Here is a 57,671-nt window from a genome sequence, read left to right as displayed (position 1 = left end):
GCCGCGGGCCGCAATCTCTACCTCGATTCCTGCGCGGGCTGTCACGGATTCGACGGTCAGGGCAAGCCGCATGTCGCGGTTGGGATGGATGGCAACTCGACCTTGCGTCAGGCCGATCCGCGCAATCTCGTCACGTCGATGCTCGACGGCATCGAGGCGCAGCGCTTTCCGGGCACGGAGCACATGCAGGCCATGCCGGGTTTCGCGAGCACTTACGGCGATGAGCAGATCGCGCAACTCGCGAACTATCTTCGCGTGACGTGGGGCGGACAGCCCGGCGATGTGACCGCCGAGAAGGTGAAGTCGCTGCGCTGAATCCAGACGCTTGAAAAGACACGAGGCCACGCAGTATTGCGTGGCCTCGTTGCATTTGATGTGCGAGGAAAGCGATCAGACTCGCGCGCCGCGCTCCGCGAGCTGGCGCTGCAGCGTCGGCCACATCTTGGCGACCGCTTCCTCGCCCGCGAGGATCGACGCGTTGCGCTGGCTGAAATCGCTGCTGCTCATCGCGACGAGATTCGGACGAATCACCGCGTTGGCGTATTTGTCGAGTTCATAGGCCTTGATGGTCTGGCCCATGATCGTGAACGTCTGCATCAGCACGTCGAACGAACTGGACGTGAGCCCGCTTTCCGGCCGCGCCGAGATATCGACCGCGATCACGAAATCGGCGCCCATCTTGTGCGCGAACGCCGCCGGCACCGGACTCACGAGCCCGCCGTCGACATACTCGCGATCGCCGATCTTCACCGGCTCGAAAATCGACGGCACGCTGCACGACGCCCGCACCGCGACGCCCGTGTTGCCGCGCTGGAAGAGAATCGGCTGGCCGCTCTTCAGATCCGTGGCGACGATGCCGAGCGGCTTCGCCATCTTTTCGATCGGACGATTGTCGAGCGTCTTGTTCAGATAGTTTTGCAGCGCGACGCCCTGCAGGATGCCGCGCGTGCGAAAGGGCATCGCCCAGTCGCTGATCGAGGCTTCGTCCATGGTGAGCGCGAGCTTGTTGATCGCGATGCCGGTCATCCCCGATGCGTACAGCGCCGCGATCACCGAACCCGCGCTCGTGCCCGCGACGAGATCGACGCGCACGTTGCGCGCTTCGAGCGCCTTGATCACGCCGATATGCGCGAAGCCGCGCGCGGCGCCGCCGCCGAGCGCGAGACCGATGCGCATCGGCCGCTGCGGCTCCGTGTTCGACGGCGGCGCGACTGGCGTGCCGGACGCGGTTTCGCCCGACACGCCGCCGCTCGTGGTCGTGCAGGCGGCGAGAATGGACGATGCGGCCGCGAGCGAGAACGCGCGACGCGAAAGACGGGGTGACGATGAATTCAAGTTGTGCTCCGGCGGTGCAGCGGGTCCCGGGCGGCCCATCCGTGCGGGCGTTGCAGGCGGGTGTTTCGGGAGATCGGGAAAAGCGCGCACATCATAAAACAAAAGGCGCGCGGACCGGCGCAAAGCGGGCGGCGAGTATAATTTCGTCTCATTTTGAGCGGGAATCGAGCGCGAGCGCGCACCGCCATTCATCGAGTAAACAGCAATGACCACCCAAGTCCGTACACGCTTCGCCCCGAGCCCGACCGGCTTCATCCATCTCGGCAACATCCGCTCCGCGCTCTATCCGTGGGCGTTCGCACGCAAGATGAAGGGCACCTTCGTGCTGCGCATCGAGGACACCGATCTGGAGCGCTCCACCGATGCGTCGGTCGATGCGATTCTCGAAGGCATGGCGTGGCTCGGACTCGATTTCGACGAAGGCCCGTTCTATCAGATGCAGCGCATGGAGCGTTATCGCGAGGTCGTCGCGCAGATGATGGAGAAAGGGCTCGCTTACCATTGCTACATGTCGACGGAAGAACTCGACGCGCTGCGCGAGCGTCAGCGTGCCGCGGGCGAAAAGCCGCGCTACGACGGCACGTGGCGTCCCGAGCCGGGCAAGGTGCTGCCGCCGGTGCCGGAAGGCGTGAAGCCGGTCGTGCGCTTTCGCAATCCGCTCGCCGGCGCGGTCGCCTGGGACGACGCGGTGAAAGGGCACATCGAAATCTCGAACGAGGAACTCGACGATCTCGTGATCGCGCGTCCCGACGGCACGCCGACTTATAACTTCTGCGTGGTCGTCGACGATCTCGACATGAAAATCACGCACGTCATTCGTGGCGACGATCACGTGAACAACACGCCACGCCAGATCAATATCCTGCGCGCGCTCGGCGGCGAGGCGCCGGTGTACGCGCATCTTCCGACCGTGCTGAACGAGCAGGGCGAGAAGATGAGCAAGCGCCACGGCGCGATGAGCGTGACGGGCTATCGCGACAACGGCTATCTGCCGGAGGCGGTGGTGAACTATCTCGCGCGCCTCGGCTGGTCGCACGGCGATGCGGAGATCTTTTCCCGCGAGCAGTTCGTCGAATGGTTCGATCTCGAGCATCTCGGCAAGTCGCCGGCGCAGTACGACCACGACAAGCTCAACTGGCTCAACGCGCACTACATCAAGGAAGCGGACAACGCGCGGCTCGCGGAGCTGACGAAGCCGTTCCTGCTGGAGGCGGGCGTCGATACCGCTGCCATCGACGGCGGCGCGCCGCTCGATCAGGCGATCGCGCTTCTGAAGGATCGCGCATCGACGGTGAAGGAGATCGCCGATAACGCCGCGATGTTCTATCGCGAGCCCGCCATCGATCCGGACGCCTTCGCGCAGCATGTCACCGATGCCGTGCGTCCGGCCATCGACGACTTGCGTGCGGCGCTCGCGAACGTCGAGTGGAGCAAGGAAGCGATCGCGGCGGCGCTCAAGGCGACCCTCACGGCGCACAAGCTCAAGATGCCGCAACTCGCGATGCCGGTACGACTGCTGGTCGCGGGCACGACCCACACGCCATCGATCGATGCAGTCCTGATGCTCTTTGGTCGCGATGCCGTGTTGAAGCGTCTGGAGAAGGCGAACGGCTGATTGCGCAACGACGGATGACTCGCGGCGGCGATCGCGCGTCATCCATTGCGCGCATTGGCGTCCGGCGAGACAAAAAAGTTTCGCTTAAGTCGTCAGAAGGTATTTACAGCTTCAAAAACGCCCTATACAATTTCGTTTCTGTTCTGCAAGGGGGTATAGCTCAGCTGGGAGAGCGCTTGCATGGCATGCAAGAGGTCAGCGGTTCGATCCCGCTTACCTCCACCAAAGAACAGATGAAGTAGCGCGAAGCTGTTTGACCGGAATCGGAAAGCGCAGAAAATACTTCACAAGTAACACGAAGTTGTATAGAATTTCGGTCTTCGCTGATTGGCGTCAGGTAGGTTGCCAAAGCGAAACGTAGTACAGACAGAATCACAAGTTTCTGTCCCCTTCGTCTAGAGGCCTAGGACATCACCCTTTCACGGTGAGTACAGGGGTTCGAATCCCCTAGGGGACGCCAAAACATCGGCGGCTGCTAGTAAAAAGCGCTGCAAGACTCGCAGGTGACATTGCGGGTTGATGAAAAGAAGTGGAGCGGTAGTTCAGTTGGTTAGAATACCGGCCTGTCACGCCGGGGGTCGCGGGTTCGAGTCCCGTCCGCTCCGCCAAACTTGCGAGCAGGAACACTCCGGCTAATGAGAGCCGGTTTTTTTTCGCCGCAAAGTGTGTAGAAGTTGAAGTCCCCTTCGTCTAGAGGCCTAGGACATCACCCTTTCACGGTGAGTACAGGGGTTCGAATCCCCTAGGGGACGCCAGAACATCGGCGGCTGCCAGTAGAAAGCGCTGCAAGGTTCGCAGATGACACTGCGAATCGATCAAAGAAGTGGAGCGGTAGTTCAGTTGGTTAGAATACCGGCCTGTCACGCCGGGGGTCGCGGGTTCGAGTCCCGTCCGCTCCGCCAAATCGTTGTGCGAAAAAATCCAGCCCGTCGGCTGGATTTTTTTTGCCCGTTCACCGGGCCACTTTCCTTTCGTACGCGTTCGATTCGCACCCGACCGTAATAATGGCCATTGCCAGCCCGCGCGCACTGTCTTAGTGTTTAGGCACTTGTTCTCGTGCCCGTGCGATGCTCGACCCGACCGAAGACCTCTCGCTCTATCAACTGCGCCAGGCGACCATGGCGGATTTCGCCTTCGCCGAAGCCCTCACGCACGACAACATGGTCGGCTATTACCGTCGCCATAATCTCGTGTGGCGCGGCGATCTCTTCCTCTCCAGCTGGCGCGAGTCCGAAAATTTCATCTTGCAGGCGGATGGGATTCCGATCGGGGTCATGCGCGTCACCGAAGAAGACAATTCGCTGCATGTCCGCGATGTGCAGATCGCGCAGGGTTATCGCGGGCGCGGAGCGGGAACGTTCCTGCTCAACACGGCGCATCGATGGGCGAGAGCGCGCGGCCTCGCCGAATGTCAGTTGCGCGTGTTCGTCGATAACCCCGCGGCGCGGCTCTACATCCGTCTGGGATATCGGCCGGCGGGTCCGCGTCTCGCGCAACTCGGCGCGATCCGGCACATGGTGCGGCGCGTCTGAAAACGTACCTATGCGCCGTCGATTTCGCGCGTATCGCGATCATCGCGGGTATCGCGCGCGAAAAATGCGCGCGGACTCTCGCCGAACGCACGACGGAACATCGCGGAAAATGCGCTCTGACTTTGATAGCCCAGCTCGCGCGCGACTTGCGCGAGCGGGCGCCCCTGGCTCAGTAGCGGAATTGCACGCGCGAGGACGGCCTGCTGACGCCACTGCGAAAAACTCACGCCCAGTTCGCGCCTGAACAGGCGCGCGATGGTGCGCGAGCTTGCGCCCGCCTCCGACGACCAGCGTTCCAGATCCGAATGCGACGGATCGGCCAGCACGGCGTTGCACAAGGCGCGCAGACGCTTTTCGTTCGGCATCGGCACGGAGAGCGGCAGCGGCTGCGAACGGATGATCTCATCGAGCGCGAGCGTGCCGAGCAGCCGCTCGCGTTGACGGGAAATCGATTCTTCGTCGAGCGCGGCGATGACTTCGCGCAAGAGCGGCGACACTTCGACGACGCGGCACGCGCCGAGTCCGGCCGGCACGACGCTCGCATCGACATACAGCGTGCGCAGATAGGCGTCCTCGACGATCACGACTTCATGCGTGACATTGGGCGGCACCCAGATCGCGCGCGAGGGCGGCACCATCCAGGTGGAATCGGCGGTCGCGACGCGCAACACGCCGCGCGACGTGTACGCGACCTGCGCCCAGGGGTGCGTATGCAGCGCGATACGCACGCCATAAGGAACCGGCCGCGACCGCACGCGAATCGGATGATCGAGCGTCGGCGAATGCTCGACGGGAATGTCGAGGTGCTCGACTTCCTCGCTCGACGGTCTCGATTCGACAAACGTAGGCATGTTCGCTCGGTTGGTGTGTGTTCGGGCGTCCGGGATTCATCGGGACGCACGCGCCGATGGTAGCCGAAAGCGCTCCCCGGAGCGCGCCGCGATTTTGCGCGGGGCATAATTGCCTTGGGTCAACTTGACGACAACGGGAGCGCGTTTTCGATGCAATACGTTTTTGTCTACGGCACGCTGCGCGCCGGTGAGGTCAACGATATCAACCGCGCAGCCGGACGCAACGGCATCGCGACGCCGGAATGGATCGGCGCTGCGCATGTGCAGGGGCGATTATTCGACTTCGGCACGTATCCGGGGCTCGTGATCGACGAAGAGGGCGCGCCGATTCGCGGCGACGTCTATCGCATCGACGATGCGCTCGTGCCCGTGCTGGATGAAATTGAAGAGGTTTATCCGGGCGTCGAAGGCTTGTTCCGATCGCATCGACTGCACGTGGAAGTGAATGTCGATGGCAGGACGGATCGGATCGATTGCCTGATCTATCCAGTGGCGGCTGCGGCCGTCGCAGGACAGCCGTGCATCGAGAGCGGAGACTGGGTGTCGCATCGCGCGACACGCGCGTGAGCGCTGGGCGAATACACGATTAAATATGTTCCGCGCCGCCCCGGAGCCGATGTGTCGGTTCCGGGGCGGCGTGAATGGCCCCGCGCCAACAGCAGGAAGCCGGGCTTACTGTGTCGAGCCAGCCGCCGGCTTAGGCGATTTCTTGTGATGCATCGACTTGTGCGAAGGCGCCTGCGAGCGCATGTTTTGCATGTTGTCCTGCTGCGTCTGCAAATTTTGCGCACGCGATTCGATATCGGCGATCTTCGCAGGATCGGTGCTCATGGTCACGCCTTGATCGCTCTGGGCGTAAACGCCCGACGCGACCGCGCTGAGGGACAACAGAACAGCCAGGGACACTTTCTTCATTGTTACCTCCTAGTGGCAGTTGAACCCGGGAATCGTCTGTCCGATCCGGTGGAATGACGCCTCCGTCTGAGCAAAAATCGCTCCCGCCGCTTCGCGGGACGTCAGTCGCGAGCCTCGCGCGTCCGACGATCAGACAATCCGCATCATAAGCCTGGAATCGGGCAACCGTGTGTCGTGCGTCCGTCCGACGCTGGTCATGAACGCGCAGGCGTCATCGTCGAATTATTTTAGAGTGCTTAGCATCGCGACACGCGCCCCGGCTAGTAGAGATGCAACCAGCGATACACATTGAAGCGCGCAAGCCCGACGAGTTCGTGCATGGCGAGTTCGCCGTTCGCGAAACCTCGCATACGCGGAAGCAAGGTGACGCGAGTGGGCCGCACATCCGACACGTAAGGCACGGGAGCGTAGCCGAAAGCCTCGAACGCTCGCATCGAGCGCCGCATGTGATACGCGGATGTGACGACGATCAAACGGCTGTCATGTGCGGGGCCCACAATTCCGGCCACGTTGCGCGCGTTCTGGTACGTATTGAGGCTTTGATTCTCGCGCACGAGATCGCCCGGAGCGACGCCCTCCGCGAGCACGTAAGGCGCGTAATTGTCGGCTTCGGCCTGCCCGTGGCGCTGCGGATCGCCGCCGCTCAGGATCACCTTGCACGACGCGCCGGTTTCGCGGCACTCGCGATAAAGCTTCCCGATCGCGGCGATGCGGCGCATCGCATTGAATTGCGGAACGAGTCCCGCGTCGCTGCGAGCGGTGCCGCCGCCCATCAGCACCATCGTCGTCTGAGGGGCGAACGACGGCACGTCGGTATGACGATAGCCGTGCTGTGCGAGATCGAGCAGCGGAGTCGCGAGCCAGCCCGCGCCGATCGCCCACGCGAGCGCCGCCACGGCGATCGCGATCTGGGTGCGGCGGCGTCGCCACAGCGCAAATAATGCAAAAAAAAGCAGCAATAAAGTGAATAGAACCAATTTGATTGGGGTAACGTATTGGTTTGAGGGCAATTCGTTCCGTCATCGCGTGCTTTGGAACGCATCGGCGGATGTCGCAGTAAAGCGCGTGATTAGCGCGCTCTCAACGGGGGCTTGTAATAGAAAGCAGCACCTAACGCAAGCGGCGGCCAAACATTCGGCTGCGAGTCGTCATCGCAGACGAGATTCGGCGCGCCGCGTTTAGTCGACGTCGCGGCCCGTTTTGCGACCGTCACGGGCGTCGTCATGGCTGCACAGGAAGAAAGAACGAGATGACCACGTATTCCAACGAAGTTGTACTCGAAGCACTTCGCCGTGCGCAGTATCGTCAGGTTCCCTGGGCGAAACGTCCTAACGTTTTCGACCTCCTGCGCGCACTCGGTTTGCTCGAACTCACCCGGCAGCGCACCGTGGCGCCCGCGCCTGGATTTCATGCTCCCGTCGATATCGCGGTCGTCACCGAGCGCGGCAAGCACGAATTCTCGCGGCTGTCGCGCGACGAGCGCTCCAGCGACTGGGACTTACGTCGCGCTGAACGTTACACGTTCGGCGGTCAGGAAGCGGTTCTGGAGGCGCGAGTCTAGTACTTCCGGCTAAGCCCGGAAGGCTTCGACAGTCGACAGACGGGTCGAGGGCGGGTTGTCGTCAAACGAAAAAGCCGACAATCGGCCTGCAATCTACGCTCAGCCAAAAAAGTGCCCGTATCGCGAACGACACGGGCAGACCGGATATCACTGTTGCCACGCGCTGTTCATGGCATGGGGTGTGACTGGCGCGCGCCGAAGTGGTTCCATCAAGCGCGCATCGTCCTGCAGCGAATTCAACGATGCTGCAAGTGCGGATCGCGTTCCGAATCCGGGCGCGGGCGCGCGTTACTTGCGATGTCGCCCCGCAGATCGCCACGCGGCGCGGGTGGCGCGGCGTCGCGACTCCGGCCGGCGTTCTGCGACGCAGCCATCGAGGCCTTCGTAGTCACGTGGAAATCGGATGCAGGCGGCGGGGGCTGGGCCTGGCTCATCGCCGCAGTGCTCGTCAGCGCGACGAACGCGCCATGCACGAGCAGAGTCGATGCCTTCATGGTGAAATCCTCGAAGCCTTCGTGGGGCCTGTTCGATCATTCACCAAGCTATGCTGTGATACGCCGTAGCGCTGTAAGGAATGGTAAAGAGTTGTTTCGTCGGGGGCTCAGGCCGTACGGCTGGCCCGCGCCGACTGTGGCGTCGGCGCGACGAATTAAGAAGGGACTGGAATTCGCGCAGGCCAGAGCCTGCGCGAGAGGCAAAACGTCTGCTGAAGCCGGCGCTGCCGGCCTCGAAGAGAAGCGAATCCGCTCAGGCCATCTTCGCCGGAGCGCGCCACGATTCCGGGTTCGTCCAGAACGCGCCGCGCAGACGATCGCGACTCGGCGGCGCCGGCGGTTTCGCGGCGCTCGAACCGATGCGCCCGCGCAACGACACTTCGCGGCCGTTGCTCGAAAGGCGCTTCACGATTTCGGCCAGCGTACCGTCCGCCTGCCATTCATCGAAGCGGCGGCGGCAGGTCGGCGGGGACGGATAGCGTCCGGGCAACTTCGACCAGCCTTCGCCCGTCGATAGCACCCACAAAACCGCGTTGACCACGGCTCGCGCTTCGACGCGCGGACGTCCACGCCGTTCGCTACGCGCCGGCTCGGAACAGAACAACGCCTCGACCAGCGCCCACTCGTTATCTCTCAAATCGTCGAACAGCACCATATTTCACCTCAGCGAAGCTAACCCCGGTGCGCTGCCCCGCGCCGCGCACTCTGGGCGGAATTCGAAAAACGAATACCTGGGAAGGAGGCCGGAGCGGTTGCGGCGGACGACTGTTTCAATACAACCGCGTATGGCCCCGACCTCTGTGCGCAATGAAATGCGAGAACCGTGCCATGCATGTCGCGAAATCCGGGAAACCCGCATGGCAGTAGGCTGACGCGATGTCAGCATGGCCCGTATCAGACCCGAAACAGACTGATTAAGAAATCGGGACAATCACCAATCAAGTGCAATAGGCCCATCCAGCGTGCGTTTCGGCAATTTGCTGCACCGCAGCGAAACGTACGTTCGCGCATGAAATCACACCAATAGGCCGTTATAATTTCGCATGAAACAGGCTAATTAATGAGCATTTTGAATGACTGCGCCATTGAATGTGACCTTGCGGCAGCTGCGCGTCTTCATCGAAGTATCGAGACTGCGCAGCTTCAGCCGAGCGGGCGACGAGATCGGACTGACTCAGTCGGCGGTCAGCCGCTGCGTGCGCGAACTGGAAGGGGAGATCGGCCTCAAGCTGATCGACCGGACCACGCGCGAGGTGCTGCTGACCGATGTCGGCGCGAACCTCGTCGGCACCGTGTCGCGTCTTCTGGCGGATCTCGACGAAGCGTTGCGCGAGGTGCGCGATCTCGGTGAGCAGCGTCGCGGGCGCGTGATCGTCGCGGCGAGCCCGACCGTCGCGTGCCGGCTGATGCCGCGCGTGCTCGCGACGTGCCTGCGTCAGTTTCCGCTGATCACGCTGAGTCTGCGCGATGACGTCCAGTCCGATGTCCTGCGCAAGGTCAAGTCCGGTGAGGTCGATTTCGGCGTGGTCATCGGGCCGTTTTCCTCCGACGACCTGCATGGCGAGCCCGTGATGACCGATTCGTTCTGTCTCGTCGCGCGGCGCGACCATCGGCTCGGGCGCGAGGCCGCGGTGCCGTGGGCAGCGCTCGCCGGCGAGCGGCTCGTCATGCTCGACTACGCATCCGGGAGCCGGCCCATCATCGATGCCGTGATGCACGAGCACGGCGTCGAAGCGCAGGTCGTGCAGGAACTCGGCCACTCGGCGACCGTGTTCGGACTCGTGGAGGCGGGCGTCGGCGTAAGCGTCTTGCCGTGGCTGGCGCTGCCGCTGCCGGCGGACTCGTCGCTCGTGGCATTGCCGCTCGAGCCGCGCGCCGAGCGGACCGTGGAGCTCGTGCGCCGGCGCGACCGTTCGCTGTCGCCGGCGGCGGAGTCGGTCTGGTCGCTGATTGCTTCGTTGCCGAGGCGTGCGGAAGACCTCGCCTAGGCCGTTCGGCCGACTGGGAAAACACGGGACACGCGTTAGACTTCCTTTTTTAAGACAAGACGACGGGGCGAGCGATGAGTGAGTCGGAAGGAGCGGTGATCAGCGAACTGAGCCAGCTGGCTGGCGTGCACGGATCCGGTGCGCCGAATGCCCGCGACGCGGTGCGGGCCTTGAGGCCGTCGCAGATCCGCGAGGTCGCGAACGCGGGCTTCGGCGTACCCGACGTGCTTCCGTTCTGGTTCGGCGAATCGGACCGCGTGACGCCGCAGTTCATTCGCGACGCCGCGAGCCGCGCGCTTGCCGACGGCGCCACCTTCTACACGCACAATCTCGGCATCGCGCCCTTGCGTGAGTCGCTCAGTCGCTACGTGAGCGCGCTGCACGGCGCGACGACGCCCGCGCACATCGCCGTCACGAGCGCCGGCGTGAATGCGCTGATGCTCGCGGCGCAACTCGTCGTCGGAGCGGGCGACCGGGTCGTCGCGGTGACGCCGCTCTGGCCGAATCTCGTCGAGATTCCGAAGATCCTCGGCGCAAGCGTCGACACGGTCTCGCTGACTTATGACGCGCGCGGCTGGACGCTCGATCTCGACCGTCTGCTCGCGGCGCTCACGCCGGACACGCGCATGCTGATGATCAACTCGCCGAACAACCCGACCGGCTGGACGATGACGCGCGAAGATCAACGCATCGTGCTGGAACATTGCCGCCGTCACGGCATCTGGATTGTCGCGGACGAAGTCTACGAACGTCTGCATTACGGTGACGGCGTGTCCGTCGCACCTTCCTTTCTCGATCTCGCCGCGCGCGACGAGCGTGTGATCGCGGTGAATTCGTTTTCGAAGGCATGGCTGATGACTGGCTGGCGGCTCGGCTGGATCGTTGCGCCGACTCAGTTGATGGACGACCTCGGCAAGCTCGTGGAATACAACACCTCGTGCGCGCCGTCGTTCGTGCAGCAGGCGGGCGTCGTCGCGGTGGAAGAGGGCGAGCGCTTCACGCAGACGCTCGTCGCCGATTTGCGCGCGAGCCGCGATCATCTGGTGAAAGCCTTGCAGACGATCGAAGGCGTCGACGTCCGCGCGCCCGACGGCGCGATGTATCTGTTCTTCTCGCTGCCGGGCGCGGGGAGCAGTCTCGAACTGTGCAAATCGCTCGTGCGCGAAGCCGGTCTCGGGCTCGCGCCGGGGAGTGCGTTCGGCCCGGAAGGCGAGGGTTTCGTGCGCTGGTGCTACGCGTGCGGTCCCGCGCGGCTCGACGCGGGCGTAGAGCGCCTGCAGCGTTTCCTGGCGGCGCGGGCCGTCGCCTGAGTCGTGCCGGCGTCGAGTGAGTCGGGTCGAGGTTGAAGCGTTCACCTTTACGCCCCGGTTGTTTTTGCGTAATATGGCGCTCAGTCACGCGCTTTCGCCTATGAAAGCGCCACCTCGTCCGGCTGGGATGGCCCGGCGATTCGCTCACCGATCGCCCAATATCGCCTCTCCCCGGTGCGTGCTCCCAATCAATATGACCGATTACAATCGGGCGAGCGCGTCTTGAAACTCCGCGTCCAGCTTTATCGTTCGCACCAGTTTGGTGGCGTTCGGTCCTGCGCAAGCCCGATTTTGAATTGAATCATTGACCATACAGGGTTGACCCAAGCTGCATGAATACCCAAGAGGCGAAGATCGTCCTCGAGACTGCCTTGATTTGCGCGCAGGAACCGCTGAGGCTGAATGAATTGCGCAAGCTGTTCGCCGACGACATTTCGGCGGATACCGTTCGCACGTTGCTCGAAGCGCTCAAGGCCGACTGGTCGGGACGCGGTGTCGAACTCGTGGCGCTCGCCTCGGGCTGGCGTTTTCAGAGCAAGCCGGCGATGCGGGCCTATCTCGATCGGCTGCACCCCGAAAAGCCACCGAGGTATTCACGGGCAGTACTCGAAACGCTGGCAATCATTGCGTATCGGCAGCCGGTTACGCGGGGCGATATCGAAGAGATTCGCGGCGTGACGGTGAACACGCAAGTCGTGAAGCAGCTGGAAGACCGTGGCTGGATCGAGGTAATCGGTCATCGCGATGTGCCGGGCCGCCCGGCGCTGTACGCGACGACCAAGCAGTTTCTCGACGATCTCGGTCTGACCGCGCTCGACGAATTGCCCGCGCTGGACAATCCGGCGGCGCAACTCGAGGCATCGCTGCTCGCGCAGCATTCGATCGAATTCCCGGACAGCATCGCCGGGGACGCGCAGCCGGCGAGCGCTCAGGCGCACGGCGCGGCCGAAGCGACGAATAGCGGGGAACACGATGCAGCCGCGCCGGTCAACCCCGTTGAAGCGGCGCAGTCGGCTGAGACCGTCGAAGCCGAGACATCCGGTGGCGATGAGAGCGCGGCCGATGTCCCGGCAGAGCAGGACCAGGCAGAAGAACAGCAGGAAACACCCGGAACGAAGCAAGCGGACGCGCTGAACGAGCGCGTCGCATTGCCGCCCGGGATTCACGCGCAGTCGCTGAGCACCACGCACGACGCACCCGTGTCGACGCCGCGTGAAGAGGAAAGAGACGCAAGTCCATCGAACGACGCAGAACTGGACGACGACTCCGAAGAACCGACGGCGCGCCGCGCCTGACGCAATTGCAACGCCCCTGATCTCACAACCCGGCTCTCCATAAAGATCATCTCGAGACGACCAGCCGGAACGATCAGCGGATTTTTAGACGCGCCCGCGACGGGCGCGCGATTCGACATTTGAGGTTGTTTTGACACACTCCCACGACAGCGATTCGCCTGAATCCGCGCGCCCGGCGCATGCCGCGGACGCATCCGAGTCGGCCGACGCCGGCGAACGCACGCGCGCCGATCGCGCCGATGAAGGCGGCGAGGGCGAAGACCGGCCGCGCCGCGGACTGCGCCGCGGGCCGCGCAGCCTGATCGCACGGCGTCGCGCTGTCGCGAAGACCAAGGACGCCGAAGGCGCGCCGGCCGCCGTGAACGAGACGCCGCCCGATGGCGTCGTCGCCGCGCAGGTGCGCAGTCCGCGCAAGGACCCGAGCGCAAATCCGCGCAAGAGCGAAGGCGCAAGTCCGCGCGGCCGCAAAAACGCGCGCGCCGATGCTGGCGAGGCCAGTGCCGAAGCGGCGGACGAACCCGTCGTGCAGGCCGAGGCATCCGCGCCGCGTGAAGGCGGACGGCGCAAGAACCCGCCGCAGCAAAAGCGCGGCGGCAAGCGCAACGCCAATGATTCGGGGCCCGCGACGGTCGAGAGCGCGGCCGCTGCCGCCGTCGACGACGTCTTCGCCTACGTGACCTCGCCGGCCTTCGACGCCGATAACGGCTCGGGCGGCGTGCGCGCCCCGATGCTGCGACGCGGCCGCAACGCCCCGCAGCAAAAGCGCGTGCTGGAACCGGACGACGATGCACCGAAGCTGCACAAGGTGCTCGCCGACGCGGGCATGGGCTCGCGTCGCGACATGGAAGAATTGATCATCGCCGGCCGCGTGTCGGTGAACGGCGAGCCCGCGCATATCGGCCAGCGCATCATGCCGAGCGATCAGGTGCGCATCAACGGCAAGCCGCTCAAGCGCAAGCTCGCGAGCAAGCCGCCGCGTATCCTGCTCTATCACAAGCCGACGGGCGAGATCGTCAGCCACGCGGACCCGGAAGGTCGTCCTTCCGTGTTCGACAAGCTGCCGTCGATGAAAACCGCCAAATGGCTCGCGGTCGGCCGTCTCGACTTCAACACGGAAGGCCTGCTGCTGCTCACGACGTCGGGCGATCTGGCGAACCGCTTCATGCATCCGCGCTACAGCGTCGAGCGTGAATATGCGGTGCGCGTGGTCGGCCAGTTGTCGGAGGGGATGAAGCAGAAGCTCCTGAAGGGCGTCGAACTCGACGACGGTCCCGCCAACTTCCTGCGCATTCAGGACGGTGGCGGCGAAGGCACGAATCACTGGTATCACGTCGCGCTGGCCGAAGGCCGCAATCGCGAAGTGCGCCGCATGTTCGAAGCCGCGGGTCTGATGGTGAGCCGCCTGATCCGTACGCGGCACGGTCCGATCGCGCTCCCGCGCGGCCTGAAGCGCGGTCGCTGGGAAGAACTCGAAGACAACCAGGTGCGCAGTCTGCTGGAGTCGGTCGGCCTGAAGCTGCCGACGGCCGAGAAGGGCGGACGCAGTGCGGCGCCGCGCGTGCAACCCGATCCGATGCAGACGTCGATGGGCTTCATCACGCGTGAACCGGTGCTGAGCTCGCACTCGCGCATGACCCAGCAGCAGACGCCGGGTCGCGGCGGACGGCGCGGTCAGCCGGGTGGCGTGGCCGGCGGTTTCGGGCTCGGCGGCATGGGCGGCGGATTCGGCTCCAACACGGGGACGGGCAACGCCGGCGGCATGGGCCGTCGCGGCGGACGCGAAGCCAACGGCAACCGCACGGGCAACGAACCGAACGGTAATCGGGCCAACGGTGGCGGTGGCCGGCCGGGTCCGCGCGGCGCTCGTCCGCAAGGCGGCGCGCCGGGCATGGGCGGCAGCGGCGCTGGCAAGCGCGCCGCGGGCGGCAATGCGCCGCGTGGCAATCGCCAGGGCGGCGCGCAGCAGGGTCCGTCGCAGGGCAAGCCGGGCGGCGGCGGCGCCGGCCGGGGCGCACGCAATCGCTCGCGCGGCCGCTGAGCACCGTAAAAGCGCAAAGAAATGCAAAAGCATCATCGGGAATCGGGTGCGATGACCGCACCTGTTTCCGATGGCGAAAACATGCGCTTTACTCTTCGGGATGACGAAGATGAATCGACGTGAAATTGGGCTCAACAGGGCTGAAAGCGCGCGTTACGTTTGCGTTTATCCTGAAAAATGGCTAAAATCATGAAGTCGCTGGGCACGTAGTTTTTTCGCTGCCCGGGTGCGACCTCGGTTGAAGATGATGGGCGTTGCGCCCATTTTTTTTTGGCTATTCGGTTCGGCATCTCGGGAGCAGGGGTGCGCGCCCGCATGAAGGCGCTCGCTCGCAGGTGTTTTTGCGTGGAGCGCGCGAAACACCTTGGAGTTACTGTGCAACTGACGGAATTGATAGAAACCACGGTCTCGGGCCTTGGCTACGAGCTTGTCGATCTCGAGCGTTCGGGAGGCGGCATGCTGCGTATATATATCGACCAGCCGGCTGGTATCGCCATCGAAGACTGCGAGAAGGTCACGCGCCAGCTCCAATACTTGCTCGAAGTCGAGAACATCGATTACGACCGGCTCGAGGTGTCGTCGCCGGGGCTCGACCGCCCGCTCAAAAAACTGGCGGATTTCGAGCGCTTCGCGGGGAGCGAAGTCTCCATCACGTTGAAAAAGCCGCTGGACGGGCGCAAATCGTTCCGTGGCATCTTGCACGCCCCTGACGGCGACACGATCGGATTGGAATTTGAAGGGAAGGACGGCGCCGCGATGCTCGATTTCACGCTCGCGGACCTCGATAAGGCACGTCTCGTCCCCAAGGTTGATTTTAGGAGCCGCAAACAATGAGTCGCGAAGTATTGATGCTGGCGGATGCGCTGGCACGCGAAAAGAACGTCAACAAGGACGTCGTGTACGCAGCGCTGGAAGCTGCGCTTGCTTCCGCAACGAAGAAGCTCTTCGAGGAAGACGTGGATATCCGCGTCGCCATCGACCGTGAGAGCGGCGAGCATGAAACCTTCCGCCGCTGGCGCGTCGTGCCGGACGAGGCCGGCCTGCAAGAGCCGGATCAGGAAATCCTGCTGTTCGAAGCGAAGGAACAGAAGCCCGACGCAGAGGTGGACGACTTCATCGAGGAGCCGATTCCGTCGATCGAGTTCGGCCGTATCGGTGCGCAGGCCGCCAAGCAGGTCATCCTGCAGAAGGTGCGCGACGCCGAGCGCGAGCAGATCCTGAACGACTTCCTCGAACGCGGCGAAAAGATCATGACCGGCTCGGTGAAGCGCCTGGACAAGGGCAATTTCATCGTCGAGTCGGGCCGTGTCGAAGCGCTGTTGCGCCGCGACCAGTTGATCCCGAAGGAAAATCTGCGCGTGGGCGACCGCGTGCGCGCGTATATCGCGAAGGTCGACCGCACCGCGCGTGGTCCGCAGATCGAGCTCTCGCGCACCGCGCCCGAGTTTCTGATGAAGCTCTTCGAACTGGAAGTGCCGGAAATCGAGCAGGGCCTGCTGGAAATCAAGGCGGCCGCGCGCGATCCCGGCGTGCGTGCGAAAATCGGGGTGATCGCCTACGACAAGCGCATCGACCCGATCGGCACGTGCGTCGGCATCCGCGGTTCGCGCGTGCAGGCCGTGCGCAACGAGCTCGGTGGCGAGAACGTCGACATCGTGCTATGGTCGGAAGATCCCGCGCAGTTCGTTATCGGCGCCCTCGCGCCGGCAGCCGTTCAGTCGATCGTCGTCGATGAAGAAAAGCACTCGATGGACGTCGTCGTGGACGAAAACGAGCTCGCCGTCGCCATCGGCCGCGCCGGCCAGAACGTGAGACTCGCGAGCGAACTCACCGGCTGGCAAATCAATATCATGACGCCGGACGAGTCGGCGTTGAAGCAGAACGAAGAGCGTGGCAAGTTGCGCGACCTGTTCATGGCGCGTCTGGATGTGGACGAGGAAGTCGCCGACATCCTGATCGACGAAGGCTTCACGAGCCTCGAAGAAATCGCCTACGTGCCGCTCAACGAAATGCTCGAAATCGAAGCCTTTGACGAAGACACCGTGCACGAGCTGCGCAACCGCTCACGCGACGCGCTGCTTACGATGGCGATCGCCAACGAAGAGAAAGTGGAAGGCGTCGCGCTCGAGCTGAAGAGTCTCGACGGCATGGACAACGAGCTGCTTGCCAAGCTCGCGGAGCACCAGATTCAGACCCGCGACGACCTCGCGGAGCTGGCAGTCGATGAACTGGTCGAAATGACCGGTATGGAAGAGGATGCCGCTAAGGCGTTGATCATGAAAGCACGTGAACACTGGTTCCAGTGAGAAATGACCATGGCGCACTGATATTTGGCGGCCTGTTTGGCCGCGTGACCCCGATCTAACCGCAAGGATCTGTCCTTGCATCAAGAGGAATGAATGGCGAGTAACAACGTAGCCCAATTTGCCGCGGAACTCAAAATGCCTGCGGGCGTCCTGCTCGAGCAGTTGCAGGCGGCTGGCGTCCAGAAAGCGAGCGCGAATGACGACCTGTCTGAAACGGACAAGGCGCGTCTGCTCGATCATTTGCGCAAGTCGCACGGTTCCGCCGACGCCGACAAGCGCAAGATCACTTTGACCCGCCGGCATACGTCGGAAATCAAACAATCCGACGCAACGGGTAAAGCTCGCACCATTCAGGTCGAGGTGCGCAAGAAGCGTGTTTTCGTGAAGCGTGACGAACCCGGTCTCGAGCAGGCCGAGGCGTCGCCGAATCACGTCGAAGACCCGGAAGTCGACGAGGCCGAACTGCAGCGCCGCGAGGAAGAAGCGCGTCACGCCGCCGAGCAGCTCGAGCGCGAAGAGCGCGAGCTGAAGGAGCAACAGGCGAAGCTCGAACGCGAGGAAGCTGAGCGCCGCGCCCGCGAGGAAGCGGCGGAAGCCGAGCGCAAGAAGCAGGAAGAGGAAGCAGCGCGCCGTGCGGCGGCTGCGGCCCAGGCTGCGGAAATCTCGCGTGCGGCGCAGTCCGCGCGTCAGGAAGCGCGTACGCAACCGGCGGTCGAAGCCAAGCCGGAACCGAAGCAGGACGATACCGCTCAGCGCGAAGCCGCCGAAAAGGCAGCGGAAGAGAAGGCCGCGAGCGAGCGTGCTGCTCAGCGTGAAGCCGCGAAGAAGGCGGAAGAAGACGCGAAGGCAAAGGCAGACAAGGCGCGTCTGGAGCAGGAAGCCATCGCGAAGCGTCGTGCGGCGGCGGAAGCCGAAGCGCGTGCCATCCGCGAAATGATGAACACTCCGCGCAAGGCGCAGGTGAAGGCGCCGGAACCCGCGCCTGCACCGAAGCCGGTGGAAGCGGCGAAGGCCGCCGAAGCGAAGGGCACGCTGCACAAGCCCGCGCGACCGGAAGGCGCGCAGGCGGCACGTCCCGCAGCGGCGAAGAAGCCGGCTGCGCCTGGCACGACGGCGCCCGCATCGACGGCTCCGGCAGGCGCCGGCGACAAGAAGAAGGCTGGCAAGGGCGGCTGGCAGCAGGACGACGCATCGAAGCGCCGTGGCATGAAGACCCGTGGCGATTCGAGCGGCGGCGTCGATCGCGGCTGGCGCGGCGGTCCGAAGGGTCGCGGCAAGCATCAGGATCAGACCACGTTCCAGGCGCCGACCGAGCCGATCATCCGTGAAGTGCATGTGCCGGAAACCATCTCGGTGGCCGACCTCGCGCACAAGATGTCGGTGAAGGCTTCGGAAGTCATCAAGGTGATGATGAAGCTCGGCCAGATGGTCACGATCAACCAGGTGCTGGACCAGGAAACGGCGATGATCGTCGTCGAGGAACTGGGCCATCGCGCGGTCGCGGCGAAGCTGGACGATCCGGAAGCGCTGCTCGTCGAAGGCGAAGCCACCGAAGACACGGCAGAGAAGCTGCCGCGTCCGCCGGTCGTCACCGTCATGGGTCACGTCGACCACGGCAAGACCTCGCTGCTGGACTACATCCGTCGCGCGAAAGTGGCGGCGGGCGAAGCGGGCGGCATCACGCAGCATATCGGCGCATATCACGTCGAAACGCCGCGCGGCGTCATCACCTTCCTCGATACGCCGGGTCACGAGGCCTTCACGGCCATGCGTGCGCGCGGTGCGAAGGCAACCGACATCGTCATTCTGGTGGTTGCAGCGGATGACGGCGTGATGCCGCAGACGAAGGAAGCGATCGCCCACGCGAAGGCGGGCGGCGTGCCGATCGTCGTCGCGATCAACAAGATCGACAAGCCGGAAGCCAACCCCGACCGCGTGAAGCAGGAACTCGTCGCGGAAGGCGTGGTGCCGGAAGAGTACGGCGGCGATTCGCCGTTCATCGAGGTGTCGGCGAAGACCGGCCGCGGCATCGACGATCTGCTGGAAAACGTGTCGCTGCAAGCCGAGGTGCTGGAACTGACCGCACCGGTCGAGGCAGCCGCGAAGGGCCTCGTGATCGAAGCCAAGCTCGACAAGGGCAAGGGCCCGGTCGCGACCATTCTGGTGCAGTCGGGCACGCTGAATCGCGGCGACGTGGTTCTCGCGGGCAGCGCCTACGGCCGCGTGCGTGCGATGCTGGACGAAACCGGCAAGCCGACGAAAACGGCAGGTCCGTCGATCCCGGTGGAAATTCAGGGTCTGTCGGAAGTGCCGGCGGCGGGCGAGGAAGTCATCGTGTTGCCGGACGAGCGCAAGGCGCGCGAAATCGCGCTGTTCCGTCAAGGCAAGTTCCGCGACGTCAAGCTGGCAAAGCAGCAGGCGGCCAAGCTCGAAAACATGCTCGAGCAGATGGGCGAAGGCGAAGTGCAGAACCTGCCGCTCATCGTCAAGGCGGACGTGCAGGGTTCGCAGGAAGCGCTGGTTCAGTCGCTGCAGAAGCTCTCGACCAACGAAGTGCGTGTGCAGATCGTGCACAGCGCGGTCGGCGCGATCAGCGAATCGGACGTCAACCTGGCGACGGCGTCGAAGGCGGTCATCATCGGCTTCAACACGCGCGCGGATGCGCAAGCCCGCAAGCTGGCCGAGTCGAACGGCATCGACATCCGCTACTACAACATCATCTACGACGCAGTGGATGAAGTGAAGGCGGCGATGTCCGGCATGCTCGCGCCGGAGAAGCGCGAGACGGTGACGGGTATGGTCGAGGTGCGCCAGGTCATTCGCGTGCCGAAGGTCGGTCTGATCGCGGGTTGTATGGTCACGGACGGCGTCGTCAAGCGTTCCTCGTCGGTGCGCGTGATCCGCAACAACGTCGTGATCCATACCGGCGAGCTCGATTCGCTCAAGCGCTTCAAGGACGACGTCAAGGAAGTGCGTCAAGGCTTCGAGTGCGGTATGTCGATCAAGAACTTCAGCGACATCGTGGAAGGCGACCAGTTCGAAGTCTTCGAAGTGACGGAAGTGGCTCGCACACTGTAATGCGCTAGCCGCCGATAAAAGGGCGGGGTGAGCCTGGCGGCTCGCTCCGCCCTTTTTGCATCGGGCGGCAGGAAAAGAAACACGGAAACGACATCATGGCTAAAAAACGGACATCCCCGAACCGCAACGTGCAGATTGCGGACCAGATCCAGCGCGATCTTTCGGAGCTCATGCGCGAGGTCAAAGACCCGCGCGTGGGTCTCGTGACGATTCAGAGCGTCGAGCTCACGCCCGACTACGCGCACGCGAAGATCTATTTCACGACACTCACCGGCGATCCGAAACAGACCGAGCAAGGTCTGAATCACGCGGCGGGGCATCTGCACAATATGCTGTTTAAGCGCCTGCATATCCATACGGTGCCGACGCTGCATTTCCACTACGACCAGACGATCGAGAAGGCCGTCGAGATGTCGCGCCTGATCGACGAAGCGAACGCCTCGCGCGCGAAGGACGCGGACGACGATCAGGAAGGCAAGTAAGCGATGAGTGGCACGGAAAAACAGGCGCGGCCGAAGATTCCGCGCCGCGCGCTGGATGGCGTGCTGCTGCTGGACAAGCCGCTCGGGCTGTCGAGCAACGATGCGCTCATCAAGGCGAAGCGGATTTATCTGGCGAAGAAGGCGGGCCACACCGGCACGCTCGATCCGCTCGCGACGGGTTTGCTGCCGCTTTGTTTCGGCGAGGCGACGAAGTTTTCGCAAGACCTGCTCGAAGCGGACAAGACTTACGAAGCGACCATGCGTCTCGGCATTCGCACGACGACCGGCGATGCCGAAGGCGAGGCCATCGACACGCGTGACGTAACGTGCGATGACGTCGCGGTTTCCGAAGCGATGACGAAGTTTCTCGGCGAAATCACGCAGGTTCCGCCGATGTACTCCGCGCTGAAACGCGACGGCAAGCCGCTCTACGAATACGCTCGTGCAGGTCAGATGGTGGAACGCGAAGGCCGTCAGGTGACGATCCACACGCTTCAGTTGATTTCGTGCGCGTTGCCGCTCGTGACGTTTCGCGTGACCTGCAGCAAGGGCACGTACGTGCGCACGCTGGCGGAAGATATCGGCGAGACGCTCGGTTGCGGCGCGCATTTGACGGCGCTGCGGCGCACGGGCGTCGGCGCGTTGACGCTTGAGCACGCGGTCACGCTGGACGAACTCGCTGGCATGAAGGAAGCGGAGCGCGATGCACGACTTCAGCCTGTCGACGCGCTCCTGTCCACCTTTCCCGCGGTTGAACTGAACGACGAAGCGACCCAGCGCTTTCTGCACGGCCAACGACTGCGGCTCGCGGACGTCGTGCAAACGCGCCTCGCAGAAGGCCGCGTGCGTGTCTATGCGCGAGAAGGCGGTCGATTGCTCGGCGTGGCGCGTGCGGGCGAAGGCGTGCTCGCGCCCGAACGATTGATCGTCACGGCGCAATAAAAAAGAGCCCGGTTGAGCGATCAACCGGGCTCTCTTCATTCCACGAGCGGCAATTCGGTCAGTGCGCCGCCGACGCCGCCGCTGCCGAATCCCCACCGCCCGAACGCTCGGGCCGCGTGATCCAGATCAGCGCGATCAGCGCGACGAAAATCCCCGCTGAGATATAGAACATGTCGTTCACGCCGAGCTGCGCGGCCTGCTGCGTCGCCATGCTGTTGTACAGGCCGTAGGTCTGATCCTTCGAGAAGCCGAGTGCGCCGATCTGCTGCATCGAGTTTGCGAAGACAGGGTTATACGAGTTGGCCTGCTCGACGAGTTGCGCGTGATGCACGATCGAACGATGCTCCCACGCAGTCGAGAAAATCGACGTGCCGATGCCGCCGCACATGATCCGCACGAAGTTCGACAAGCCCGACGCCGCCGGAATCCGATGCCCCGGCAAACCCGACAGCGTGATCGACACGAGCGGAATGAAGAAGCCCGCCATGCCGATGCCCTGAATCACCGTCGGCACCGTGAGCGCCCACGTGTCGACGCCGGTCGTATAACGCGAGCGCATCCAGAAGCACAGCGCGAACACGAGAAACGCGGCGGTCGCGATGTAGCGCGGATCGGTTCGAGGCAGGAACTTGCCGGTGATCGGCGAAAGCAGGATCGCGAACAGGCCGACCGGCGCCATCACGAGACCGGCGTTCGTCGCGGTGTAGCCGATATCCGTTTGCAGCCACAACGGCAGCAGCACGAGATTGCCGAAGTAGAGTCCGTAGCCGATCGACAGCGCGATCGTCCCGCCCGTGAAATTGCGCAATTCGAACAGCGACAGATCCACGACCGGATGCTCCGCCGTCAGCTCCCACACGATGAAGAACGCGAACGAGATCACCGCGATCAGCGCGAGCACGACGATCGTCGTCGAATTGAACCAGTCGAGATCCTTGCCCTTGTCGAGCATGACCTGCAGCGAGCCGACCCAGATCACGAGCAGCGCGAGCCCGACGGTGTCGATCGGCGCCTTGCGGATCGCGGAATCGCGGTCGCGGAAGATCGCGAAGGTGGCGAGCGCCGCGGCGATACCGACCGGGATGTTCACGTAGAAGATCCACGGCCACGAGATGTTGTCGGAGATCCAGCCGCCGAGCACCGGGCCCGCGACCGGCGCGATGAGCGTGGTCATCGACCACATCGAGAGCGCCATCGGCGCTTTTTCGCGCGGATAGCTCGCGAGCAGGAGCGTCTGCGACAGCGGGATCATCGGGCCGGCGACGGCGCCTTGCAGCACGCGCGCCGCGAGCAGGAACGGCAGCGTCGGCGCGAGGCCGCAGAGCCACGACGCGAGCACGAACAGGATGATCGAGCCGAGGAAGAGCCGCACCTGGCCGATGCGCTGCGTGAGCCAGCCGGTGAGCGGCACCGAGATCGCATTGGCGACCGCGAACGACGTGATGACCCACGTGCCCTGATCCGACGACACGCCGAGGTCGCCGGAGATCGACGGAATCGAGACGTTCGCGATCGACGTGTCGAGCACGTTCATGAACACGGCGAGCGATACGGCAATCGTCCCGATGACGAGCTTTCCGCCCGACAGCGGCGGATGAACGACGTTTTGCGAAGACATGAGGCGAATCCGCTTACATCAGCTTGGCGGCGGATGCGGACTTCGTCGCCTTGCCGCGCGCCGACGACGGGGTGTTCTGCGCCGACGACCCCGCGCCCGTGCCTGCGTTCTGCTGGATGATGCGCGCGATTTCCTGATCGGCCTGCGCGCCGTAGTTGTCGAACACGTTGGTCTGGTAGACCGTGTTCTGCGCGTTGCCGAGCTGGCCGCCTTCCTCGTTCTTGATCGTCACATCGACGTTCATCGAGAGGCCGATGCGCAGCGGATGCTGCTCCAGTTCCTTCGGATCGAGCTGGATACGCACCGGCAGACGCTGCACGACCTTGATCCAGTTACCCGTCGCGTTCTGCGCGGGCAAGAGCGAGAACGCCGAGCCCGTGCCGGCCGAGAAACCGATGACCTTGCCGTGATACACGACGCTCGAACCGTACAGGTCGGCCGTCAGTTCCACGGGTTGACCGAGGCGCATGTGCTTCAACTGCACTTCCTTGAAGTTCGCGTCGACCCATACGCCGTTGAGCGGCACGATCGCCATCAGCGGATTGCCCGGCGAGACCCGCTGGCCGACCTGCACCGAACGCTTCGCCACATAGCCCGTCACCGGCGCCGGCAGCGTGTTGCGCGCGAAATTGATGTACGAGTCGCGCACCTTGGCGGCGGCGGCGAGCACGTTCGGATGATCCGCGATCGTCGTGTTGGCCGTGAGCGAACGGTTCGACGCGAGTTCCTGCTCGGCCGAGTCGAGCGCGGCCTGCGCGCCACGGACCGCGTCGCGGGCGTGCGAGATTTCTTCCTGCGATACCGCGCCAGTCTGCGCGACCTGCATGCGGCGCTTCAGATCGTCCTGCGCGCGCGACAGATCCGAGCGGCGCAACGCGATCTGCGCTTCGTACTGGTTGTTGTTCACGAAGAACGTGCGCACCTGGCGCACGGTCTGCGCGAGATTCGCCTCGGCCTGATCGAGCGCGACCTTGGAGTCGGCCGGATCGAGCGCGACGAGCGGATCGCCCACTTTCACGGTCTGCGTGTCGTCCGCGTTCACCGAGATCACCGTGCCGACGACCTGCGGCGTGATCTGCACGACGTTGCCGTTGACATAGGCGTCGTCGGTGGCTTCGTGGAAGCGCGCGACGAGGAAGTAGTACAGCCCGTACGCGATGGCGGCGATGATGATGACGAGCACGATCAGCGTCATCAGCCGGCGGCGTTTGCCGTTGCTTTGCTTCGGCGCGGGCGCGGCGGCGGTTTGTTGAGGGTCGCTCATGAAAGACTCCGAATATTCCGTATTGGTCTTGATGCGTGTTCTTGTGCGCGGCTTACTTCGACGGCGCGGCCTGATTCGCCGCCTGCGTGCTCGCCGGATTCTGCCCGTTGCCGCCGATCGCGAGATTCGTGCTCGTCGCGTCGAAGCCGCCGCCGAGCGATTTGATCAGCGCGATTTGCAGATCGGTGCGCTTCAGGCGCAGATTCGTCACGGTCTGCTCGTTGGCGAGGCGGTTCTCGTCGGCGTTGAGCACCTGCAACTGCGGCGACAGGCCGGCCTTGTAGCGGATCACCGCGAGCTGATACGCGCTCGACGCCGCCGCGAGTGCGCGCTGGGCGTCGGCCATCTGCTTGTCGAGCGAGCGGATCGCGGAAATATTGGTCGCGACGTCGTTCATCGCATTGATGAGCGTCTGATTGTAGTTCGCGACATCGCCCTCGAAGTCGGCGTAACGGCCCTTCAACTGGCCGCGCAGGGCGCCGGCATCGAAGATCGGCAGATGAATCGCCGGCCCGATCTGGATCTGTCGGCTGCTCGCCTGCAGGAAGCGGCCCCAGCCGAACGCGTCGAAACCGAAGCCGGCCGCGAGGTTGATGTCCGGGAAGAACTCGGCCTTCGCTTCCTTGATGTTGTGCGTCGCGGCTTCGACCTGCCAGCGCGCGGCGACGATATCCGGGCGGCGCGCGACGAGGTCGGCGGGGACGTTGTCGGGCAGCGCCACGTTGACGTTCGGATTGATCACGGGCTTGGCGATCTGCAGGCCGCGGTCCGGACCCTTGCCGAGCAGCGCGGCGAGTTGATAGCGGACGGTCTCGATCTGTCCGTCGAGCTCGGTCGAGTTCGTCTGGCTCGTCGCGACGTTGCCTTCAGCGGTGCGGCGTTCGACGTTGGTATCGAGCCCGGCCGCGACGCGCCCGTTCGTGATGCGCCCGACGTCCTGTCGATTTGCGATCTCGCGCTGGGCGACGTCGCGCAGCGCGTAGAGCAGCGCAAGCTGGTTGTACGTGCGCGCGACCGATGTCGCCAGCGTCACGCGCGCCTGCTGCATGTCCGCTTCGGCGGCCTTCTGCTGCGAGACCGCCATGTTCAGCCGCGAGCGGTTCTTGCCCCACAGGTCGAGTTCCCACGACGCGCTCGCGAGCACGTTGTTCTCGCTGTACCAGGTGCCGCCGTAGGGAGGCGGGAAGAGCGCGTTGGCCGAATACAGTTCGCGCGTCCACGAATACGATCCGTTGACCTTCGGATAGAGCGCCGAGCGCGACGTTTCGATGTACGCCGACGCCTTCGCGATGCGCGACTGCGCCTGCGCGATGGTCGGATTGTCCGCGAGCGCCTCGTCGATCAGTTGCGGCAACTGCGGATCGCCGAACTGCTTCGCCCAGTCGAGCGCCGGCCACTGGCCGCCTTGTCCCGGCAGGCTCAGCGTGGCATCGAAGTTTTCAGGCGCGGCAATCTGCTTGTCGCTCGAAATGCCCGCGTAGTTCGCGCAACCCGCGAGCGCGAGCGCAGCCATCGCGGCAGCCACGGCGCTTTTCACGCGACGCTCGCCGGGCAGCGCGAACAAGGAAAGGTGGTTCATATCTCGTCTCTTGAGAAGAGAATTAAAGATGGACGTTGCAATCATTTTGTAGGCTTGCGATGACAAATTTGCTTGTCATCGCAATGACGTACCAGGCTTATCGTTGCCATGTAGCAGCGGCGCGACGGAAGGATCGCAGGAATTCGCCAGAATTCGCCGCAGCATACTTTTCAGGAAGCCCACTTCTTCGGGCGTGAAGCCCGCGAGCAGGTTATCCAGCACGCGCGTAAAGATGGCGGGAATCTTCTCGGCCGTTGCCTGGCCTTCGTCCGTCAGCGCGAGGCGCACGACGCGCCGGTCTTCCTCGCTGCGTACGCGCGAGAGCAGGCCGCGCTTTTCCAGTCGGTCGATGAGGCGCGTCACGGCGCTCGCGTCGATTCCGTATTCGCGGGCGATGTCCGCCGCCGTCAGGCACTTGCCGACCGCCAGCATGAAGAGGATGCTTGCCTGTGTGCTCGTGATGCCGAGTTCGGACGTCGTGTGTTGCGTGACCATGTTCCACATGGTCGAGCGCACCCGGCCGATCAGGTAGCCGACGCTCTCGGCGAACACGTAATCGCCGATGGCCGCAGATTTCGGAGCGTCGCTCATGGAAATAATTGTGCGATTGCAATAGTTGACTAGGCAGGATTATAGGCAAGCGTTTCAGTCGCTGCAAGACTCTTTTATGAAACCGCTTAACAATCAGCCGTGCGCGACTGCGACGGGGCAGGGTCGAGACCCAGGACTTACGGGTTGAGTCCTATTGCAAGGGAACGACATCCATGCGTGCTATAATTTACGGTTCTCACCGCGCCGGGCCCGCATAGTCATGCTTGCATGACGGTTTCAAGGGGGGTTTGCCGAGCCATGAAGTCTCGCTGAAGAGACTCGCTCCGACGGCGCACAACCAAGACATCTCTATATGACTCGCGCCCTCCGCAATATCGCCATCATTGCCCACGTCGACCACGGCAAGACCACGCTCGTCGACCAGTTGCTCCGCCAGTCGGGCACGTTCCGGGAAAACCAGCAGGTCGCCGAGCGCGTCATGGACTCGAACGACATCGAAAAGGAACGTGGCATCACGATTCTTGCGAAGAACTGCGCCGTCGAATACGAAGGCACGCACATCAATATCGTCGATACGCCGGGCCACGCCGACTTCGGCGGTGAAGTGGAGCGCGTGCTGTCGATGGTCGATTCCGTGCTGCTGCTCGTCGACGCCGTCGAAGGTCCGATGCCGCAGACGCGCTTCGTCACGAAGAAGGCGCTCGCGCTGGGTCTGAAGCCGATCGTCGTCATCAACAAGGTGGACCGTCCGGGCGCGCGTATCGACTGGGTGATCAACCAGACCTTCGATCTCTTCGACAAGCTCGGCGCGACCGAAGAACAGCTCGACTTCCCGATCGTTTATGCGTCGGGTCTGAACGGCTACGCGGGTCTCTCGCCCGAAGTGCGTGAAGGCACGATGCGTCCGCTGTTCGAAGCCATTCTCGAACACGTGCCGGTTCGTCCGGCCGATCCGGACGGCCCGCTGCAACTGCAAATCACGTCGCTCGACTACAACTCGTATGTCGGACGTATCGGCGTGGGCCGTGTCGCGCGTGGCCGCATTCGTCCCGGCATGCAGGTGGCGGTGCGTTCGGGTCCGGACGGCGCGATCATCAATCGCAAGATCAATCAGGTGCTGTCGTTCCACGGTCTGGAGCGCGTGCAGGTCGAAGAAGCGCAGGCCGGCGATATCGTGCTGATCAACGGCATCGAGGAAATCGGCATCGGCGTGACGATCTGCTCGCCGGACAATCCCGAAGCGCTGCCGATGATCACCGTCGACGAACCGACGCTCACGATGAACTTCCTCGTGAATTCGTCGCCGCTCGCGGGCAAGGAAGGCAAGTTCGTGACGAGCCGCCAGATTCGCGACCGTCTCACGAAGGAACTGAACCACAACGTGGCGCTGCGCGTGAAAGACACCGGCGACGAAACCACGTTCGAAGTGTCGGGCCGCGGTGAACTGCATCTGACGATTCTCGTCGAGAACATGCGCCGTGAAGGCTACGAACTCGCGGTGTCGCGTCCGCGCGTCGTGCTGCAGGAAATCGACGGCGTGAAGTGCGAGCCGTATGAAAACCTGACGGTCGATATCGAAGACCAGCATCAGGGCGGCGTGATGGAAGAACTCGGCCGCCGCAAGGGCGAAATGCTCGACATGACCTCCGACGGCCGTGGCCGCACGCGTCTCGAGTACAAGATTTCGGCGCGCGGTCTGATCGGCTTCCAGAGCGAGTTTCTGACGCTCACGCGCGGCACGGGTCTGATGAGCCACACGTTCGATTCGTACGCGCCGGTGAAGGAAGGCTCGGTCGGCGAGCGTCGCAACGGCGTGCTGATCTCGCAGGACGACGGCGCGGCTGTCGCGTATGCACTGTGGAAGCTGCAGGATCGCGGCCGCATGTTCGTGTCGCCGGGCGATGCGCTCTATGAAGGCATGATCATCGGCATTCACAGCCGCGACAACGACCTCGTCGTGAACCCGATCAAGGGCAAGCAGCTGACCAACGTGCGCGCGTCGGGCACCGACGAAGCCGTGCGCCTCGTGCCGCCGATCCAGCTTTCGCTGGAATACGCGGTCGAGTTCATCGATGATGACGAACTCGTCGAAGTGACGCCGCAGTCGATCCGTCTGCGCAAGCGTCATCTGAAGGAGCACGAGCGCCGCCGCGCGAGCCGCGAAGCGAACGCCGAGTAAGTTTCAGGTATCGATTCGCATCGACAGAACAAGAGCCGCCTTCGGGCGGCTTTTGCTTTTTTTCGTCGTCATGCAAGAGACCCTTGCGTATCTCATAAAAGCCCGCACATGCTTGTTGCGTAAAGGATGACGACAGTGGGATGACGACGGCAGGCACATGCGGCGATCCGTCATATGACTATTCGTTCTGTGCTATGCTTCTTGGATTAGCTGTCGCTTTTTAGGTCCTTCCAAGCAGACTTGATTCGCGCAATCCGCTAAACGGTCAGGCCGTGGCGCGGAAGGTTTCTTAACCCGCACTTCCTCGAGAAACTCGAAGAAAGGTGAGCGTAAAATGATGAAGCAATTCCAGTCGAACTCTTATCTGTTCGGCGGTAATGCTCCGTACGTCGAAGAGTTGTACGAGCAATATCTCGATAATCCCGCGTCAGTGCCCGAGACCTGGCGAGCCTACTTCGATGCGTTGCAGAACGTGCCCGCATCGGACGGCACGGCTCACAACGACGTGGCCCACGGCCCCATCGTCGAGTCGTTCGCTCAGCGCGCAAAGGCGAATGCCTTCCTGCCGCGCGAAAGCACGGGCGACCTCACCACCGCGCGCAAGCAGGTCTACGTCCAGTCGCTGATCGGCGCGTATCGCTTCCTCGGCACGCAATGGGCGAACCTCGATCCGCTCAAGCGCCGCGAGCGTCCCGCGATCCCTGAACTCGAACCCGGCTTTTACGACTTCACCGAAGCCGACATGGATCAGGTGTTCAACGCGAACAACCTGTACTTCGGTTTCGAGCAGGCATCGCTGCGCGACATCGTCAAGGCGCTGCGCGACACGTACTGCGGCACGATCGGCGCCGAGTTCATGTACATCAGCGATCCGGAGCAGAAGCGCTGGTGGAAGGAGAAGCTCGAGTCGATCCGCTCGACGCCGAACTTCACGAACGAAAAGAAAAAGCACATCCTGAACCGCCTGACGGCCGCCGAAGGCCTCGAGCGTTTCCTGCACACCAAATATGTCGGCCAGAAGCGTTTCTCGCTGGAAGGCGGCGAGAGCTTCATCGCGTCGATGGACGAAGTCGTCCGTCACGCGGGCAAGAGCGGCGTGCAGGAAATCGTCATCGGCATGGCGCACCGTGGGCGTCTTAACGTGCTGGTCAATACGCTCGGCAAGATGCCGGCGGATCTGTTCGCCGAATTCGAAGGCAAGCACGTCGATGATCTGCCGGCCGGCGACGTGAAGTACCACAAGGGCTTCTCGTCGGATGTCGCCACCGAAGGCGGCCCGGTTCACCTGTCGCTCGCGTTCAACCCGTCGCACCTGGAAATCGTGAATCCGGTGGTCGAAGGTTCGGCCAAGGCGCGTATGGATCGCCGCGGCGACGAAGAAGGTCTGCAAGTGCTGCCGGTGCAAGTGCACGGCGACGCGGCTTTCGCGGGCCAGGGCGTCGTGATGGAAACGCTGAACCTCGCGCAGACGCGCGGCTACGGCACGCACGGCACGCTGCACATCGTCATCAACAACCAGATCGGCTTCACCACGTCGGACCCGCGCGATGCGCGCTCGACGCTGTACTGCTCGGACGTCGTCAAGATGATCGAGGCGCCGGTGCTGCACGTGAACGGTGACGATCCCGAAGCCGTCGTGCTCGCCACGCAACTCGCGATCGACTTCCGCATGAAGTTCCACAAGGACGTGGTCGTCGACATCATCTGCTTCCGCAAGCTCGGCCACAACGAGCAGGACACGCCGGCCGTCACGCAGCCGCTGATGTACAAGACCATCGCCAAGCATCCGGGCACGCGCGCCGTCTACGCGGAAAAGCTTGTGCAGCAAGGCGTGATTACGGCCGACGACGCCGACCGGTTCATCAAGGAATATCGTCAGGCGATGGACGAAGGCCATCACACGATCGATCCCGTGCTCTCGAACTACAAGAGCAAGTACGCGGTCGACTGGGTGCCGTTCCTGAACCGCAAGTGGACCGACGCGGCCGACACGGCGGTTCCGCTCGCCGAACTGAAGCGTCTCGCCGAGCGCATCACGACGATTCCCGAGAACTTCAAGGTTCACCCGCTCGTCGAGCGCGTGATCAACGACCGCCGCGCGATGGGTCTCGGCGAAGCCAAGCTCGACTGGGGCATGGGCGAGCATCTCGCGTTCGCGTCGCTGGTCGCATCGGGCTACGCCGTGCGTCTGACGGGCCAGGACTCCGGTCGCGGCACGTTCACGCATCGTCACGCGGTGCTGCACGATCAGAACCGTGAGCGCTGGAACGACGGCACCTACATTCCGCTGCAGAACATCGCGGAAGGCCAGGCCAAGTTCACGGTGATCGACTCCGTGCTGTCCGAAGAAGCGGTGCTCGGCTTCGAGTACGGCTATTCGACGGCGGAACCGAACACGTTCGTCGCGTGGGAAGCGCAGTTCGGCGACTTCGTGAACGGCGCGCAGGTCGTGATCGACCAGTTCATCTCGTCGGGCGAAGTGAAGTGGGGCCGCGTCTCGGGTCTCACGATGATGCTCCCGCACGGCTACGAAGGTCAGGGCCCGGAGCACTCGTCGGCGCGTATCGAGCGCTTCCTGCAACTGTGCGCGGATCACAACATGCAGGTGGTCCAGCCGACGACGCCGGCGCAGGTCTTCCACCTGCTGCGCCGTCAGATGATCCGCCTGTTCCGCAAGCCGCTCATCATCTTCACGCCGAAGTCGCTGCTGCGTCACAAGGAAGCCGTGTCGGATCTGACGGAACTGTCGAAGGGCTCGTTCCAGCCGGTCATCGGTGAAGTCGAAGCGGGCATCGAGCCGAAGAAGGTCAAGCGCGTGGTCGTGTGTTCGGGCCGCGTGTACTACGACCTCGTCGCGCATCGCCGCGAAGCGAAGAGCAACGATGTCGCCATTGTGCGTATCGAGCAGCTGTATCCGTTCGCGCACAAGCAGTTCGACGCTGAACTCAAGAAGTACGAGAACGCGACGGAAGTGGTCTGGGTGCAGGACGAGCCGCAGAACCAGGGCGCCTGGTTCTACGTCGAGCACCATCTGCGCGAAGGCATGCGCGACGGCATGAAGCTGGCCTACAGCGGCCGTCCGGCTTCGGCATCGCCGGCGGTCGGCTACTACGCGAAGCACTACGAGCAGCAGAAGGCGCTCGTGGAAGGCGCGTTCGGCCGCCTGAAGGGCGCGCAGATCATCGCGAAGTAAGCAACGCTCGAGAGACCGGGCGCGCATGCCGCAGCCCGGTCCCGACGCTCGAACACACAGACACGCATTAGGACAATACAGAAATGGCTATCGTAGAAGTCAAGGTTCCCCAGCTTTCCGAGTCGGTCTCGGAAGCGACCATGCTGCAATGGAAGAAGAAGCCGGGTGAGGCTGTCGCCCAGGACGAAATCCTCATCGAAATCGAGACCGACAAGGTCGTGCTGGAAGTGCCCGCGCCGTCCGCGGGCGTTCTGGCGCAAGTGATCAAGCACGACGGCGATATCGTCACCGCCGATGAACTCATCGCGAAGATCGACACCGAAGCGAAAGCGGGCGAAGCGCCTGCCGCCGTCGCCGCTGCCGGCGACGCCGAAGTGAAGCCCGCGCCGGTCGCGGAAACGACCGCCGCCGCCGCTCCGGCTGCTGCGCAAGCGTCGGCGGGCGGTGCTGCTTCGCCTTCCGCGACAAAGATTCTGGCCGAGAAGGGCGTTTCGGCGGATCAGGTTTCGGGCTCGGGCCGCGACGGCCGTATCACGAAGGGCGACGCACTCGCCGCTTCGGCATCGGCTCCGGCGCCTGCCAAGGCTGCCGCACCCGCTCCGGCCGCCGCGCCCGCGCGCGCCGCCAAGCCTGCGCTGCCGCAAGTGTCGGCGCCGGCATCGGCCGATCAGTGGCTCAAGGACCGCCCGGAACAGCGCGTGCCGATGTCGCGTCTGCGTGCGCGTATCGCCGAGCGTCTGCTCGAATCGCAGCAAACCAACGCCATCCTGACGACGTTCAACGAAGTCAACATGGCGCCGGTCATGGATCTGCGCAACAAGTACAAGGATCGCTTCGAGAAGGAACACGGCGTGAAGCTCGGCTTCATGTCGTTCTTCGTGAAGGCCGCCGTGCATGCGCTGAAGAAGTTCCCGCTCGTGAACGCATCGATCGACGGTAACGACATCGTCTATCACGGCTATTTCGACATCGGTATCGCGGTCGGTTCGCCGCGCGGTCTGGTGGTGCCGATCCTGCGCAACGCAGATCAGATGAGCCTCGCCGACATCGAGAAGAAGATCGCCGAATTCGGCCAGAAGGCGAAGGACGGCAAGCTGTCGATCGAAGACATGACCGGCGGCACGTTCTCCATCTCGAATGGCGGCGTGTTCGGTTCCATGCTGTCGACGCCGATCATCAACCCGCCGCAGTCCGCGATTCTCGGCGTGCACGCGACGAAGGAACGCGCCGTGGTGGAAAACGGCCAGATCGTGATCCGCCCGATGAACTACCTCGCGCTGTCGTACGACCACCGCATCATCGACGGCCGCGAAGCCGTGCTGTCGCTGGTCGCGATGAAGGACGCGCTGGAAGATCCGGCCCGTCTGCTGCTGGACCTGTAAGAAAAAGCAATTCGCCTCGATGCGCGCGATAGGCTCGCGCGCATCGCACGAGGCTGCTCTGCATGAGCGGAGCCAGACCAAAGGAAAGTCATGTCCAAGGAATTTGATGTCGTCGTGATCGGCGCGGGCCCCGGCGGCTATATCGCGGCGATTCGCGCAGCGCAGCTCGGCAAGACGGTTGCGTGTATCGAGAAGTGGAAGAATCCGGCGGGCGCGTTGAAGCTCGGCGGCACGTGCCTGAACGTGGGCTGCATTCCGTCGAAGGCGCTGCTCGCGTCGTCGGAAGAATTCGAAAATGCGTCGAAGCATCTGGCCGATCACGGCATCAGCGTGTCGGACGTGAAGCTCGACGTGTCGAAGATGCTGGCGCGCAAGGACGGCATCGTCGAAAAGATGACGAAGGGCATCGAGTTCCTGTTCCGCAAGAACAAGATCACGTGGCTCAAGGGTCATGGCAAGTTCACCGGCAAGAATGCTGCCGGCGTGCAGATCGAAGTGTCGGGCGAAGGCGAGACGGAAGTCGTCACGGCGAAGAACGTGATCATCGCGACGGGCTCGAAGGCGCGTCATCTGCCGAACATTCCGGTCGACAACAAGATCGTCGCGGACAATGAAGGCGCGCTGTCGTTCGACGCCGTGCCGAAGAAGCTCGCCGTGATCGGCGCGGGCGTGATCGGTCTGGAACTCGGCTCGGTGTGGCGTCGTTTGGGCGCGGACGTGACCGTGCTCGAAGCGCTGCCGCAGTTCCTCGGCGCAGCGGACGAATCGCTCGCGAAGGAAGCCGCAAAGCAGTTCAAGAAGCAGGGTCTCGACATTCACCTCGGCGTGAAGATCGGCGAAGTGAAGACGTCGGACAATGGCGTTTCGATCGCTTACACGGACAACGCGGGCAACGCGCAGACGCTGGAAGCGGACCGCCTGATCGTGTCGATCGGCCGCGTGCCGAATACCGACAACCTCGGTCTGGAAGCCATCGGCCTGAAGGCGAACGAGCGCGGTTTCATCGACGTGGACGATCATTGCGCGACGAGCGTGCCGAACGTGTACGCGATCGGCGACGTGGTGCGCGGCCCGATGCTCGCGCACAAGGCGGAAGACGAAGGCGTGGCGGTGGCGGAGATCATCGATGGTCAGAAGCCGCATATCGACTACAACTGCGTGCCGTGGGTCATCTACACGGAACCGGAAATCGCGTGGGTCGGCAAGACGGAACAGCAGCTCAAGGCCGAAGGCCGCGAGATCAAGACCGGCCAGTTCCCGATGATGGCCAATGGCCGCGCATTGGGTATCGGCAAGGCTGAAGGCTTCGTCAAGATGATCGCGGACGCGAAGACCGACGAGATCCTCGGCGTGCACGTGATCGCAGCGGACGCATCGGATCTGATCGCGGAAGCCGTTGTCGCGATGGAGTTCAAGGCGGCGTCGGAAGATATCGGCCGCATTTGCCATCCGCACCCGTCGCTGTCGGAAGTGATGCGCGAAGCGGCGCTGGCCGTCGACAAGCGCGCGTTGAACATGTAATCGAGCTCGGCTTCGGGCAGTCAGGCATCGCACACGAAGGCGAGCGGATCAAACCGCTCGCCTTCGTCACTTCAAACGGCAGAAGATGAACGTCACCGAATACTACGAAAGCGAACTGCGCACGCGGGGTTATCAATCGGACGAGGCGCAGCTCGCGGCGGTCGCGCGCCTGCAGCAGTGCTACGAAGAGTGGGTCGCATACAAGTCACGCCGCTCCAACGCGCTCAAGAAGTTTCTCGTGCGTCCGGACCTGCCGCGCGGTGTCTACATGTGGGGTGGCGTCGGGCGCGGCAAGAGCTTTTTGATGGACAGCTTCTATGCCGTCGTGCCGGTGCAACGCAAGACGCGGCTGCATTTTCACGAGTTCATGCGTGAAGTGCATCGCGAGCTGGAAGAGCTGAAAGGGCAGGCCGATCCGCTCGACGAACTCGCGAAACGCATCGCCAAACGATACAGGCTGATCTGCTTCGACGAGTTCCACGTCTCGGATATCGCCGACGCGATGATTCTCTATCGCCTGCTCGACCGCCTCTTCAAGAACGGTGTGCAGTTCGTGATGACGTCCAATTACGAGCCGGACACGCTGTATCCGGAAGGGCTGCATCGCGATCGTCTTCTGCCCGCGATCGAACTCATCAAGCAGCATCTCGACGTGCTCAATGTCGATGCCGGCACCGACTACCGCAAGCGCACGCTGTCGCAGGTGAAGGCGTATCACACGCCGCTCGGCGCGGCGGCGAGCGAGGCCTTGCGCGCGGACTATGCGAAGCTCGCGGCCGTGCCCGACGAAAGCCCGATCCTGCACATCGAAAAGCGCGAGATCAAGGCGCTGCGTAAGGCCGACGGCGTCGTGTGGTTCGACTTCGCGACGCTCTGCGGCGGCCCGCGTTCGCAGAACGACTATCTCGAACTGTCGAACCGGTTCCATGCGGTGATTCTGTCGGACGTGCCGCAGATGACGCCGCGCATGGCGTCCGAAGCGCGCCGCTTCACGTGGCTCATCGATGTCTTCTACGACCACAAGGTGAAGCTGCTGATGTCGGCGGCCGTGCCCGCGGAAGAGCTGTACGTGGAAGGACCGATGGCAAACGAATTCGCGCGCACGGTTTCGCGCATCATCGAGATGCAGTCGAAGGAGTATCTGGAGGCGCCACGGCGCGTCGCGGATATTTCGCTGACCTAATACGAGTATCAAAAAACTGCGGTTAGCCAATCGGCATAAGGCTTTGGGGACTATTTCAAGATTCGGATCACTCCGATTTGCCGGCTTTCGGGTACTCGGTATCGTCGATGCCGGTTATCAGTCAGCAAATTGGAGAAACTACCGTGAAGCCCTACCGCGACATGTCCGACGAAGAATGGCAGATGGTCGCACCGCTGCTTCCCGAACTGCGCCCTCGTCTCGAACTTCGGGGCCGGCCGCTCGCCAACACCCGCGCCGTGCTCAACGGTGTGCTCTGGGTGATGTACAGCGGCGCGTCGTGGTCCACGTTGCCGCGCAAATATCCGTCGTATCAGACGTGTCATCGGCGGTTCAAGACGTGGCACGAGTCGGGCGTCCTGCTGCGCGTCATGTCGCAGCTATTCGGGCCGGCCGGAGAATCGCTCTATGCGTTGATGACATCGCGCATGCGCGTGCCGCCGGAGTTCAAGCCCGAGAGCGCTGGCTTGCCCGAAGGCGTGCAAGTGGTCGAGGTGCATCACCGTCACGCCGCATGACCTTGTCGAACGCACTCGCGAGATAAGCAAAGCCGGTCGAAGACATATATCTTCGACCGGCTTTGTCCTTTCTGGAATTTACTGCTGGCGCAGCCAGGTCTGCGAACGCCCCAGCAGCGACACGCCGATATACCCGCGCACGACGAGCTTCTGCCCGCCGTCCTCCATCTTCATCTTGCACTTGTAGAGCTTGCCGTTCTCGGGATCGAGAATCTGGCCGCCGTCCCATGCATCGCCGTTCTGCCGCATGCCGGTGATGATGGTCATGCCCTTGACCAGTTGATCCTTCCGCTCGTCGGTGCAGGCCGTGCAGCGACGCTCGGGGTGATCGAACTCGCCGATACCGCGCACGACTTTGCCTGACAACTGGCCGCTTCCATCGTCGACGATCTGAATGATCGCTTTCGGCTTGCCGGTCTGATCGTCGATGGTTTGCCAGGTGCCGACGGGTGTCGCCGCCTGCGCAAAAACGCTCGCGGCGAAGGTGGCGCAAAGCGCGCCGAGCATCACGCGCGCGCCGCGCGAGCCGATGGAACGGGTCATGTCGTCTCCTTGTTGTGATCGCCCGAGCATACGAGAAAGCGCCCGTTCCCGTCTGGGAGGAAACGTTCTAGCGGCGCGCGCTCAACACTCAGACGCCGCCTTTCAGACCCGCTTCGAGGGTGGCGAACGTGCGCTCGTCGGTGCGATCGAAATGCAGCGGCGTGACCGAGACCCGGCCGGACGCGACCACTGCCGTTTCGCTATCGGGCGAATTCGGGCGCGGGCCGCGCTGAAAGCGCAGCCAGTGATAGTCGATGCCGCGCGGATCGACGAGCGGCAGCACATCGATGCCTTCCACGAGCCCGACACCCTGCCGCGTCACGGTGAGCGGTCCGGCGGCGGATGCGTCGCAATCGGGGAAATTGACGTTCAGGCAGGTGGGCGCGTCGTGGGAGATCGCGAGCAACTGGCGGATCACGCCGGGCGCGAGCGCGCGCGCCGTGTCCCAGCGCACGTTCTCGCGATCGGTGAAGGTCTGGCTGAGTGCGATCGACGGCAGGCCGAGCAGCAGGCCCGTCATCGCGGCGCCGACGGTGCCGGAGAACATCGTCTCGACGCCGAGATTCGCGCCGCGGTTGATGCCGGAGAGCACGAGCGTGGGCGGCGCGTCCTTCATGATGTGGCGTGCGCCCATCACGACGCAGTCGCCGGGCGTGCCCTGCACGCCGTAGCGCCGCTCGCCCTGGCGCGACACGCGCAGCGGCGAATGCAGGCTGATGGAGTGCGACGTGCCGCTTTGATCGTGCTCGGGCGCGATGACCCAGACTTCGTGCGCGAGTTCGGCGGCGACGGCTTCCAGCGCGGCTAAGCCGGGCGCGTCGATGCCGTCGTCGTTGGTGATGAGCACACGCTGCACGATGGGTGAGAGGGCGGACATCGCGAATCGCTCCTTGGTCGATGGTGAAAAGTATCGACCGATTATTACAGAGTTCGCGTAGTCGGGCGTCCGCTGCCCGGTTCTTCCTGACGCCTTACTTGACGCCCAGGCCGCGCAGCACCGCGTTGCCGTCTTCGGTCAGACGCAGTTTCGGCGCGCCCATGTCCGGCGACACGATCTCGACATAGCCGTATTCCTGCAACGAGGCGACGTCGGGCGTAGCCGCCATCACGTCGATGGGTGCGTGAAACAGCAACAGCAACGTGGCGATTTCGTGATGGCTCAAAAGCTTTTTGATGGCTCGCACGGGTGCGGAAGCCGGACGGCGGAGGTTCATGAACGAATTCCTCAAGTTTGCATGACGATGTGCGGCGCTTCTGGCGCGGTGCCTCTGCGCGGACCTTGATGTCGATGGAGTGCGGGAAGGTTATCGGCCGACTCTTAGGCGAAACTTAAAATGCGCGGCGCGCGATGTGGCACGTCGTTACACCGGATGTCACGAGTTCAGCGTTCATTTCATCGGCGTGACGGTCAGAAGCGATAGTCAGGATTCTTCGGGTCGAACGTCAGATCGTCGAAGGGTTTGACCTCGATGCGCTCGAACACGACGCTTTCGAAAATATTGCCGTCGTTGTCGTAGGACTCCAGCGTGCGGAAAACCGGCCGCTCGAGGTCGAGCCCGAGCACTTCCTTCTTCGCGTAGAACTCGGGCTGTCCCGTGGGCGTTTCATAGGTGAGCGCGACGACGCGCAATCCGTCGATCATCTTCACCTCGATATCTGACGGCTTCGTGATGCCCGCTTCGGCGAACCTGCGCCCTTCCTCGATGAATCGCTGCGTGATCGCGACGATGCCGAGCTCGCGGATCGAATGATTCGATTGCGCGCGGGCGAAGGCGCCGTTCACCGACGTCCACATCGGCACGACGCCCAGCAAGCCGCCGAGATGACCGTAGAGCTGGTCGGGGCGTTTGGAATCGTCATAAATGACTTCCTGGCCCGCATGTGCGCCATCGGGCAGCCATTTTGCGTAGATCCGCAAGGGTTCGCGCGTGACGCGCACGAGCATGTGATCCGAGCGCTTCGGCCACTTGCCCTTGATGCGCTCGCGCCGGCGCATCGTGAACTCGCAGGATTGGAAGTCGTCCAGGCCGTCCTGCAAATAGCGCGGCAGCGTGCGCGCGTCGAGCGAGCGAAACAGGGCGACGAGTTGCGCGTCGTCGAGTTTCGCGAGTGCGCCGCTCTCGGCCGAGCGCGAGAGCCATTGCGCCTGCTGCTCGACGCTCAATTCACCGACGCGCGCGACGTCCTCGATTGCATCCGCGCGCGCGCCTGAAGACGCGAGCGCGAGCAAGAGACACAACAGGCCCGCGCACGCGAGCAGCAAGTCCGAAACTTGGCGGCATCGCGCACGCGGCATGAGCATCTCCGAAGGTCAGTCCTGCGATTTTCGTGGTTTCGATTCGGCGTCGCGCAATTCGCGTCTGAGCACCTTGCCGATCGTCGTGAGCGGCAACGCGTCGCGAAACTCGACGTAGGATGGCACCTTGTAGCCGGTCAGGTGTAAACGGGCGAACTTCAGCAGTTCTTCCACCGTGAGCGCGTCGTCGCGACGCACGACGAACGCCTTCACGCGCTCGCCGGTCACCGGATCGGGTACGCCCACGGCGGCCACCGCGCGCACTTTGGGATGCGCGGCGAGCACTTCCTCGATTTCGTTCGGATACACGTTGAAGCCCGACACGATCATCATGTCCTTCTTGCGGTCGATGAGCCGGATGATGCCGCGTGCGTCCATCACGCCGATGTCGCCGGTCGCGAGCCAGCCGTTTGAATCGATGGCTTTCGCCGTGTCCTCGGGACGGTTCCAGTAGCCTTTCATCACTTGCGGGCCCTGCACGCAGAGTTCGCCCGGTTCGTCGATGTTCGCCCATGCGCCATCGTCGCGGCGCATGCGCACGAGCGTGGAGGGCACCGGCACGCCGATGGTGCCGTCGAATTCGCTCGCGCCGTGGGCATCGAGCGGCGTCGCGGCGACGAGCGGCGAACATTCGGTGAGGCCGTAGCCTTCGACGAGCGTCTGGCCCGTCATCGCCCTGAAGCGCTCGGCGATCACGCGCTGGGTCGCCATGCCGCCCGCCATCGCGAGCTTGAGCGCCGAGAAGTCGCGCTGGCGGAATGCGTCGTTGTCCATGAGCGCGCTGTAGAGCGTGTTGAGCGCGGTGATCGCCGTGAAGTTTTCGTGACGCAGCGTGCGCATGAGCGCGTTGATGTCGCGCGGATTGACGATCAGCACGTTGCGCGCGCCGATTGCGAGAAAGGCGAGCGCATTCACCGTCAGCGAATAGATGTGATAGAGCGGCAACGGCGTGACGATGATCTCTTCGCCATCGACAAGCTGTCCGCCTGCCCATGCGAGCGCCTGCAGCAGATTGGCGATGACATTGCGATGCGTGAGCATCGCGCCCTTCGCGACGCCCGTCGTGCCGCCGGTGTACTGAATGAACGCGATGTCGCCATGACCGACTCTCACCGGCTCGAACTTCTGCCGCGCGCCGCGCGCGAGCGCCTGCGGCAGACGGACCGCATCGGGCAGCGCATAGGCGGGCACCTGCTTCTTCACGTGACGCAGGAACAGATCGATCGCGCGGCCTTTCACGTTGAGGCCGTTGCCGAGCAGATCGCCGAGCCCGGTCACGACGATATTCCTCACACGCGAGCCCGGCTGCGCGTCCTGCACGGTCTTCGCGAAGTTCTCGAACACGACGACCGTCTGCGCGCCGCTATCCTTGAGCTGATGGCTCAGCTCGCGCACCGTGTAGAGCGGATTCACATTGACGACGATCGCGCCCGCGATCAGCGTGCCGAAAAGCGCGACGGGATAGACCAGCGTGTTGGGCATCATCAGCGCCACGCGATCGCCGGGCTTCACGCCGATGCTCTGAAGATACGACGCGAACGCATGCGCCTTCTCGCCGAGCGTGGCGAATGTCAGTTCGGAGCCGAGACTCACGAACGCGACGCAATCCCGAAACCGCTCGACGCACTCGTCGAAGAAATGCGCGAGCGAGCGATAGCGCGAAGGATCGATGTCGTGCGCGACATACGGCGGATACGACGCGTACCAGATGCCGTCCGTCGCGTGCGGCGTAATAGCCCCGCGCGGCGCTGTCTGTCCCGGGCTCATGTGGTGTCTCCGTCGGCGCGCTTCGTTTTCGTCGACTGGCGCGCCTTATTTTTTGCTTCTTCCGCTTACCGCTCCAGTATCGCGACGACGCCCTGGCCGCCCGCCGCGCAGATCGAGATCAGTCCGCGCAACGGCTTGCCGTCGCCGCGTTCGGGCGCTTTCGCGAGCATCTTCGCCAGCGTGCCGACGATGCGCCCGCCCGTCGCCGCGAACGGATGACCGGTCGCAAGCGATCCGCCGTTCACGTTCAGCCGCGTCCGGTCGATCGAGCCGAGCGGGCCGTCAAGACCAAGCGCCGTGCGGCAATATTCATCGTCTTCCCACGCGGCGAGCGTGCAGAGAACTTGCGCGGCGAACGCCTCGTGAATTTCGTAGAAATCGAAGTCCTGCAACGCGAGCTTGGCGCGCGTCAGCATCGACGGCACCGCGTAGGCGGGCGCCATCAGGAGCCCTTCGCGCTTGTCGAAGAAATCGACGGCCGCGGTCGCGGAGAACGTGAGGAACGCCTGCACCGGCAGTCCGCGTTCGGCGGCCCATTGGTCGGAGGCGAGCAGCACGGCCGATGCGCCATCGGTGAGCGGCGTCGAGTTGCCTGCGGTGAGCGTGCCGGCGTCGCGATCGAAGACGGGTTTCAACTGCGATAGCTGATCGAGCGTGACATCGGGGCGCAGGTTGTTGTCGCGCGCGAGCCCTTTGTACGGCGTCATCAGATCGTTGAAGAAACCGCGCCCATAAGCAGCCGCGAGCTTGCGATGACTTTCCTCTGCGAGCGCGTCCTGCGACTCGCGCGAAATCTTCCAGCGCTTGGCCATCAGTTCGCAGTGCTCGCCCATCGAGAGGCCCGTGCGCGGTTCCGCGTTGCGCGGCAAAAGTGGCCGGAAGAACATGCCGGGCCGCAGTTTCGCGAGCGCGCCGACACGCTGACCCGCCGAGCGTGAGCGATTCGCTTCGAGCAGGATCTTGCGCATGCGCTCGTTCACCGCGATGGGCGCATCCGACGCAGTATCGACGCCGCCCGCGATGCCCGCGTCGATCTGCCCGAGCGCGATCTTGTTGGCGACCAGAATCGCGGTTTCGAGGCCGGTGCCGCACGCCTGCTGCACGTCGTAGGCGGGCGTTTCTTTCGCGAGCGTGGTCGAGAGCGCGGCTTCGCGCGTCAGGTTGAAGTCGCGCGAATGCTTGACGACCGCGCCGGCGGCCACTTCGCCGAGACGCATGCCATGCAGATCGAAGCGATCGACGAGACCTTGCAGCGTGAAGCTCAGCATGTCCTGATTCGACGCGCTCGCGTAGGCCGTGTTCGAGCGCGCGAATGGAATCCGGTTGCTGCCGATTATCGCGACCCTCCGCGCTTCGCTCATGGCAGCTCCCATTCGAAATGGCCGCGCAGATGCGGCCGGTCGCCCGCGAGATCGCGCACTTCGAAATCGCGTGCGACGGGCGAGGGCGCGGCGGTCCAGAGCGTGGCGTCGCCGGGCAGATAGAGCGGCGACTTGAAATCGCCGTGCGCGTGTCCGGACGCGAGCGGCTTGACCGGATGCAGCGCCGCGAGCGTGCGCGCGAGCGTCCACATGCCGTGCGCGATCGCGCGTGGAAAGCCGAACGCTTTCGCGCTCAGCATATGCAGATGGATCGGATTGAAGTCGCCCGATGCCTTCGCGTAATCGCGTCCGAGCTGCGGCGGGAGCTGCCAGCGCGCTTCGCGTGCGAGCAGCGGCACGCGCGCATCGGAAGCATCGGCGATTTCGATCGGCGGTGCCGCGCTTTCGCTGCGCACGCCGCGCTTCAGATAGACGCTGTCGCCTTCCCACACGGCTTCGCCGCGCCGGTAGATGCGCGTATATAGCGTGAACGCCTGGCCCTTCTGATGCGGCATGAGCGGCCCGCACTCCACTTCGATGCGCAAGCCCTGGCCCGCCGTGAGCGGACGGCGCAGCCGCACGCTGTTGGACAGATGCACGACGCCGAGCGCGGACCACGGGAACGATGGATCGGTGAGCATCATCAGATGCAAGGGAAACGCGAGCACGTGCGGGAAGGTGAGCGGCACGCCATGCTCGGGGATGAATCCGCAGACGCGCGCATAGCGGCCGACCTGCTCCGCGTCGAGCTTGACGTCGGGACGCACGAGTCTGAGCGCGGGCAACTCCGGCGCGCGCGCGCGTCTGAAGAGCGCGGGCAGCGCGCGTCCGTAGAGCTTCGCGGGCGGCGGCAAGGTATCGATGACGACGGTGCGGGCGCGCGGCATGGTCGGTGCGTGCATGCGGTCGCCCCTCACGCGCCGATCAGGCTCTGGCCGCACACGCGCACCACGTTGCCCGTGATGCCCGCGCTGCCCGGACTCGCGAGCCACGCGACGGTCTCGGCGACATCGACGGGCAAGCCGCCTTGTCCCATCGAATTGAGCCGTCGGCCGGCCTCGCGCACGCCGAAGGGCATGCGCGCGGTCATGTGCGTTTCGATGAAGCCCGGCGCGACCGCGTTGATCGTGATGCCGCGCGCGCGCAGCGACGGCGCCATCGCGTGCACGCGGCCGATCACGCCGGCCTTCGAGGTCGCGTAGTTGGTCTGGCCGCGATTGCCCGCGATGCCGCTGATCGACGACACAGCCACGATGCGTCCCTGCTCGCGCAGCACGTTTTGCGCGAGCAGGGCGTCGTCGATGCGCTCCTGCGCCAGCAGATTGATGTCGATCACGCTGTCCCACATCTCCGGGCTCATGCGGGCGATGGTCTTGTCGCGCGTGATGCCTGCGTTGTGCACGACGATATCGATGCCGCCCGACGCGGCGAGCGCGGCGGCGATATCGGCGGGTGCTTCGGGCGCGGCGATGTCCGCGACGAGCGCCGCATGCGCGCCGCCCGAGGGCGATGCGTCTTCGATCGACAGCATGGTCTGATCGAGCGCGTCGCGGGCGGCGTCGATATCGATCCCGGTGACGATCGCGCCGTGCTCCGCCAGCACCGCCGCGATCGACGCGCCGATGCCGCGCGCCGCGCCCGTCACGATCGCGCGCTTGCCCGCGAGCGGCTTCGTCCAGCTTTCGGGCGCGGTGGCGGGCGCGTCGATGGTCACGACCTGGCCCGAGACATAGGCCGAACGCGGCGAAAGGAAGAAGCGCAGCGCCGATTCGAAATCCGCGCCATCGGCCACGCGCAACAGATTCGACGTGATGCCGTTGCGCGCTTCCTTGCCGAGCGAGCGGGTCATGCCTTCGAGCGCGTGTTGGGCGGTGGCGGCTTTCACGCTTTCGCGCGTGGCGGGCGGGCGCCCGATGACGACGATGCGTCCGTTCCTGGCGAGCGAGCGCAGCGCGTCGTGGAAGAACGCGTACAGCGTATGCAACTGGCCGCTTTCGTCGATGCCGGTCGCATCGAAGATCAACGCTTCGACACGATCGCTCGCAGATGTGTCGCGGGCGCGCGGCTCGAAGCGGCCGCTCATCGCGCCGTGGCGCGCGGCGACCGGCAGCCAGCCGGACGCGCTTTCATGCGCGATGCTCGTCATGCCGATGGCGGACAGCACCGCCATCAGGTCATCGAAGAGCGCGGGTGACGGTCCCGCGCCGATGGCGGCCATGCCGCCGAATTCGGCATGATCCGCGCGATGGCGGCGCAATACTTCGGGACGCGGAAGGCCGAGCGAACGCGCGATGCTCGTGCCGAAGGGCGAATTGACGAAGTCGAGATAGCGGTCTTTCATCGATTGGCGATCGGTCGTCGGGGCGCGCGCGGCGTGGCCTCGGGCCTGCGTGGTTCAGGCGACCGTTTCCGGCCATTGCCGTTCGAGTGCCGCGCTGCGCTTTTGCAATGCTTCGAGGATACCGAAGTCTGCGGAAAAATCATCGACTTTCACCGCTTCGCGCGCATGAGCCGCCCATTCGGCCAAGAGCGCGTGCTCGCTTTCGTCGATCAAGCCGCGCTCGGCGGCCGTTTGCGCCCACGCGGTCACTTCTTGCGGGCTTTGCGGCAGCGCTTCGGCCTGGCCCGCCTTGACGGCATCGCGCAGACGGGCTTCCAGCGCCGCGACGGCCGGCGTGAGCGCGAGCAACTTTTCTCCGCGCGCGATGGGATCGGTTTCGAATGCCGAAACGTGCGAGCCCGCGACGAGGCGCTCGCGGGCCTCGCCGGGCGTTTGCATCAGCATCGCGATGTCGTTGCCGAGGGCATCGGCGCTCGGCGCGTGCGGCAGGCCGAACGGAAACGCGAGCGCGCGCAGCAACGCGGCGGCGGCGCGGTTCGGATAGTTCGCGAGCAAGCCTGCGAATGCGGCGCTCGCCTGATGGAGCGCGTCTTCGGCGCCCCAGCGCACGAGCGGCAGGTCGCTCTCGGGGCGGCCGTCGTCCTCGAAACGCTTGAGCGTCGCGGATAGCAGATACAACTGCGAAAGAATGTCGCCGAGCCGCGCCGACAGACGCTCGCGGCGCTTGAGCTCGCCGCCGAGCGCGAGCATCGACACATCGGCGAACAATGCGAACGCGCTCGACAGGCGTGTGGCGGCGCGGTAGTAAGGCAGAAGACGCGCATCGGCGCGCGCGGGCTTGCGCACGAGCGCTGCGCCGCCGAACGCGTACACGAGGCTGCGCATCGCGTTGGACGCGAGAAAGCTGGCGTGACCGAAGAATGCGTCGTCGAAATCGAGCAGCGCGCGGTGCGGATCGGCTTCGCGCGTCGCGGCCATTTCCTTGAGCACGTACGGATGACAACGGATCGCGCCCTGTCCGAAGATGATCAGGCAGCGCGTCAAAATGTTCGCGCCTTCGACGGTGATCGAGATCGGCATCTGTTGATACGCGCGCGCCAGAAAGTTCGACGGCCCCATGCAGATGCCCTTGCCGGCGACGACATCCATGCCGTCGTTGATCACCTTGCGCGCGCGTTCGGTGATGTGGTACTTCGCGATCGCCGAAATGACCGAGGGCTTCTCGCCGAGATCGACGGCCTGCGCGGACAGGCGGCGCGCGGCGTCCATCACGTACAGATTGCCGCCCATGCGCCCGAGCGCTTCCTGAATGCCTTCGAAGCGGCCGATCGACGTGCGGAACTGGCGGCGCGCGGCGGCATAGGCGCCGGTGCCGCGCACGGCGAGCTTCGCCATGCCGACGTTCGACGAGGGCAGCGAGATCGCGCGCCCGGCGGCGAGACATTCCATCAGCATGCGCCAGCCGTTACCAACTTGCGCGCGTCCGCCGATGACCCAGTCCATCGGGATGAACACATCTTCGCCCCAGTTCGGGCCGTTCTGGAACACGGCGTTGAGCGGCCAATGGCGTCGTCCGATGTTGACGCCGGGATGGTTCGTCGGAATGAGCGCGCAGGTGATGCCGGGCGTTGCGTCGTCGCCGAGCAGATGGTCGGGGTCGAGCGCGCGAAAGGCGAGGCCGAGCACGGTCGCGATCGGCCCGAGGGTGATGTAGCGCTTTTCCCATGTGACGCGAAAGCCGAGCGTCTCGCGGCCCTCGTGAAGCCCGCGGCACACGACGCCGACATCGGGAATGGCGGCGGCATCCGATCCGGCGTATGGACTGGTGAGCGCGAAGCACGGAATTTCGTCGCCGCGCGCGAGACGCGGCAGATAGTGATTCTTCTGTTCCTCGGTGCCGTAGTGCAGCAGCAGTTCGGCGGGGCCGAGCGAATTCGGCACCATCACCGATACGGCCGCTGCCGACGAATGCGTCGCGAGCTTCATGATGACCTGCGAGTGCGCATACGCGGAGAACGCCTTTCCGCCGTAGCGCTTCGGAATGATCATGCCGAGAAAGCCCTGTTCCTTGATGAAGGACCACGCTTGCGGCGAAAGGTCCTGCCAGATCGCCGTTGTGTCCCAGTCGTTCGACAGCTCGCACAGACGCGCGCATTCGTTGTTGATGAAGCTTTGTTCTTCCTGCGTCAGCTTCGGTGCGCCGTGTTCGAGGAGGCTGTCCCATCGCGGGCGTCCGGAAAAGAGTTCGGCGTCCCACCATACGGTGCCGGCTTCGATGGCGTCACGCTCGGTCGAGGACATCTCCGGGAGGATCTTGCGAAACATCGCGAACACGCGGCGGGTCACGATCGCGTGGCGCAGCGGCTTGATGGCGAAGATGAGCGCTGGCAGCACGAAGACGATTGCGAGCAGCGTGACGCCGATCGTGCCCGTCACGCCGACGAGTGGCCCGACGGCCACCCAGATCGCCAGCCCGACGAGCCAGGCGAGCGCGGGCGCCTGAAGGAAGGTAAGGGCGCCGGCGAGCACGAGGAAGGCGATGACGTAGAGCACGGGCATCACGGGTCTCCGGGTTTTTATGCGTAGAAGCACCTTTCATGCCACGGTGCCGTGTTTCGGGCGGACGCGTCGCTATTAGAGCTTTCATTCGAACGCCGTGCGTATTAGGACGTCTACACTTCAGTGCCCCAATATTCGGGCAGCCATTCTTTTCGGTCATATCAAGGAATGACCAAATTGATGATTACTTTGAATTGCTGAACAAACTAGATGGGCGGAATGAATCTTGACCCCCGCCGAAGCGGGGGGCAAAGGGCGCTGTGAGTGAATCTTTCCAGGACGCGCCACAGCAAGTCACAACGCGGGGGCTTCATTTGTGACCACCTGCCACGCGCATGGTGGCCATGGGAGCATATTTGGAAATGGAGAAGACGGATCGCTTAGTCAGACTAAATATTGGCGCAGCACCCGAAGACCACGGTATTTCGGATTGGGTTTTTATGCTGGGTGACTTGCTTTACATGTTGATCCGTTCCAATGGGGAGATCAGTTACGTGCATGTCCCGCTGGATATGGAGATACTCATGAGGTTACGGGAATCGCGCAGGGGCAGGGAACAGGGCATGTATCGGACCATCAGCGGCGAACCGACACGGCTGGCGATGTATCTGGCGCTGGTTTTCCTGGACCGTAACGTGCCCGCCTCGGCGATCAGGCGCGAACTGGGCGTGTCCGAAGCGGTGATGAACTGGTTGCTTGGTGTCTGGCAATGTGTCTCCGGAGTCGTCGATCGAAACAACCGGCTGGAACTGATTCGTTTGCTGGCGTCCGATGAACACGAATAAAGCGAGCCTCCCGAATCTTGCCAGATCGGTTTAATTCAGAACCTTCTGGTTGGGATTGAAACTGGCCACGCTGAAAATATCGACGGCTCGCGCGACGGCCTTGCCGATCGGGGCGCGAGCGATGTCGATCCCGGGTCCGCTCGCGCGGAGCCGGGACCAGTAGGAGATGTCGTGAGCGTGTTGGCGGACTCGCTCATGACGATCGCAAAGCTACAGAATGCTCCTGTAGGCAGCAACCACCTGCCCTGAAATAGCGGCAACAGGAGAATAAGTGTTCCTAAACAAAAGTGTTTACCCGGTAAAGCTAAATATAAACTCTCTGTTCAGAGAGGTCGCCGCAATCGATCGGAGCTATATCTACGACAACAGGCTTTATGTGTTCAGCAACGAAGCCGATGGCTACGCTTATCGATCGAGATCGCTGGACGGCGAGGCGCTCGATAACCTGCATAAGGACATTCGCGTGATCGAGGCATCGCCGAGCGGTAGATTCGGAGGACGAATCGATCCGAAACGGAAGTTTCAGGCGTTGGCGTTGCTGCAGAATGGCGCCTCCGTGGCGGCGGTTTCGCGTGGCGTGAACTTGTCGGAGGCTACGGCGTATCGATATCGCAGGGAGTTGCTCGGGGTCGTTGCGCTGCGTCCCCGGAATGCAAATTTCCTGCTGCGCATCCTTGCCTTTCCGGCAGCGCGCGTCCGTCAACGCAACGCCGCCGGATCGCGTTCGCTCTCGCGCGTCTGAATCCTGCGAGGGCGCGCTTATCCTGGCGCGCCTGCTTCCCGCGCTGAGCGCGTCATGTCGATACCTCTGCGTTCGTGGCTGAAGAAAATCAGCGCAGCGATCACGACGGCGACGACACCCGCGACGATCGCCATCGCCATGCCGTAATCGTTTCCATGCGATGCGGCGAGCGACGCCTGCATCGTCGCGTTCACAGCCGCGAGCAAGTTTCCGAGTTGATAGACGAGGCCCGGGAAAGTCGCGCGAATCTCATCGGGCGAGATTTCGTTCAGATGCACCGGAATCACGCCCCATGCGCCTTGCACCGAAATCTGCATGAGGAAAGCGCCGAGTGCGAGCATGACCGGCGTCGTCGAGAATGCCCACAGATACAGCACCGGCAACGCAATCAGCGCGGCGATGAAAATCGTCACTCGCCGGCCGATCTTCTCCGACAGCGCCCCGAAAAGCAGCCCGCCGATGATCGCGCCGATGTTCAGCGTGATGGTAATGAGCGAAACGGTATGCGGATCGAAATGATGCTGCTCGCGCAGGAAGGTCGGATAGAGATCCTGCGTGCCGTGCGAGAAAAAGTTGAACGCGGTCATCAGCACGATTGCGTAGACCGAGAGCGTCCAGTTCCGCTTGAGCGTGGCGAGGAGACTGGGGCGCGGGCGCTTTTCCATCGCGCGCCACGCCGGCGATTCCGGCACGTGCGCACGCACGTACATCACGAGCAGCGCGGGCGCGACGCCAATAAAGAACATCCCGCGCCAGCCGATGAGCGGATACACCACACCGAAGGCAATCGACGCGAGCAGATAGCCGCTCGGATAGCCCGCCTGCAAGAGCCCCGACACGATGCCGCGCGCTTTCGGCGGCACGGTTTCCATCGTCAGGGCAGAACCGACGCCCCATTCGCCGCCCATCGCAATGCCGAAAAGCGCGCGCAGGATGAGAAGCGTCATCAAGTTGGGCGATAGGCCGGAAAGCAGTTCAAGGAGCGAATAGCACGCGATATTGATCATCAGCGTGGGACGGCGGCCGAACTTGTCCGCGAGGCGGCCGAAGATCAGGGCGCCGAGCGGGCGCATCGCCAGCGTGAGCGTAATCGCGAACGCGACGTCCGGGATTTTCGTATTGAATTCGGCGGCGATATCCTTCAATACGAACACCATCAGAAAAAAATCGAATGCGTCGAGGGTCCAGCCTAGATAGGCGGCAACCGTCACGTTTCTCTGTTCGCGCGTCCAACTCATGGCCAGATTCTCCGGGTCGAATAATCGATTGGCGAGTGTTGCAATGCGACGGAGCAATTAACGAACCGGCTGCGGGCAAGTCGGGGCGGGCTTGCCGAGGTTCGTGCGAGCGAGTGCGTGCGGCTGGATAATCGAAGCCGGATGATCAATTCATTTACCGTTCGACGCGGAGATAATCGAATCGGAAACGAAAGAAGATCGAATAGAAAATGAAGGCGGAAAACAAAAAACCCCACGTAGATGCGTGGGGTTTTTGCGTGCGATGCGCTCGAACGAGCGTCTCGCGAAAGAGGGACCTTGGTGCCCAGGAGAGGACTCGAACCTCCACGGTGTTGCCACCGCTAGGACCTGAACCTAGTGCGTCTACCAATTCCGCCACCTGGGCCAAGGGGTACAGCAAGCCCGCTATTCTAGCGGGAACGGGCACCGTGTCAACCGCAAAGTCATATGACTTGTCGGAATCAGAAACACAGTCTCCGCACAAAAAGGAAAAGCCACCCGAAGGTGGCTTTTCCAAACATCTGGTGCCCAAGAGAGGACTCGAACCTCCACGGTGTTGCCACCGCTAGGACCTGAACCTAGTGCGTCTACCAATTCCGCCACCTGGGCAAGGGTGCGTGTACTGCAATTCGCTGCAATTCGTTTTTGCGTCAGCAGCAAAGAACGCCATTATAGCGACCCCATTGTGACTGTCAAGCATTTCGACGCAATGCGTGTAACGGCACGCCGGCCGCGCCGTATCGGCTCGCCAGCCCCGTGAGGCTTAAAAGACGGGTGTTAGAATGGCCCGCAACGATGACCGCATTATTGGTTGCAAAGCACCGCAAAAGTCCCATCCAACGAGAAAAAACACGACTACGCCCTTGAGCAAATATCCGTATCCGATTCCGAGCCGCGAAGAAATTCTCGGCGTGCTGCGCACGAGCGAGACACCGCATGCCGCGAACGACATTGCCGAGGCGCTGTCGATCAAGCGCCAGGAGCGCGAAGGATTTTTCAAGCGACTGGCGGCAATGGAACGCGACGGGCAAATCCGCCTCGACAAGCGCGGCCACTATCAACTTACGCATCCGTCGAATTTCGTGGCGGGCCGTGTGCAGGGACATCGCGACGGCTTCGGCTTCCTGATCCGCGACGACGGCCAGGACGATCTCTTTCTGCCCAACGGCGAAATGCAGAAGGTCATGCATAACGACCGCGTGCTGGCGCGCATCGTCGGGTATGACCGGCGGGGACGGCCGGAAGGGCATATCGTCGAAGTGACGGATCGCGCGAACAAGCGCATCATCGGTCGCCTCGTCAACGAGAACGGCGCGCTCATTCTCGTGCCGGAAGACAAGCGCATCGGCCACGACATCCTCATCACGCAGAATCCGAAGAAGGCGAAGGTCGGGCAGGTGGTGTCCGTCGATCTGACGGATTTCCCGAGCCGTCACTCGCAGCCGCTCGGGCGCGTGGCCGAAGTGATCGGCGATATCGACGATCCCGGCATGGAGATCGAGATCGCGGTGCGCAAATACGGCGTGCCGCACGAGTTCAGCGACGCCGCCCTGGCCTCGGCCGCCAAGCTGCCCGACGAAGTGCGCCCGGTGGATATCCGCCATCGCGTCGATCTGCGCGATGTGCCGCTCGTCACCATCGACGGGGAAGATGCGCGCGACTTCGACGACGCCGTCTATTGCGAGCCGGTCGCCGTCGGGCGTGGCCAGGGCTTTCGCCTGCTGGTCGCGATCGCGGACGTGTCGCACTATGTGCGCCCCGGCGAGCCGCTCGATGTCGATGCGCTCGATCGCAGCACATCCGTCTATTTCCCGCGCCGCGTGATTCCGATGCTGCCGGAAAAGCTGTCGAACGGTCTCTGCTCGCTGAATCCGAATGTCGATCGCTGCGTGCTCGTGTGCGACATGGTCATCACGGCGCGCGGCGAGATCAAGGCGTATCAGTTCTATCCGGGCGTGATGCATTCGTCGGCGCGGCTCACGTACACCGAAGTCGCGGCCGTGCTCACCAACACGAAGGGTCCGGAAGCGGCCAAGCGCGCCGATATCCTGCCGCAGTTGCAGGACCTCTACGGCGTCTACAAGTCGCTGCATGCCGCGCGTCAGAAGCGCGGCGCGATCGATTTCGATACGACGGAGACGTACATCGTCGTGAACTCGCAGGGCAAGATCGAGCAGATCGTGCCGCGTCACCGCAACGACGCGCATCGGCTGATCGAGGAATGCATGCTGGCCGCGAACGTCTGCGCGGCGGATTTCCTGAAGCGCAACAAGCATCCGGGTTTGTATCGCGTGCATGCGGGGCCGACGGAAGAGAAGCTCGAGAATCTGCGCACGTTCCTGCGCGGCGTCGGCCTGACGCTGACCGGCGGCGCGAAGCCGCACGCGAGCGACTACGCCGCGCTGATCGCGCAGATTCGCGACCGGCCCGATGCGCAAATGCTGCAATCGATGGTGCTTCGCTCGATGCAGCAAGCCGTGTACAGCCCGGACAACATCGGCCATTTCGGACTTGCGTATGAGGCGTACGCGCACTTCACGAGCCCGATTCGACGTTATCCCGACCTGCTCACGCATCGCGCGATCTACGCGATTTTGCAGGGCAAGAAGTATCTGCCGGACATCGGTCACGATGTGTCGCTGAGCACCGGTCTCACGAAGGCCGCGCGCGAAATGCAGAAAGCCGACGACACCGCGCGGGGCCGTGCGCGCAACAGCGTCGCGATCTGGGAAGAGCTGGGCCTGCATTGCTCGTCGAACGAACGCCGCGCCGATGAAGCCTCGCGCGACGTCGAGGCGTGGCTCAAGTGCTACTTCATGCGCGACAAGCTCGGCGAGGAATATGGCGGCATGGTGAACGGCGTGACGTCGTTCGGCATCTTCGTGCAGCTGGATTCGCTTTTCATCGAAGGTCTCGTGCACGTGACCGAACTCGGCTCGGATTACTTCCAGTACGACGAGATCAAGAACGAGCTGCGCGGCGAGCGCACGGGCATCCGCTACCGGATGTCGGATCGCGTGCGCGTGCAGGTGGGCCGCGTCGATCTCGATGCGCGCAAGATCGATTTCCGGCTCGTCCGCGATACGCCGGTGAAGCCGCCGTCGCCGCGTCCGTCGGCGGGTGCGGGCGACGTCGCGAGCGTCGGCAATGGCGCAGCGGGACCGCGCGTCCGCCCCTTCAGCGACGACGACGCGCCGAGCACGCGCGCTCGCGGCGGCACGAAGAAGGGCGCGCCGCTGTCGGCAAGTCCGCGCGGCGGCGCGGCGGCGAAAAAGCGCGGGGCGGCGTCGAAGTCGGCGCCGCAGGGGCGGCCGGCGCGCAAGAAGCGCTAGGGCGGCGCGCAACACTGCCGCCATCGAATACGCGCGGTCCGACGCTTCGTGCATCGGACCGCGTCGTGCTTTTCAAGATTTCACCGAAGGTTCGAATCAGTCATGTCACGTCTCAAGGTTCTATACGGATTTCACGCAGTGACCGCACGTTTGCGCGCGGATGCATCCTCGATCGAGGAGGTGCTGTACGACCCCACACGCAAGGATCGACGGATGCAGGACTTTCTGCGGACCGCGAAGGAAGCGGGCGTGCGGCTGATCGCTGCGGACGAATCGCGTCTATGGGGGCTCGCGGGCAATATTCAGCATCAGGGCATCGTCGCGCGCGCGAACGATCTGCCGCTTGCGCAGAACCTCGCCGAACTGCTCGATGGCATCTCGGGCACGCCGTTGCTGCTGGTGCTCGATGGTGTCACCGATCCGCATAATCTCGGCGCGTGTCTGCGCGTCGCGGATGCGGCGGGCGCCCATGCGGTGATCGCGCCGCGTGACCGCTCCGCCGGATTGAACGCGACGGCGGCGAAAGTGGCGAGCGGGGCGGCGGACAGCGTGCCGTACATCACCGTGACGAATCTGGCGCGGGCGCTGCGCGAGTTGAAGGACGCGGGCGTGTGGGTGATCGGAACGGCGGGTGAGGCGACGGCCTCGCTCTATGAGACGAAGCTCGATGGCCCGGTTGCGATCGTCGTCGGCGCGGAAGGCGAGGGCATGAGACGTCTTACGCGGGAAACCTGCGATGAGGTCATGAATATCCCGATGGCGGGGGCGGTCGAGAGTCTGAATGTGTCGGTGGCGAGCGGGGTTTGTTTGTTTGAGGCGGTGAGGCAGCGGGCGGTGAAGAAGTAAGGACCGATGTCGGCCTTCACATCGTCCATTGAAAGCATCGAACATCGACATCGTTCATGGCGTTGAATCGACTTAGTGATCCCTCTGCGGTACGTGCTGCGCTGGACGAATTCGATCGAATCGGTCGATCCGCATTTCTCGACAAATACGGTTTCAAGGAAGCGCGAGACTATTTCGTCGTCGTGGGCGAGCGACGCTACGATTCGAAGGCCGTCGCTGGCGCGGCGCATGGCTATCAATTTCCTTCCGCTGGACCATTGCGTGCGAAGGCCTTCAGTGGCGGCGCGCTCACGGTTGCGCGGAAACTGGAAAGCATGGGTTTTCAGGTGACGCGGCCCACGACGGTTCGGGGCGCCTTACCGCGAGAAAGCGATTTGCTCGCCCGAACCGAAACCGAGGCTGAAGCGCAAGTCGAAGCAAGCGGCGCTTTCGATCCTTCGAGCATAGAAGACGCCCGCAAGAAAACATTCGCCGCCATCGTCACGCGTCAGGGCCAGCCCGCGTTCCGCCGGGCCTTGCTCGATGCTTATGAACACCGCTGCGCCCTCACGAACTGCGCGGTCGAAGCAGTCCTCGAAGCCGCTCACATATGCGGCTACATGGGCGCGGAAACCAACGACGTCCGCAACGGACTCTTACTACGCGCCGACCTGCACACGCTTTACGATCGCATGCTGATCGCGATCGATCCGGCCAGTCACGAAGTATCGATCGCTCCGGAACTGCGCGAAAGCGAATACGCTTCGCTCGAAGGGCGTTTGCTCCGTCTGCCGAAACATCCCCAGCAACGTCCAAGTGCCGAAGCGCTGCAGATTCACTGGATGCACGTGCGTTCGATCCGGGAAGGGCAATCGTGACGGGTGTGAAGAGAGCGCTCGGCCTGGCCGCATCGATATCGATGTGCATCCTCACCGCCTGCACCACCACGATGCAAGACCGCGGCACCTACATCGCCGACACCCAGCACCACGCCAAAAACGCCGACTCCCGCATCCGTTTCCTCGTGATGCACTACACGGAGATCGACGAAGCGCGATCGATCACGGTCCTGACAGGCGATGAAGTCAGCGTCCACTACGTCGTCCCTGATGCGCCGCGTATCGAGAAAGGCGAGCCTGTCGTCTACCAACTGGTGCCCGAAGACAAACGCGCCTGGCATGCCGGCGTGAGCTCATGGCAAGGCGCAACGGAGCTGAACGCGTCCTCGATCGGCATCGAGAACGTGAATCTCGGGCCTATCGGCGAGAAAAACGGCGAGCGCGTATGGCAGCCGTATCCGCCCGCGCAAGTCGACGCGCTCGTCAAACTCTCGCGCGATATCGTCGCGCGCTACAACATCCCGCCGACGCGCGTCGTCGGCCACAGCGACATCGCGCCGCAACGCAAGATCGACCCCGGGCCGCTTTTCCCGTGGCGTGCACTCTACGATGCCGGCGTGGGCGCCTGGCCCGACGATGCGACTGTCGCCGCGCATCTCGCCGGACGCGATCCCAAAGCCCCGGCCGATGTGCGCGCGCTGCAGGAAAAGCTGAAGCGCTACGGTTACGACATCGCGACCGACGGCGTGCTGGACGACAAGACCCGCCGCGTCTTCAGCGCGTTCCAGATGCACTTCCGGCCGTCCGACTACGCGGGCAACGCGGACGCGCAAAGCGACGCCATCGCCCAGGCTTTGCTCGACAAGTACTTCGTCAACTAAAAGGGAGCTCGCGATGGGCGACTATTTTCTGCCGCTGCGCGCGTTGCATATGACCTGCGCGGGCCTTTCCATCGCCGGTTTCGTGCTGCGCTGGATCTGGATGCTGACGAATTCGCGGCTTCTGAGCGCGCGCGCGACGAAAGTCCTGCCGCACATCATCGATACGCTGCTGCTCGCGAGCGCCATCGCGCTGGTCGCGATCATCGGCTTCTCGGCGAACGCCGCGTGGCTCGGCGCGAAAATCGCGGGCCTCGTCGTCTATATCGTGCTCGGCACGTTCGCGCTGAAGCGCGGCCGCACGAAGGGCGCGCGCGCCGTTTATGGCGTTCTGGCGATCATCGTGTTCGCGTTCATCGCATCGGTCGCGCGCACGCACGATCCGCTCGGTTTCCTGCACGCGATTGCATGATCGGCGATGCGCTTCGCGCGCTCCGATAAAATCTCAGTTTTCTCCGATAAGCAGCACCGCTCCCATGACTCAAGACGAACTCAAGCAACTGGTCGGCCAGGCCGCCGCCGACTACGTGAACGCGAACGTGCCGGAAGGCGCGATCATCGGCGTCGGCACAGGATCGACGGCCAATTGTTTCATCGACGCCATCGCGAAGTCGAAGTCGCGTTATCGCGGCGCGGTGTCGAGCTCGCTCGCGACCACCACGCGGCTCGAATCGCACGGCTTCAAGGTGTTCGATCTGAACGACATCGAAACGCTCTCGATCTACGTCGACGGCGCCGATGAAATCGATGCGAGCGGCGCGATGATCAAGGGCGGCGGCGGCGCGCTCACGCGCGAGAAAATCGTCGCGTCGGTGGCGGACGTGTTCGTGTGCATCGCCGATGCGAGCAAGCGCGTGCCGGTGATGGGCACGTTCCCGCTGCCCGTCGAAGTCGTGCCGATGGCCCGCACCGCGATCGGCCGCAAGCTCGCGGCGCTGGGCGGCGTGCCGATCGTGCGCGTGGCGAAGGACGGCGCGCCTTTCATCACCGACAACGGCAACGAGATCATCGACGTGAAGGGGCTTTCGATCACCGATCCGCGCGCGCTCGAAGCGCAGATCAACGCGTGGCCGGGCGTCGTGACGGTCGGGCTGTTCGCCGCGCGCGGCGCGAACATCTGTCTGCTCGGCACCGAAACGGGCGTCGAGCGAATCGACTACAAGTAAAAACAAAGCCCGGCGATGCAGGCATCGCCGGGCTTTTTGCGGTCGCGTCGATCAATACGCGTTGCGTCCGATGAATCCCTTGAACATCGTCATCGCGACGATCTTGATGTCGAACCAGAACGACCAGTTGTGAATGTAGAACAGGTCGAACTTCACGCGGCTCTGCATCTTCTCCACCTTTTCCGTCGCGCCGCGATAGCCGTTCACCTGCGCCCAGCCCGTGATGCCAGGCTTGATGCGGTAACGGAAC

General features: G+C 63.5%; 48 protein-coding genes, 7 tRNA genes and 1 pseudogene (2 of these 56 running past the window's edge). 33 read left to right on the top strand and 23 right to left on the bottom strand.

Going from position 1 to position 57,671, the window contains the following annotated elements; genetic code table 11:
* A protein-coding gene (locus tag QCE73_RS08325) for a cytochrome c (RefSeq protein WP_309880641.1) crosses the window boundary here: on the top strand, positions 1-315 show its end. 921 nt of this gene lie to the left of the window's left edge; only the last 315 of its 1,236 coding nucleotides appear in the window; its start codon lies beyond the left edge, outside the window; it ends in the stop codon at positions 313-315.
* 75 nt (positions 316-390) lie between these two features.
* Here the strand turns inward: QCE73_RS08325 and QCE73_RS08320 are convergent, their stop codons facing one another.
* The gene (locus QCE73_RS08320) at positions 391-1,335 is read right to left on the bottom strand and encodes a patatin-like phospholipase family protein (RefSeq protein ID WP_309880639.1); all 945 of its coding nucleotides are present in this window, start codon (positions 1,333-1,335) and stop codon (positions 391-393) included.
* Positions 1,336-1,540: 205 nt separating this feature from the next.
* Here QCE73_RS08320 and gltX point away from each other — a divergent pair, with 205 nt between their 5' ends.
* The 7 genes from gltX to QCE73_RS08285 all read left to right on the top strand — a co-directional run bounded on the left by gltX (position 1,541) and on the right by QCE73_RS08285 (position 4,482).
* The gene (gene gltX / locus QCE73_RS08315; RefSeq protein ID WP_309880637.1) at positions 1,541-2,950 is read left to right on the top strand and encodes a glutamate--tRNA ligase; all 1,410 of its coding nucleotides are present in this window, start codon (positions 1,541-1,543) and stop codon (positions 2,948-2,950) included.
* Positions 2,951-3,099: 149 nt separating this feature from the next.
* Positions 3,100-3,175: transfer RNA gene (locus QCE73_RS08310), tRNA-Ala, on the top strand.
* Between the two features lie 159 nt (positions 3,176-3,334).
* A tRNA-Glu gene (locus QCE73_RS08305) sits at positions 3,335-3,410 on the top strand.
* Between the two features lie 71 nt (positions 3,411-3,481).
* Positions 3,482-3,558: transfer RNA gene (locus QCE73_RS08300), tRNA-Asp, on the top strand.
* 71 nt (positions 3,559-3,629) lie between these two features.
* Positions 3,630-3,705: transfer RNA gene (locus QCE73_RS08295), tRNA-Glu, on the top strand.
* A gap of 70 nt (positions 3,706-3,775) precedes the next feature.
* Positions 3,776-3,852: transfer RNA gene (locus QCE73_RS08290), tRNA-Asp, on the top strand.
* Positions 3,853-4,017: 165 nt separating this feature from the next.
* Entirely contained in the window at positions 4,018-4,482 is a 465-nt protein-coding gene (locus tag QCE73_RS08285) for a GNAT family N-acetyltransferase (protein ID WP_035501128.1), read from the top strand.
* Between the two features lie 8 nt (positions 4,483-4,490).
* Here QCE73_RS08285 and QCE73_RS08280 read toward each other — a convergent pair whose 3' ends face one another.
* Entirely contained in the window at positions 4,491-5,333 is an 843-nt protein-coding gene (locus tag QCE73_RS08280; protein ID WP_035501127.1) for a helix-turn-helix domain-containing protein, read from the bottom strand.
* Positions 5,334-5,483: 150 nt separating this feature from the next.
* Between QCE73_RS08280 and QCE73_RS08275 the strand changes: the two genes are divergently transcribed.
* On the top strand, positions 5,484-5,900 hold the full coding sequence (locus QCE73_RS08275; protein WP_309880634.1) for a gamma-glutamylcyclotransferase family protein: 417 nt from the start codon (positions 5,484-5,486) through the stop codon (positions 5,898-5,900).
* Between the two features lie 105 nt (positions 5,901-6,005).
* Here the strand turns inward: QCE73_RS08275 and QCE73_RS08270 are convergent, their stop codons facing one another.
* Positions 6,006-6,248: a hypothetical protein gene (locus tag QCE73_RS08270; protein WP_309880632.1), complete on the bottom strand. Its 243-nt coding sequence runs from the start codon at positions 6,246-6,248 to the stop codon at positions 6,006-6,008.
* 260 nt (positions 6,249-6,508) lie between these two features.
* Positions 6,509-7,144 carry a YdcF family protein gene (locus QCE73_RS08265; protein ID WP_309880630.1) on the bottom strand — a complete coding sequence of 212 codons (636 nt, stop codon included), beginning with the start codon at positions 7,142-7,144 and terminating at the stop codon, positions 6,509-6,511.
* Between the two features lie 353 nt (positions 7,145-7,497).
* Between QCE73_RS08265 and QCE73_RS08260 the strand changes: the two genes are divergently transcribed.
* Positions 7,498-7,809 (top strand): hypothetical protein, encoded by a 312-nt coding sequence (locus QCE73_RS08260; protein WP_035501123.1) that lies wholly within the window; start codon positions 7,498-7,500, stop codon positions 7,807-7,809.
* Between the two features lie 236 nt (positions 7,810-8,045).
* Here QCE73_RS08260 and QCE73_RS08255 read toward each other — a convergent pair whose 3' ends face one another.
* Both QCE73_RS08255 and QCE73_RS08250 read right to left on the bottom strand, forming a co-directional pair.
* Positions 8,046-8,303 carry a hypothetical protein gene (locus QCE73_RS08255; RefSeq protein ID WP_035501122.1) on the bottom strand — a complete coding sequence of 86 codons (258 nt, stop codon included), beginning with the start codon at positions 8,301-8,303 and terminating at the stop codon, positions 8,046-8,048.
* A gap of 253 nt (positions 8,304-8,556) precedes the next feature.
* The gene (locus QCE73_RS08250; protein ID WP_008349224.1) at positions 8,557-8,958 is read right to left on the bottom strand and encodes a transposase; all 402 of its coding nucleotides are present in this window, start codon (positions 8,956-8,958) and stop codon (positions 8,557-8,559) included.
* A gap of 430 nt (positions 8,959-9,388) precedes the next feature.
* Between QCE73_RS08250 and QCE73_RS08245 the strand changes: the two genes are divergently transcribed.
* The 9 genes and pseudogenes from QCE73_RS08245 to truB all read left to right on the top strand — a co-directional run bounded on the left by QCE73_RS08245 (position 9,389) and on the right by truB (position 21,742).
* Positions 9,389-10,291, top strand: coding sequence for a LysR family transcriptional regulator (locus QCE73_RS08245; RefSeq protein ID WP_187605043.1), 903 nt, complete (start codon positions 9,389-9,391; stop codon positions 10,289-10,291).
* A 74-nt stretch (positions 10,292-10,365) separates the two neighbouring features.
* Positions 10,366-11,601 carry a pyridoxal phosphate-dependent aminotransferase gene (locus QCE73_RS08240; protein WP_309880628.1) on the top strand — a complete coding sequence of 412 codons (1,236 nt, stop codon included), beginning with the start codon at positions 10,366-10,368 and terminating at the stop codon, positions 11,599-11,601.
* 332 nt (positions 11,602-11,933) lie between these two features.
* A pseudogene (gene scpB, locus QCE73_RS08235) lies at positions 11,934-12,513 on the top strand (SMC-Scp complex subunit ScpB); the annotation flags it as partial.
* Positions 12,514-13,026: 513 nt separating this feature from the next.
* A complete protein-coding gene (gene rluB / locus QCE73_RS08230) occupies positions 13,027-14,934 on the top strand; it encodes a 23S rRNA pseudouridine(2605) synthase RluB (protein ID WP_309880626.1) in 1,908 nt (635 codons plus the stop codon).
* 375 nt (positions 14,935-15,309) lie between these two features.
* Positions 15,310-15,768, top strand: coding sequence for a ribosome maturation factor RimP (rimP, locus tag QCE73_RS08225; protein WP_035501172.1), 459 nt, complete (start codon positions 15,310-15,312; stop codon positions 15,766-15,768).
* On the top strand, positions 15,765-17,240 hold the full coding sequence (gene nusA, locus QCE73_RS08220; protein ID WP_035501118.1) for a transcription termination factor NusA: 1,476 nt from the start codon (positions 15,765-15,767) through the stop codon (positions 17,238-17,240). Before rimP ends, nusA begins: the two co-directional genes overlap by 4 nt.
* Before the next feature lie 93 nt (positions 17,241-17,333).
* Positions 17,334-20,318, top strand: a complete 2,985-nt coding sequence (gene infB / locus QCE73_RS08215) for a translation initiation factor IF-2 (protein ID WP_309880623.1) — start codon at positions 17,334-17,336, stop codon at positions 20,316-20,318.
* Between the two features lie 95 nt (positions 20,319-20,413).
* A complete protein-coding gene (rbfA, locus tag QCE73_RS08210; protein WP_035501116.1) occupies positions 20,414-20,800 on the top strand; it encodes a 30S ribosome-binding factor RbfA in 387 nt (128 codons plus the stop codon).
* Between the two features lie 3 nt (positions 20,801-20,803).
* The gene (gene truB, locus QCE73_RS08205) at positions 20,804-21,742 is read left to right on the top strand and encodes a tRNA pseudouridine(55) synthase TruB (protein ID WP_309880620.1); all 939 of its coding nucleotides are present in this window, start codon (positions 20,804-20,806) and stop codon (positions 21,740-21,742) included.
* Between the two features lie 58 nt (positions 21,743-21,800).
* On the opposite strand, the gene QCE73_RS08200 is transcribed toward truB, so the two are convergent.
* The 4 genes from QCE73_RS08200 to QCE73_RS08185 form a co-directional block, all read right to left on the bottom strand.
* Positions 21,801-23,360: a DHA2 family efflux MFS transporter permease subunit gene (locus tag QCE73_RS08200; protein ID WP_309880618.1), complete on the bottom strand. Its 1,560-nt coding sequence runs from the start codon at positions 23,358-23,360 to the stop codon at positions 21,801-21,803.
* A gap of 13 nt (positions 23,361-23,373) precedes the next feature.
* Positions 23,374-24,624 (bottom strand): efflux RND transporter periplasmic adaptor subunit, encoded by a 1,251-nt coding sequence (locus QCE73_RS08195; RefSeq protein WP_309880615.1) that lies wholly within the window; start codon positions 24,622-24,624, stop codon positions 23,374-23,376.
* Between the two features lie 52 nt (positions 24,625-24,676).
* A complete protein-coding gene (locus tag QCE73_RS08190; RefSeq protein WP_309880613.1) occupies positions 24,677-26,203 on the bottom strand; it encodes an efflux transporter outer membrane subunit in 1,527 nt (508 codons plus the stop codon).
* A gap of 75 nt (positions 26,204-26,278) precedes the next feature.
* The gene (locus tag QCE73_RS08185) at positions 26,279-26,794 is read right to left on the bottom strand and encodes a MarR family transcriptional regulator (protein WP_309880611.1); all 516 of its coding nucleotides are present in this window, start codon (positions 26,792-26,794) and stop codon (positions 26,279-26,281) included.
* A gap of 313 nt (positions 26,795-27,107) precedes the next feature.
* Here QCE73_RS08185 and typA point away from each other — a divergent pair, with 313 nt between their 5' ends.
* The 6 genes from typA (at position 27,108) to QCE73_RS08155 (ending at position 36,749) form a co-directional block, all read left to right on the top strand.
* Positions 27,108-28,934, top strand: coding sequence for a translational GTPase TypA (typA, locus tag QCE73_RS08180; RefSeq protein WP_035501110.1), 1,827 nt, complete (start codon positions 27,108-27,110; stop codon positions 28,932-28,934).
* Positions 28,935-29,268: 334 nt separating this feature from the next.
* On the top strand, positions 29,269-32,127 hold the full coding sequence (locus QCE73_RS08175; RefSeq protein WP_035501109.1) for a 2-oxoglutarate dehydrogenase E1 component: 2,859 nt from the start codon (positions 29,269-29,271) through the stop codon (positions 32,125-32,127).
* 83 nt (positions 32,128-32,210) lie between these two features.
* Positions 32,211-33,509, top strand: a complete 1,299-nt coding sequence (gene odhB, locus QCE73_RS08170) for a 2-oxoglutarate dehydrogenase complex dihydrolipoyllysine-residue succinyltransferase (RefSeq protein ID WP_035501108.1) — start codon at positions 32,211-32,213, stop codon at positions 33,507-33,509.
* 90 nt (positions 33,510-33,599) lie between these two features.
* Positions 33,600-35,030 (top strand): dihydrolipoyl dehydrogenase, encoded by a 1,431-nt coding sequence (lpdA, locus tag QCE73_RS08165; RefSeq protein WP_238214299.1) that lies wholly within the window; start codon positions 33,600-33,602, stop codon positions 35,028-35,030.
* 85 nt (positions 35,031-35,115) lie between these two features.
* Positions 35,116-36,213, top strand: a complete 1,098-nt coding sequence (zapE, locus tag QCE73_RS08160) for a cell division protein ZapE (protein WP_035501106.1) — start codon at positions 35,116-35,118, stop codon at positions 36,211-36,213.
* Between the two features lie 143 nt (positions 36,214-36,356).
* Complete coding sequence (locus QCE73_RS08155; RefSeq protein ID WP_309880606.1) at positions 36,357-36,749, top strand: transposase; 393 nt, start codon at positions 36,357-36,359, stop codon at positions 36,747-36,749.
* 78 nt (positions 36,750-36,827) lie between these two features.
* On the opposite strand, the gene QCE73_RS08150 is transcribed toward QCE73_RS08155, so the two are convergent.
* From QCE73_RS08150 to QCE73_RS08110, 9 genes are all read right to left on the bottom strand, one after another.
* Complete coding sequence (locus tag QCE73_RS08150; RefSeq protein WP_250483717.1) at positions 36,828-37,292, bottom strand: DUF2147 domain-containing protein; 465 nt, start codon at positions 37,290-37,292, stop codon at positions 36,828-36,830.
* 88 nt (positions 37,293-37,380) lie between these two features.
* A complete protein-coding gene (gene surE / locus QCE73_RS08145; protein WP_035501100.1) occupies positions 37,381-38,169 on the bottom strand; it encodes a 5'/3'-nucleotidase SurE in 789 nt (262 codons plus the stop codon).
* A 94-nt stretch (positions 38,170-38,263) separates the two neighbouring features.
* A complete protein-coding gene (locus QCE73_RS08140; RefSeq protein ID WP_035501098.1) occupies positions 38,264-38,506 on the bottom strand; it encodes a hypothetical protein in 243 nt (80 codons plus the stop codon).
* Positions 38,507-38,700: 194 nt separating this feature from the next.
* On the bottom strand, positions 38,701-39,588 hold the full coding sequence (locus QCE73_RS08135) for a DUF1571 domain-containing protein (RefSeq protein ID WP_309880605.1): 888 nt from the start codon (positions 39,586-39,588) through the stop codon (positions 38,701-38,703).
* A gap of 15 nt (positions 39,589-39,603) precedes the next feature.
* The gene (locus tag QCE73_RS08130; protein ID WP_309880603.1) at positions 39,604-41,355 is read right to left on the bottom strand and encodes an AMP-binding protein; all 1,752 of its coding nucleotides are present in this window, start codon (positions 41,353-41,355) and stop codon (positions 39,604-39,606) included.
* 65 nt (positions 41,356-41,420) lie between these two features.
* A complete protein-coding gene (locus QCE73_RS08125) occupies positions 41,421-42,716 on the bottom strand; it encodes an acetyl-CoA C-acetyltransferase (RefSeq protein WP_309880601.1) in 1,296 nt (431 codons plus the stop codon).
* The gene (locus QCE73_RS08120) at positions 42,713-43,618 is read right to left on the bottom strand and encodes a MaoC/PaaZ C-terminal domain-containing protein (RefSeq protein WP_309880599.1); all 906 of its coding nucleotides are present in this window, start codon (positions 43,616-43,618) and stop codon (positions 42,713-42,715) included. Before QCE73_RS08120 ends, QCE73_RS08125 begins: the two co-directional genes overlap by 4 nt.
* Positions 43,619-43,629: 11 nt before the next feature.
* A complete protein-coding gene (locus tag QCE73_RS08115) occupies positions 43,630-45,057 on the bottom strand; it encodes a 3-oxoacyl-ACP reductase (protein ID WP_309880597.1) in 1,428 nt (475 codons plus the stop codon).
* Positions 45,058-45,111: 54 nt separating this feature from the next.
* Positions 45,112-47,616 carry an acyl-CoA dehydrogenase gene (locus tag QCE73_RS08110; protein ID WP_309880595.1) on the bottom strand — a complete coding sequence of 835 codons (2,505 nt, stop codon included), beginning with the start codon at positions 47,614-47,616 and terminating at the stop codon, positions 45,112-45,114.
* 362 nt (positions 47,617-47,978) lie between these two features.
* On the opposite strand from QCE73_RS08110, the gene QCE73_RS08105 reads away from it, so the two are divergent.
* Together QCE73_RS08105 and QCE73_RS08100 are read left to right on the top strand one after the other, a co-directional pair.
* A complete protein-coding gene (locus QCE73_RS08105; RefSeq protein ID WP_309880592.1) occupies positions 47,979-48,401 on the top strand; it encodes a hypothetical protein in 423 nt (140 codons plus the stop codon).
* A 271-nt stretch (positions 48,402-48,672) separates the two neighbouring features.
* A complete protein-coding gene (locus QCE73_RS08100; RefSeq protein ID WP_309880591.1) occupies positions 48,673-49,143 on the top strand; it encodes a hypothetical protein in 471 nt (156 codons plus the stop codon).
* 17 nt (positions 49,144-49,160) lie between these two features.
* Here QCE73_RS08100 and QCE73_RS08095 read toward each other — a convergent pair whose 3' ends face one another.
* The 3 genes from QCE73_RS08095 to QCE73_RS08085 all read right to left on the bottom strand — a co-directional run bounded on the left by QCE73_RS08095 (position 49,161) and on the right by QCE73_RS08085 (position 50,990).
* Positions 49,161-50,381, bottom strand: coding sequence for an MFS transporter (locus tag QCE73_RS08095; RefSeq protein WP_309880589.1), 1,221 nt, complete (start codon positions 50,379-50,381; stop codon positions 49,161-49,163).
* A 298-nt stretch (positions 50,382-50,679) separates the two neighbouring features.
* Positions 50,680-50,766: transfer RNA gene (locus tag QCE73_RS08090), tRNA-Leu, on the bottom strand.
* 137 nt (positions 50,767-50,903) lie between these two features.
* Positions 50,904-50,990 (bottom strand) — tRNA-Leu (locus tag QCE73_RS08085).
* 254 nt (positions 50,991-51,244) lie between these two features.
* On the opposite strand from QCE73_RS08085, the gene rnr reads away from it, so the two are divergent.
* From rnr to rpiA, 6 genes are all read left to right on the top strand, one after another.
* Positions 51,245-53,713 (top strand): ribonuclease R, encoded by a 2,469-nt coding sequence (gene rnr, locus QCE73_RS08080; protein WP_309880588.1) that lies wholly within the window; start codon positions 51,245-51,247, stop codon positions 53,711-53,713.
* 102 nt (positions 53,714-53,815) lie between these two features.
* Positions 53,816-54,559 carry a 23S rRNA (guanosine(2251)-2'-O)-methyltransferase RlmB gene (gene rlmB, locus QCE73_RS08075; protein WP_309880586.1) on the top strand — a complete coding sequence of 248 codons (744 nt, stop codon included), beginning with the start codon at positions 53,816-53,818 and terminating at the stop codon, positions 54,557-54,559.
* Positions 54,560-54,933: 374 nt separating this feature from the next.
* On the top strand, positions 54,934-55,416 hold the full coding sequence (locus QCE73_RS08070; protein ID WP_309880584.1) for an HNH endonuclease signature motif containing protein: 483 nt from the start codon (positions 54,934-54,936) through the stop codon (positions 55,414-55,416).
* Positions 55,417-55,457: 41 nt separating this feature from the next.
* Positions 55,458-56,258, top strand: coding sequence for an N-acetylmuramoyl-L-alanine amidase (locus QCE73_RS08065; RefSeq protein ID WP_309881946.1), 801 nt, complete (start codon positions 55,458-55,460; stop codon positions 56,256-56,258).
* Between the two features lie 13 nt (positions 56,259-56,271).
* Complete coding sequence (locus QCE73_RS08060; protein WP_309880581.1) at positions 56,272-56,667, top strand: SirB2 family protein; 396 nt, start codon at positions 56,272-56,274, stop codon at positions 56,665-56,667.
* Positions 56,668-56,731: 64 nt separating this feature from the next.
* The gene (rpiA, locus tag QCE73_RS08055; RefSeq protein WP_309880579.1) at positions 56,732-57,421 is read left to right on the top strand and encodes a ribose-5-phosphate isomerase RpiA; all 690 of its coding nucleotides are present in this window, start codon (positions 56,732-56,734) and stop codon (positions 57,419-57,421) included.
* Between the two features lie 51 nt (positions 57,422-57,472).
* On the opposite strand, the gene QCE73_RS08050 is transcribed toward rpiA, so the two are convergent.
* Positions 57,473-57,671, bottom strand: partial view of an undecaprenyl-phosphate glucose phosphotransferase gene (locus QCE73_RS08050; protein ID WP_309881944.1) — the end only. It continues 1,223 nt past the right edge of the window; 199 of the gene's 1,422 nt are visible here — the last part of the coding sequence; the start codon falls outside the window, past its right edge — the gene reads right to left on this strand; its stop codon occupies positions 57,473-57,475.

This window comes from Caballeronia sp. LZ029, from assembly GCF_031451275.1.
Lineage (GTDB): Bacteria > Pseudomonadota > Gammaproteobacteria > Burkholderiales > Burkholderiaceae > Caballeronia > Caballeronia jiangsuensis.
Note: the sequence above shows the minus strand (reverse complement) of the source record. Positions and strands in the feature narration are given on the sequence as shown.

Excerpts from the sequence above, each read along its gene's own strand:
- QCE73_RS08065 (WP_309881946.1), top strand. The coding sequence starts at position 55,458 with ATGTGCATCCTCACCGCCTGCACCACCACGATGCAAGACCGCGGCACC.
- infB (WP_309880623.1), top strand. The coding sequence starts at position 17,334 with ATGGCGAGTAACAACGTAGCCCAATTTGCCGCGGAACTCAAAATGCCT.
- QCE73_RS08275 (WP_309880634.1), top strand. The coding sequence starts at position 5,484 with ATGCAATACGTTTTTGTCTACGGCACGCTGCGCGCCGGTGAGGTCAAC.
- QCE73_RS08120 (WP_309880599.1), bottom strand. The coding sequence starts at position 43,618 with ATGCACGCACCGACCATGCCGCGCGCCCGCACCGTCGTCATCGATACC.
- rpiA (WP_309880579.1), top strand. The coding sequence starts at position 56,732 with ATGACTCAAGACGAACTCAAGCAACTGGTCGGCCAGGCCGCCGCCGAC.
- rbfA (WP_035501116.1), top strand. The coding sequence starts at position 20,414 with ATGGCTAAAAAACGGACATCCCCGAACCGCAACGTGCAGATTGCGGAC.
- QCE73_RS08115 (WP_309880597.1), bottom strand. The coding sequence starts at position 45,057 with ATGAAAGACCGCTATCTCGACTTCGTCAATTCGCCCTTCGGCACGAGC.
- QCE73_RS08250 (WP_008349224.1), bottom strand. The coding sequence starts at position 8,958 with ATGGTGCTGTTCGACGATTTGAGAGATAACGAGTGGGCGCTGGTCGAG.
- truB (WP_309880620.1), top strand. The coding sequence starts at position 20,804 with ATGAGTGGCACGGAAAAACAGGCGCGGCCGAAGATTCCGCGCCGCGCG.
- QCE73_RS08125 (WP_309880601.1), bottom strand. The coding sequence starts at position 42,716 with ATGAGCGAAGCGCGGAGGGTCGCGATAATCGGCAGCAACCGGATTCCA.
- surE (WP_035501100.1), bottom strand. The coding sequence starts at position 38,169 with ATGTCCGCCCTCTCACCCATCGTGCAGCGTGTGCTCATCACCAACGAC.
- QCE73_RS08095 (WP_309880589.1), bottom strand. The coding sequence starts at position 50,381 with ATGAGTTGGACGCGCGAACAGAGAAACGTGACGGTTGCCGCCTATCTA.
- QCE73_RS08270 (WP_309880632.1), bottom strand. The coding sequence starts at position 6,248 with ATGAAGAAAGTGTCCCTGGCTGTTCTGTTGTCCCTCAGCGCGGTCGCG.
- QCE73_RS08110 (WP_309880595.1), bottom strand. The coding sequence starts at position 47,616 with ATGCCCGTGCTCTACGTCATCGCCTTCCTCGTGCTCGCCGGCGCCCTT.
- QCE73_RS08190 (WP_309880613.1), bottom strand. The coding sequence starts at position 26,203 with ATGAACCACCTTTCCTTGTTCGCGCTGCCCGGCGAGCGTCGCGTGAAA.
- QCE73_RS08140 (WP_035501098.1), bottom strand. The coding sequence starts at position 38,506 with ATGAACCTCCGCCGTCCGGCTTCCGCACCCGTGCGAGCCATCAAAAAG.
- QCE73_RS08280 (WP_035501127.1), bottom strand. The coding sequence starts at position 5,333 with ATGCCTACGTTTGTCGAATCGAGACCGTCGAGCGAGGAAGTCGAGCAC.
- QCE73_RS08130 (WP_309880603.1), bottom strand. The coding sequence starts at position 41,355 with ATGAGCCCGGGACAGACAGCGCCGCGCGGGGCTATTACGCCGCACGCG.
- QCE73_RS08150 (WP_250483717.1), bottom strand. The coding sequence starts at position 37,292 with ATGACCCGTTCCATCGGCTCGCGCGGCGCGCGCGTGATGCTCGGCGCG.
- QCE73_RS08175 (WP_035501109.1), top strand. The coding sequence starts at position 29,269 with ATGATGAAGCAATTCCAGTCGAACTCTTATCTGTTCGGCGGTAATGCT.
- QCE73_RS08240 (WP_309880628.1), top strand. The coding sequence starts at position 10,366 with ATGAGTGAGTCGGAAGGAGCGGTGATCAGCGAACTGAGCCAGCTGGCT.
- lpdA (WP_238214299.1), top strand. The coding sequence starts at position 33,600 with ATGTCCAAGGAATTTGATGTCGTCGTGATCGGCGCGGGCCCCGGCGGC.
- QCE73_RS08135 (WP_309880605.1), bottom strand. The coding sequence starts at position 39,588 with ATGCCGCGTGCGCGATGCCGCCAAGTTTCGGACTTGCTGCTCGCGTGC.
- QCE73_RS08185 (WP_309880611.1), bottom strand. The coding sequence starts at position 26,794 with ATGAGCGACGCTCCGAAATCTGCGGCCATCGGCGATTACGTGTTCGCC.
- QCE73_RS08105 (WP_309880592.1), top strand. The coding sequence starts at position 47,979 with ATGGAGAAGACGGATCGCTTAGTCAGACTAAATATTGGCGCAGCACCC.
- QCE73_RS08260 (WP_035501123.1), top strand. The coding sequence starts at position 7,498 with ATGACCACGTATTCCAACGAAGTTGTACTCGAAGCACTTCGCCGTGCG.
- zapE (WP_035501106.1), top strand. The coding sequence starts at position 35,116 with ATGAACGTCACCGAATACTACGAAAGCGAACTGCGCACGCGGGGTTAT.
- QCE73_RS08255 (WP_035501122.1), bottom strand. The coding sequence starts at position 8,303 with ATGAAGGCATCGACTCTGCTCGTGCATGGCGCGTTCGTCGCGCTGACG.
- QCE73_RS08200 (WP_309880618.1), bottom strand. The coding sequence starts at position 23,360 with ATGTCTTCGCAAAACGTCGTTCATCCGCCGCTGTCGGGCGGAAAGCTC.
- rlmB (WP_309880586.1), top strand. The coding sequence starts at position 53,816 with ATGTCACGTCTCAAGGTTCTATACGGATTTCACGCAGTGACCGCACGT.
- typA (WP_035501110.1), top strand. The coding sequence starts at position 27,108 with ATGACTCGCGCCCTCCGCAATATCGCCATCATTGCCCACGTCGACCAC.
- QCE73_RS08285 (WP_035501128.1), top strand. The coding sequence starts at position 4,018 with ATGCTCGACCCGACCGAAGACCTCTCGCTCTATCAACTGCGCCAGGCG.
- QCE73_RS08060 (WP_309880581.1), top strand. The coding sequence starts at position 56,272 with ATGGGCGACTATTTTCTGCCGCTGCGCGCGTTGCATATGACCTGCGCG.
- odhB (WP_035501108.1), top strand. The coding sequence starts at position 32,211 with ATGGCTATCGTAGAAGTCAAGGTTCCCCAGCTTTCCGAGTCGGTCTCG.
- nusA (WP_035501118.1), top strand. The coding sequence starts at position 15,765 with ATGAGTCGCGAAGTATTGATGCTGGCGGATGCGCTGGCACGCGAAAAG.
- gltX (WP_309880637.1), top strand. The coding sequence starts at position 1,541 with ATGACCACCCAAGTCCGTACACGCTTCGCCCCGAGCCCGACCGGCTTC.
- QCE73_RS08195 (WP_309880615.1), bottom strand. The coding sequence starts at position 24,624 with ATGAGCGACCCTCAACAAACCGCCGCCGCGCCCGCGCCGAAGCAAAGC.